Origin of the sequence: Klebsiella sp. 2680 (assembly GCF_900198535.1) — a bacterium.
In the GTDB taxonomy this organism is placed as follows: domain Bacteria; phylum Pseudomonadota; class Gammaproteobacteria; order Enterobacterales; family Enterobacteriaceae; genus Klebsiella; species Klebsiella indica.
On record NZ_FZNJ01000003.1, the window covers coordinates 634387 to 691227 of the forward strand.

General features: G+C 55.7%; 55 protein-coding genes, 1 tRNA gene and 1 riboswitch (2 of these 57 cut by a window edge). Of the genes, 25 read left to right on the top strand and 31 right to left on the bottom strand.

All coding sequences use genetic code 11. The features are described from left to right. The 4 genes in view from yqiA to nudF are tightly spaced (at most 24 nt apart) and all read right to left on the bottom strand, a layout consistent with a single transcriptional unit that may run on beyond the window. On the bottom strand, nucleotides 1-385 hold the 5' portion of the coding sequence (gene yqiA, locus FN037_RS16120; RefSeq protein ID WP_138362514.1) for an esterase YqiA. 191 nt of this gene lie to the left of the window's left edge; only the first 385 of its 576 coding nucleotides appear in the window; it begins with the start codon at nucleotides 383-385; its stop codon lies beyond the left edge, outside the window. Beyond that, on the bottom strand, nucleotides 385-1212 hold the full coding sequence (gene cpdA / locus FN037_RS16125) for a 3',5'-cyclic-AMP phosphodiesterase (RefSeq protein WP_138362513.1): 828 nt from the start codon (nucleotides 1210-1212) through the stop codon (nucleotides 385-387). Before cpdA ends, yqiA begins: the two co-directional genes overlap by 1 nt. Nucleotides 1213-1236: 24 nt before the next feature. Then, nucleotides 1237-1659 carry a DUF1249 family protein gene (locus FN037_RS16130; protein ID WP_142502695.1) on the bottom strand — a complete coding sequence of 141 codons (423 nt, stop codon included), beginning with the start codon at nucleotides 1657-1659 and terminating at the stop codon, nucleotides 1237-1239. Then, entirely contained in the window at nucleotides 1656-2288 is a 633-nt protein-coding gene (gene nudF / locus FN037_RS16135) for an ADP-ribose diphosphatase (protein ID WP_138362511.1), read from the bottom strand. The genes FN037_RS16130 and nudF overlap by 4 nt, the downstream gene beginning before the upstream one ends. A gap of 195 nt (nucleotides 2289-2483) precedes the next feature. Between nudF and tolC the strand changes: the two genes are divergently transcribed. From tolC to FN037_RS16150, 3 genes are all read left to right on the top strand, one after another. Beyond that, nucleotides 2484-3932 (top strand): outer membrane channel protein TolC, encoded by a 1449-nt coding sequence (tolC, locus tag FN037_RS16140; protein WP_138362510.1) that lies wholly within the window; start codon nucleotides 2484-2486, stop codon nucleotides 3930-3932. Between the two features lie 169 nt (nucleotides 3933-4101). Further along, nucleotides 4102-4764 carry a DUF1190 family protein gene (locus FN037_RS16145; protein ID WP_138362509.1) on the top strand — a complete coding sequence of 221 codons (663 nt, stop codon included), beginning with the start codon at nucleotides 4102-4104 and terminating at the stop codon, nucleotides 4762-4764. Nucleotides 4765-4769: 5 nt separating this feature from the next. Continuing rightward, on the top strand, nucleotides 4770-5930 hold the full coding sequence (locus tag FN037_RS16150; RefSeq protein ID WP_138362508.1) for a glutathionylspermidine synthase family protein: 1161 nt from the start codon (nucleotides 4770-4772) through the stop codon (nucleotides 5928-5930). A 43-nt stretch (nucleotides 5931-5973) separates the two neighbouring features. Here the strand turns inward: FN037_RS16150 and ygiD are convergent, their stop codons facing one another. Beyond that, nucleotides 5974-6765, bottom strand: a complete 792-nt coding sequence (gene ygiD, locus FN037_RS16155) for a 4,5-DOPA dioxygenase extradiol (RefSeq protein WP_138362507.1) — start codon at nucleotides 6763-6765, stop codon at nucleotides 5974-5976. A 288-nt stretch (nucleotides 6766-7053) separates the two neighbouring features. Then, entirely contained in the window at nucleotides 7054-7707 is a 654-nt protein-coding gene (gene ribB / locus FN037_RS16160; RefSeq protein ID WP_138362506.1) for a 3,4-dihydroxy-2-butanone-4-phosphate synthase, read from the bottom strand. Nucleotides 7708-7812: 105 nt separating this feature from the next. Further along, nucleotides 7813-7964, bottom strand: a riboswitch (FMN riboswitch). Nucleotides 7965-8084: 120 nt separating this feature from the next. Here ribB and ubiK point away from each other — a divergent pair. Then, nucleotides 8085-8366 (top strand): ubiquinone biosynthesis accessory factor UbiK, encoded by a 282-nt coding sequence (ubiK, locus tag FN037_RS16165; RefSeq protein WP_142502696.1) that lies wholly within the window; start codon nucleotides 8085-8087, stop codon nucleotides 8364-8366. A 55-nt stretch (nucleotides 8367-8421) separates the two neighbouring features. On the opposite strand, the gene glgS is transcribed toward ubiK, so the two are convergent. The 4 genes from glgS to FN037_RS16185 all read right to left on the bottom strand — a co-directional run bounded on the left by glgS (nucleotide 8422) and on the right by FN037_RS16185 (nucleotide 14747). After that, complete coding sequence (gene glgS / locus FN037_RS16170) at nucleotides 8422-8631, bottom strand: cell surface composition regulator GlgS (RefSeq protein WP_138362504.1); 210 nt, start codon at nucleotides 8629-8631, stop codon at nucleotides 8422-8424. A gap of 467 nt (nucleotides 8632-9098) precedes the next feature. Next, nucleotides 9099-10532 (bottom strand): bifunctional D-glycero-beta-D-manno-heptose-7-phosphate kinase/D-glycero-beta-D-manno-heptose 1-phosphate adenylyltransferase HldE, encoded by a 1434-nt coding sequence (gene hldE, locus FN037_RS16175; protein WP_138362503.1) that lies wholly within the window; start codon nucleotides 10530-10532, stop codon nucleotides 9099-9101. A gap of 58 nt (nucleotides 10533-10590) precedes the next feature. Next, nucleotides 10591-13425: a bifunctional [glutamate--ammonia ligase]-adenylyl-L-tyrosine phosphorylase/[glutamate--ammonia-ligase] adenylyltransferase gene (gene glnE, locus FN037_RS16180; RefSeq protein ID WP_142502697.1), complete on the bottom strand. Its 2835-nt coding sequence runs from the start codon at nucleotides 13423-13425 to the stop codon at nucleotides 10591-10593. Between the two features lie 23 nt (nucleotides 13426-13448). Further along, nucleotides 13449-14747 (bottom strand): inorganic triphosphatase, encoded by a 1299-nt coding sequence (locus FN037_RS16185; protein WP_142502698.1) that lies wholly within the window; start codon nucleotides 14745-14747, stop codon nucleotides 13449-13451. A gap of 214 nt (nucleotides 14748-14961) precedes the next feature. On the opposite strand from FN037_RS16185, the gene FN037_RS16190 reads away from it, so the two are divergent. Beyond that, nucleotides 14962-15582, top strand: a complete 621-nt coding sequence (locus FN037_RS16190; RefSeq protein ID WP_138362500.1) for a TIGR04211 family SH3 domain-containing protein — start codon at nucleotides 14962-14964, stop codon at nucleotides 15580-15582. A 59-nt stretch (nucleotides 15583-15641) separates the two neighbouring features. After that, a complete protein-coding gene (locus FN037_RS16195) occupies nucleotides 15642-16883 on the top strand; it encodes a multifunctional CCA addition/repair protein (protein ID WP_142502699.1) in 1242 nt (413 codons plus the stop codon). A 13-nt stretch (nucleotides 16884-16896) separates the two neighbouring features. Here FN037_RS16195 and bacA read toward each other — a convergent pair whose 3' ends face one another. Beyond that, nucleotides 16897-17718: an undecaprenyl-diphosphate phosphatase gene (bacA, locus tag FN037_RS16200; protein ID WP_138362498.1), complete on the bottom strand. Its 822-nt coding sequence runs from the start codon at nucleotides 17716-17718 to the stop codon at nucleotides 16897-16899. Between the two features lie 213 nt (nucleotides 17719-17931). Further along, nucleotides 17932-18315: a bifunctional dihydroneopterin aldolase/7,8-dihydroneopterin epimerase gene (gene folB, locus FN037_RS16205; protein ID WP_138362497.1), complete on the bottom strand. Its 384-nt coding sequence runs from the start codon at nucleotides 18313-18315 to the stop codon at nucleotides 17932-17934. Between the two features lie 221 nt (nucleotides 18316-18536). On the opposite strand from folB, the gene plsY reads away from it, so the two are divergent. The 9 genes from plsY to FN037_RS16250 all read left to right on the top strand — a co-directional run bounded on the left by plsY (nucleotide 18537) and on the right by FN037_RS16250 (nucleotide 26027). After that, nucleotides 18537-19157, top strand: coding sequence for a glycerol-3-phosphate 1-O-acyltransferase PlsY (plsY, locus tag FN037_RS16210; RefSeq protein WP_142502700.1), 621 nt, complete (start codon nucleotides 18537-18539; stop codon nucleotides 19155-19157). A gap of 174 nt (nucleotides 19158-19331) precedes the next feature. After that, the gene (locus FN037_RS16215) at nucleotides 19332-20156 is read left to right on the top strand and encodes an urease accessory protein UreD (RefSeq protein ID WP_138362495.1); all 825 of its coding nucleotides are present in this window, start codon (nucleotides 19332-19334) and stop codon (nucleotides 20154-20156) included. Between the two features lie 9 nt (nucleotides 20157-20165). Then, nucleotides 20166-20468: an urease subunit gamma gene (locus FN037_RS16220; RefSeq protein ID WP_138362494.1), complete on the top strand. Its 303-nt coding sequence runs from the start codon at nucleotides 20166-20168 to the stop codon at nucleotides 20466-20468. 9 nt (nucleotides 20469-20477) lie between these two features. Then, nucleotides 20478-20798, top strand: a complete 321-nt coding sequence (locus FN037_RS16225) for an urease subunit beta (protein WP_138362493.1) — start codon at nucleotides 20478-20480, stop codon at nucleotides 20796-20798. After that, entirely contained in the window at nucleotides 20791-22494 is a 1704-nt protein-coding gene (gene ureC / locus FN037_RS16230) for an urease subunit alpha (RefSeq protein ID WP_142502701.1), read from the top strand. The genes FN037_RS16225 and ureC overlap by 8 nt, the downstream gene beginning before the upstream one ends. A gap of 9 nt (nucleotides 22495-22503) precedes the next feature. Continuing rightward, complete coding sequence (gene ureE / locus FN037_RS16235) at nucleotides 22504-22968, top strand: urease accessory protein UreE (protein WP_138362491.1); 465 nt, start codon at nucleotides 22504-22506, stop codon at nucleotides 22966-22968. Then, complete coding sequence (locus FN037_RS16240; RefSeq protein ID WP_142502702.1) at nucleotides 22969-23643, top strand: urease accessory protein UreF; 675 nt, start codon at nucleotides 22969-22971, stop codon at nucleotides 23641-23643. 8 nt (nucleotides 23644-23651) lie between these two features. Next, complete coding sequence (ureG, locus tag FN037_RS16245) at nucleotides 23652-24269, top strand: urease accessory protein UreG (RefSeq protein ID WP_138362489.1); 618 nt, start codon at nucleotides 23652-23654, stop codon at nucleotides 24267-24269. Between the two features lie 150 nt (nucleotides 24270-24419). Then, complete coding sequence (locus tag FN037_RS16250; protein WP_142502703.1) at nucleotides 24420-26027, top strand: purine-cytosine permease family protein; 1608 nt, start codon at nucleotides 24420-24422, stop codon at nucleotides 26025-26027. A 47-nt stretch (nucleotides 26028-26074) separates the two neighbouring features. Here FN037_RS16250 and tsaD read toward each other — a convergent pair whose 3' ends face one another. After that, complete coding sequence (gene tsaD / locus FN037_RS16255; RefSeq protein ID WP_138362487.1) at nucleotides 26075-27088, bottom strand: tRNA (adenosine(37)-N6)-threonylcarbamoyltransferase complex transferase subunit TsaD; 1014 nt, start codon at nucleotides 27086-27088, stop codon at nucleotides 26075-26077. Nucleotides 27089-27158: 70 nt separating this feature from the next. Then, the gene (locus tag FN037_RS24645; RefSeq protein WP_260607893.1) at nucleotides 27159-27290 is read right to left on the bottom strand and encodes a hypothetical protein; all 132 of its coding nucleotides are present in this window, start codon (nucleotides 27288-27290) and stop codon (nucleotides 27159-27161) included. Nucleotides 27291-27525: 235 nt separating this feature from the next. Here FN037_RS24645 and rpsU point away from each other — a divergent pair, with 235 nt between their 5' ends. The 3 genes from rpsU (at nucleotide 27526) to rpoD (ending at nucleotide 31706) form a co-directional block, all read left to right on the top strand. Next, nucleotides 27526-27741 carry a 30S ribosomal protein S21 gene (rpsU, locus tag FN037_RS16260; protein ID WP_001144069.1) on the top strand — a complete coding sequence of 72 codons (216 nt, stop codon included), beginning with the start codon at nucleotides 27526-27528 and terminating at the stop codon, nucleotides 27739-27741. A 224-nt stretch (nucleotides 27742-27965) separates the two neighbouring features. After that, entirely contained in the window at nucleotides 27966-29711 is a 1746-nt protein-coding gene (gene dnaG, locus FN037_RS16265) for a DNA primase (RefSeq protein WP_138362486.1), read from the top strand. Between the two features lie 150 nt (nucleotides 29712-29861). Then, nucleotides 29862-31706, top strand: a complete 1845-nt coding sequence (gene rpoD / locus FN037_RS16270; RefSeq protein ID WP_138362485.1) for an RNA polymerase sigma factor RpoD — start codon at nucleotides 29862-29864, stop codon at nucleotides 31704-31706. A gap of 175 nt (nucleotides 31707-31881) precedes the next feature. Here rpoD and mug read toward each other — a convergent pair whose 3' ends face one another. After that, a complete protein-coding gene (mug, locus tag FN037_RS16275; protein WP_138362484.1) occupies nucleotides 31882-32388 on the bottom strand; it encodes a G/U mismatch-specific DNA glycosylase in 507 nt (168 codons plus the stop codon). A 123-nt stretch (nucleotides 32389-32511) separates the two neighbouring features. On the opposite strand from mug, the gene FN037_RS16280 reads away from it, so the two are divergent. Continuing rightward, nucleotides 32512-32587, top strand: a tRNA-Ile gene (locus FN037_RS16280). A gap of 219 nt (nucleotides 32588-32806) precedes the next feature. On the opposite strand, the gene FN037_RS16285 is transcribed toward FN037_RS16280, so the two are convergent. Genes FN037_RS16285 through FN037_RS16310 form a run of 6 tightly spaced genes read right to left on the bottom strand, consistent with a single transcriptional unit; the run spans nucleotide 32807 to nucleotide 39762 of the window. Continuing rightward, a complete protein-coding gene (locus FN037_RS16285; RefSeq protein WP_142502704.1) occupies nucleotides 32807-34450 on the bottom strand; it encodes a dipeptide ABC transporter ATP-binding protein in 1644 nt (547 codons plus the stop codon). Beyond that, on the bottom strand, nucleotides 34447-35253 hold the full coding sequence (locus FN037_RS16290; RefSeq protein WP_260607894.1) for an ABC transporter permease: 807 nt from the start codon (nucleotides 35251-35253) through the stop codon (nucleotides 34447-34449). The genes FN037_RS16285 and FN037_RS16290 overlap by 4 nt, the downstream gene beginning before the upstream one ends. Before the next feature lie 11 nt (nucleotides 35254-35264). Beyond that, complete coding sequence (locus FN037_RS16295; protein ID WP_142502706.1) at nucleotides 35265-36206, bottom strand: ABC transporter permease; 942 nt, start codon at nucleotides 36204-36206, stop codon at nucleotides 35265-35267. An 18-nt stretch (nucleotides 36207-36224) separates the two neighbouring features. Further along, entirely contained in the window at nucleotides 36225-37769 is a 1545-nt protein-coding gene (locus tag FN037_RS16300; RefSeq protein WP_142502707.1) for an ABC transporter substrate-binding protein, read from the bottom strand. A gap of 13 nt (nucleotides 37770-37782) precedes the next feature. Then, the gene (locus tag FN037_RS16305; RefSeq protein WP_221887627.1) at nucleotides 37783-38889 is read right to left on the bottom strand and encodes a C45 family autoproteolytic acyltransferase/hydolase; all 1107 of its coding nucleotides are present in this window, start codon (nucleotides 38887-38889) and stop codon (nucleotides 37783-37785) included. A gap of 12 nt (nucleotides 38890-38901) precedes the next feature. Further along, complete coding sequence (locus tag FN037_RS16310) at nucleotides 38902-39762, bottom strand: alpha/beta hydrolase (RefSeq protein WP_142502708.1); 861 nt, start codon at nucleotides 39760-39762, stop codon at nucleotides 38902-38904. Nucleotides 39763-40000: 238 nt separating this feature from the next. Here FN037_RS16310 and FN037_RS16315 point away from each other — a divergent pair, with 238 nt between their 5' ends. Then, nucleotides 40001-40636, top strand: coding sequence for a GntR family transcriptional regulator (locus tag FN037_RS16315; protein ID WP_138362478.1), 636 nt, complete (start codon nucleotides 40001-40003; stop codon nucleotides 40634-40636). Between the two features lie 330 nt (nucleotides 40637-40966). Here FN037_RS16315 and FN037_RS16320 read toward each other — a convergent pair whose 3' ends face one another. From FN037_RS16320 to FN037_RS16330, 3 genes are all read right to left on the bottom strand, one after another. After that, a complete protein-coding gene (locus FN037_RS16320) occupies nucleotides 40967-41290 on the bottom strand; it encodes a DUF1889 family protein (RefSeq protein WP_138362477.1) in 324 nt (107 codons plus the stop codon). Nucleotides 41291-41440: 150 nt separating this feature from the next. Beyond that, entirely contained in the window at nucleotides 41441-43354 is a 1914-nt protein-coding gene (dhaR, locus tag FN037_RS16325) for a dihydroxyacetone kinase operon transcriptional regulator DhaR (RefSeq protein WP_142502709.1), read from the bottom strand. A gap of 100 nt (nucleotides 43355-43454) precedes the next feature. After that, entirely contained in the window at nucleotides 43455-44555 is a 1101-nt protein-coding gene (locus tag FN037_RS16330) for a glycerol dehydrogenase (protein WP_142502710.1), read from the bottom strand. A gap of 590 nt (nucleotides 44556-45145) precedes the next feature. Between FN037_RS16330 and dhaK the strand changes: the two genes are divergently transcribed. Genes dhaK through dhaM form a run of 3 tightly spaced genes read left to right on the top strand, consistent with a single transcriptional unit; the run spans nucleotide 45146 to nucleotide 48291 of the window. Then, on the top strand, nucleotides 45146-46216 hold the full coding sequence (gene dhaK / locus FN037_RS16335; RefSeq protein WP_138362474.1) for a dihydroxyacetone kinase subunit DhaK: 1071 nt from the start codon (nucleotides 45146-45148) through the stop codon (nucleotides 46214-46216). Nucleotides 46217-46226: 10 nt separating this feature from the next. Beyond that, entirely contained in the window at nucleotides 46227-46859 is a 633-nt protein-coding gene (gene dhaL / locus FN037_RS16340; RefSeq protein ID WP_142502711.1) for a dihydroxyacetone kinase subunit DhaL, read from the top strand. Between the two features lie 10 nt (nucleotides 46860-46869). Beyond that, a complete protein-coding gene (gene dhaM, locus FN037_RS16345; protein WP_142502712.1) occupies nucleotides 46870-48291 on the top strand; it encodes a dihydroxyacetone kinase phosphoryl donor subunit DhaM in 1422 nt (473 codons plus the stop codon). 113 nt (nucleotides 48292-48404) lie between these two features. Here the strand turns inward: dhaM and FN037_RS16350 are convergent, their stop codons facing one another. Next, a complete protein-coding gene (locus tag FN037_RS16350) occupies nucleotides 48405-49178 on the bottom strand; it encodes a siderophore-interacting protein (RefSeq protein ID WP_142502713.1) in 774 nt (257 codons plus the stop codon). Nucleotides 49179-49415: 237 nt separating this feature from the next. On the opposite strand from FN037_RS16350, the gene FN037_RS16355 reads away from it, so the two are divergent. Then, nucleotides 49416-49961, top strand: coding sequence for a PadR family transcriptional regulator (locus tag FN037_RS16355; RefSeq protein ID WP_138362470.1), 546 nt, complete (start codon nucleotides 49416-49418; stop codon nucleotides 49959-49961). A 274-nt stretch (nucleotides 49962-50235) separates the two neighbouring features. Next, nucleotides 50236-51615: a putrescine aminotransferase gene (gene ygjG, locus FN037_RS16360; RefSeq protein WP_171034929.1), complete on the top strand. Its 1380-nt coding sequence runs from the start codon at nucleotides 50236-50238 to the stop codon at nucleotides 51613-51615. Nucleotides 51616-51717: 102 nt separating this feature from the next. On the opposite strand, the gene lsrG is transcribed toward ygjG, so the two are convergent. The 6 genes in view from lsrG to lsrA are tightly spaced (at most 11 nt apart) and all read right to left on the bottom strand, a layout consistent with a single transcriptional unit that may run on beyond the window. Next, nucleotides 51718-52014, bottom strand: coding sequence for a (4S)-4-hydroxy-5-phosphonooxypentane-2,3-dione isomerase (gene lsrG, locus FN037_RS16365; protein ID WP_142502714.1), 297 nt, complete (start codon nucleotides 52012-52014; stop codon nucleotides 51718-51720). Further along, nucleotides 52011-52898 (bottom strand): 3-hydroxy-5-phosphonooxypentane-2,4-dione thiolase, encoded by an 888-nt coding sequence (lsrF, locus tag FN037_RS16370; RefSeq protein ID WP_142502715.1) that lies wholly within the window; start codon nucleotides 52896-52898, stop codon nucleotides 52011-52013. The genes lsrG and lsrF overlap by 4 nt, the downstream gene beginning before the upstream one ends. An 11-nt stretch (nucleotides 52899-52909) precedes the next feature. Further along, a complete protein-coding gene (gene lsrB, locus FN037_RS16375; RefSeq protein WP_142502716.1) occupies nucleotides 52910-53923 on the bottom strand; it encodes an autoinducer 2 ABC transporter substrate-binding protein LsrB in 1014 nt (337 codons plus the stop codon). Nucleotide 53924: 1 nt separating this feature from the next. Continuing rightward, nucleotides 53925-54917 (bottom strand): autoinducer 2 ABC transporter permease LsrD, encoded by a 993-nt coding sequence (gene lsrD, locus FN037_RS16380; protein ID WP_142502717.1) that lies wholly within the window; start codon nucleotides 54915-54917, stop codon nucleotides 53925-53927. After that, on the bottom strand, nucleotides 54918-55952 hold the full coding sequence (gene lsrC / locus FN037_RS16385) for an autoinducer 2 ABC transporter permease LsrC (protein ID WP_142502718.1): 1035 nt from the start codon (nucleotides 55950-55952) through the stop codon (nucleotides 54918-54920). It lies immediately after the preceding gene. Beyond that, nucleotides 55949-56841: the 3' portion of an autoinducer 2 ABC transporter ATP-binding protein LsrA gene (gene lsrA, locus FN037_RS16390; RefSeq protein WP_142502719.1), read on the bottom strand. Its footprint extends 595 nt past the window's final position; the window shows 893 of its 1488 coding nt (coding positions 596-1488); its start codon lies off the right edge, out of view; it ends in the stop codon at nucleotides 55949-55951. Before lsrA ends, lsrC begins: the two co-directional genes overlap by 4 nt.

Here is a 56841-nt window from a genome sequence, read left to right on the forward strand (position 1 = left end):
GCATGACTTTAAGATCGTAAATATGGCGAGACTCTAGCACATATTGCTGCCCTGTGTACGGATTCTCATTAGGGCCAAGAAAATTGTTCAACAGTTCAAACGGACGCACCGCCGGGTTGACCACCACCGCAGGCAGCATAAAACACTGCGACAGCCAGGTGGCGTAATATCCCCCCAGCGACGATCCCACTATGCCCAACGGCTCTCCGCCATGCTCCAGCACAATGGCCTCAAGATGCTCAGCCGCTTGCGCGGGGTAAACCGGGAGCTCCGGTATCACCATCGAAATATCAGGATAAGTCTCCGCCAGCCACGCCTTCAGCGCCGTCGCTTTTGCCGACCGCGGTGAACTGTTAAAACCGTGCAGATAGAGAAGCGTAGACATCAGTATCCTTCTGAAGCAATATCCGGGTGAAATTTCACGCCTTCAAGGCGGCAAACTTCAGTGGTCAATGTGCCGTCGGGATGCAGATCCAGCCAGCGCCAGCCAGGCGAAACGGTATCCAGCGTAAAGTTCGCGCAATGCGGCTTAAACTGCACGCAGGTCGAAGGTGTCGCCATCATTCGCCGCCCGTTCCAGTCAAGATCCAGTTCCTGATGAATGTGACCACACAGCAAATGCTTAACGCGAGGAAAAGCGCTCAGTACGCAATCAAGCGCTCCGGCATTACGCAGACTATGCTGATCCAGCCAGCTACAGCCTGATGGCAGAGGATGATGATGCAGCAGCAGCAACGTATGGCGGTCAGGGGATTGCGCGAGCTTCTGCTCTAACCACTCCAGTTGGAAATCGCTCAGTTCGCCATGCGGCACGCCAAAAACCTGGCTATCCATCAGCAATATTTGCCAATGGTCGCCCAGTAATACGCGTTTAGCGGAGGAGATACCCGATTCCTGCAACGTGCTGTACATGGCTGGCTGAAAATCATGATTACCCGGTAGCCAGACGCAAGGTGCGACGAAACTCGCGATGCCTTCAGCAAAATGCCGATAGGCCGCGGCGGAATGATCTTGCGCCAGATCGCCTGTTGCGACAATCAGGTCGCATTCTCGCTGTGAGGCATGAATCGCATCCAGAACGGCCTGGTAGCTTTCCCAGGTATTGATGCCTAACAGCGTTTCGTGTTTTTCAGCAAACAGGTGAGTATCAGTAATTTGTAAGATCCTGACTCTGGCCTCACCAGCCAAAGGTAGGTTTAACAGGCTTTCCAAATGGTGTCCTTAGGTTTCACGACGCTAACAAACCGGAATCGCCATCGCTCCATGTGCTAAACAGTAACGCAGCCAGTCGGCCAGAAACTGATTAATTTGATGCTTTTCGTCGCGTTGATGCAACTTTTTATTAGGATAATCATATCTCGCTTTGAAGCGAAAGATCTGCTGACTCGAACACACTTCAGCAACCATTGCGTCGTGATAGAGCCGAACCGTCATTGACGGCAGACTCCAGTAGCTCACCGACGGCGCCGTCTGTTCAATCGCCACTAATGTAGTGTAGCGGGTTGACTCGACGATCGTTAATCGGTATTGCGTGCCGCCCACCTGATAACTCACCCTCTCGCCCGCCGCATCCGTTCGCGGCAGCAGGCGGCGCAGCTGAGCAAAGTTGGTTTCACACAGGCGCATCATTTCAGGAAAGTCAGGTGTATAACGCTTCATTTTGTCCACTCATTTCGTAAATTGTGATAATGCAACTGCAGCCACTGCAGCGAGATGACCGAAGCCGCGTTGTCGATCTTCCCCTCTTCTACCCACTGGTAAGCCTGTTCCCGGCTCACCACATGCACCCGAATATCTTCATTTTCCTCGACCAGACCATGAATGCCTTTTGCCGTCGTGGCATCCACTTCCCCTACCAGAATAGATAACCGTTCACTGGTGCCGCCAGGGCTGGCGAGATAGCTCAGAACCGGTTTAACCCGACCAACCGCAAGCCCGGCCTCCTCGACTGCTTCACGGCGGGCGACCTCTTCGGGGGACTCACCTTCTTCTATCATACCGGCGACCAGTTCAAGCAACCATGGACTCTCACTCGTATCATAGGCGGCAATACGGATCTGCTCGACAAGCACAACCTCATCACGCACCGGGTCAAAGGGTAGCAAGACAGCGGCGTGTCCGCGCTCGAAAATTTCTCGCGTGACTTCGCCGCTCATACTGCCGTTAAACAGGCGATGGCGGAAACGGTATAAATCGAGCGAAAAAAAACCGCGATAAAGCGTTTCACGTGCAATAATTTCTACATCGTTTTTCGAGAAGGTTATCCCTTGCTGATTAGGATTGCTCATTTAGGTATCCTGTAGAATATGGGGCCATGAATTTATAGAGCGTATGGCTGCCGTTTGATGGCCTGTATGTTAGATTGGTGCAAATTACCGCCGCATGGCACATAACGCCAACTTTTTACGGTAACAGACTCTATACAATCAGCATTTATTTTTTGAATTTGCTTAGCTTTAAGGGCTTCACAACAAGGAATGCAAATGAAGAAACTCTTTCCCATCCTTATGGGCCTGGGTCTGGCTGGCTTTAGCGCCATGAGTCAGGCAGAAAACCTGATACAGGTCTACCAACAGGCGCGTATCAGTAACCCTGACCTGCGTAAATCAGCAGCCGATCGTGATGCCGCATTCGAAAAAATCAACGAGGCGCGTAGCCCATTATTACCTCAACTCGGTCTGGGGGCGGATTATACCTATACCAGCGGCTTTCGGGATACTAAAGATCAGAACTCCAACGTCACCAGCGGCTCGCTGCAATTAACCCAGGTCCTGTTCGATATGTCGAAGTGGCACTCGCTGACGCTACAGGAAAAAACAGCCGGTATTCAGGACGTCACGTATCAGATGGACCAGCAAACGCTGATCCTGAACACCGCGACGGCCTATTTTAACGTTCTGTCCGCTATTGATACGCTCTCTTATATTGAAGCGCAGAAACAGGCCATTTACCGCCAGTTGGATCAGACCACTCAACGCTTTAATGTCGGTCTGGTCGCCATTACCGACGTCCAGAACGCCCGTTCACAATACGACTCCGTGCTGGCGAGTGAAGTCACCGCGCGTAACGACCTCGACAACGCCGTAGAAGCACTACGCCAGGTGACCGGCAACGACTACCCGGAGCTGGCTTCGCTGAACGTTGATGGTTTTAAAACGCACAAGCCGTCAGCGGTTAACACGCTGCTGAAAGAAGCGGAAAACCGCAACCTGTCGCTGTTGCAGGCCCGCCTGAATCAGGACCTGGCGCGCGAGGAAATTCGCCAGGCGCAGGATGGTCACCTGCCGACCCTGAGTCTGAGCGCGTCCACCGGGGTGTCGAATAACCGCTACAGCGGTTCAAGGAGCACGAGTAGTGACAACGACGCCGGGCAGAACCAAATTGGCCTGAGCTTCTCTCTGCCGCTGTATCAGGGTGGAATGGTCAACTCGCAGGTGAAACAAGCGCAGTACAATTTCGTTGGCGCCAGCGAGCAACTGGAGAGCGCGCACCGTAGCGTCGTGCAGACCGTTCGCTCTTCGTTTAATAACGTGAACGCCTCTATCAGCAGCATCAAGGCCTACAAACAGGCCGTGGTTTCCGCACAGAGTTCATTGGACGCCATGGAAGCTGGTTATTCCGTCGGTACTCGCACCATCGTTGATGTACTGGATGCGACCACTACGCTGTATAACGCCAAACAGCAGCTCTCCAGCGCACGTTATAACTACCTGATCAACGAACTGAACATCAAGTCAGCGCTCGGTACGCTTAATGAACAGGATCTGGTCGCGCTAAACAACACGCTCGGCAAACCTGTCCCGACGTCACCGGATAGCGTCGCGCCGGAAAACCCACAGCAGGATGCCAACGCCGATGGCTATAGCAACACCGCTGCAGCAAAACCGGTATCAGCACGTACCACCAGCGGTAGCAATCCGTTCCGCCACTAACCTGCGTCATGGGCGCTTCGCTTATCGAGCCGGGTAAGCGAAGCGTTAAACGTAAGGCAACGTAAAGATCCTCCGCTTTCCACGCCTCTTCGCTTCATTTTCCACCACTCATCCTCTATCCTGAGCGTTAACAAAACGCATACATACCACTGGGTCCAGGAAGACAAACATGAAACGGACAAAAAATATTAATCACGCCTCTTTCCGTAAAAGCTGGCGCGCGCGCCATTTAACACCTGTCGCGCTTGCCGTGACAGCCGTATTTATGCTCGCCGGTTGTGAACAAAGCGATGAGACGGTTTCGCTGTATCAAAACGCCGATGACTGTTCCGCCGCTAACCCGAGCAAATCCGCAGAGTGCACCACCGCTTACAATAACGCGCTAAAAGAAGCTGAGCGTACCGCGCCGAAATACGCCACGCGTGAAGATTGCGTCGCCGAATTCGGCGAAGGCCAGTGTCAGCAAACGCCAGCTCAGGCGGGCGTCGCGGCGGAAAATCAGGCGCAAAGCAGCGGCAGCTTCTGGATGCCGCTGATGGCGGGCTATATGATGGGCCGGATGATGGGCGGCGGAATGGCGGCTCAACAGCCGCTGTTCACCTCAAAAAACCCGGCCAGCCCGGCCTATGGTAAATATACCGACGCGAGCGGTAAGAACTACGGCGCAGCGCAGCCGGGTCGTAGCATGAACGTCCCGAAAACCGCGATGGCGCCCAAACCGGCCACCACCAGCACCGTGACCCGCGGCGGGTTCGGTGAGTCCGTGGCTAAACAGTCCACGATGCAGCGTAGCTCGGCAAGTTCGTCTTCTTCACGCTCAATGGGCGGCTAAGCGACATGGAAAGAATCAGCATTACCGAGCGCCCGGACTGGCGCGATAAGGCGACAGAATATGGCTTTAACTTTCATACTATGTACGGCGAGCCGTACTGGAGCGAAGAAGCCTATTACAAACTGACGCTGGCGCAGGTTGATAAGCTGGAAGATGTCACCGCAGAGCTACATCAGATGTGCCTGCAGGCGGTGGAGAAAGTTATCGCCAGCGATGAGTTAATGGCGAAATTTCGCATCCCCAAACATACCTGGGGATTCGTGCGTCAGTCATGGAAAACCAGACAGCCCTCGCTGTACTCGCGTCTCGATCTGGCATGGGACGGCGTAGGTGAACCGAAGCTGCTGGAGAATAACGCCGATACGCCGACATCCCTGTATGAAGCGGCTTTCTTCCAGTGGATCTGGATGGAAGATCAGCTCAATGCGGGCCTGCTGCCACAGGGCAGCGACCAGTTCAATAGTCTGCAGGAGAAGCTGATCGCGCGCTTTGGCGAGCTGCGTGAACAGTTCGGTTTCCAGCTACTGCATATGGCCTGCTGCCGCGATACCCTTGAAGATCGCGGAACCGTACAATATCTGCAGGACTGTGCCGCAGAAGCGGGTATCGCAACAGAATTCCTGTACATAGAAGACATCGGCCTGGGCGAAAAAGGGCAGTTTACCGATCTGCAGGACCAGGTCATCGGTAATCTGTTCAAACTCTATCCGTGGGAGTATATGCTGCGTGAGATGTTCTCTACCAAGCTGGAAGATGCCGGTGTTCGCTGGCTGGAACCAGCGTGGAAGAGCATCATATCCAACAAAGCGCTACTGCCTCTGCTATGGGAGATGTTCCCGAACCACCCGAATCTGCTGGCGGCATATTTCAGCGAAGATGCACACCCGGAGATGGAAAAGTACGTTATCAAGCCAATCTTCTCCCGCGAAGGCGCAAACGTGTCAATCATAGAGAACGGCAACGTACTGGAAGCGGTAGAAGGGCCGTACGGAGAAGAAGGGACAATCGTCCAGGAATTCTACCCCCTGCCGAAGTTTGGCGATAGCTACACGCTCATCGGCAGCTGGCTGATTAACGATCTGCCCGCCGGCATTGGCATTCGCGAAGACCGGGCGCTAATCACCCAGGATCTGTCGCGCTTTTATCCGCATATTTTCATCGAGTAACATTCCGCCCCGGCAGCATCATCTCTGCCGGGACTATCTCTGTTTACGCGCCAATCACCACTGACAGCATACTTAACGAGCCCATTTCTATTCCATCAACCGGAATGGTAATCGGTTCCTCGCCGTCCCATGCACCCAGCACGTACAGCAATGGCAGGAAGTGATCGGCCGTTGGATTAGACAACGCGGCCCCCTCATGGGTCATGTAATTCACCAGCGGATGCTCGGCCAGGGGACCTTTCCAGGTCAGATTCGCTTTCACGTAATCATTAAACGACTCCGCCCACGGATACGGCGTATTTTCCCCATGCCAGCGGGCCGTACGCAGGTTGTGTACCACGTTGCCGCTTGCCACCAGCATGATGCCTTCGTCACGAAGCTGAGCCAGTTTTTGCCCCATTTCAAAATGCCAGGCAGCCGGTTTCGTGCCATCAACGCTCAACTGTACCATCGGAATATCAGCCTCAGGATACATTTTAATCAGTACGCCCCAGGAACCATGGTCAAATCCCCACGCCTCTTTGTCCAGCGCCACGGGCACCGGCGCCAGTAATTCAACCAGCCGTTGCGCCAGCTCGGGGGATCCCGGAGCCGGATAGTGCATATCGTACAGCGCCTGCGGGAAGCCGCCAAAATCATGAATCGTTTTCGGCGCTTCCATCGCAGTGACCCCCGTACCACGGGTGAACCAGTGCGCCGAAATCACCACAATCGCTTTTGGACGTGGCAATGTTTCGCCCAGGTTTCGCCAGGCACGCGTATAGATATTATCTTCCAGCACGTTCATCGGGCTACCATGGCCTAAAAACAGCGCGGGCATTCGGGTACGGGACATAGTGATATCCTTAATTCAGAGAAATTCGATACCGTTACATTACGCGCTTTTCCCGCAGGATAAACTCAGATAAGCATGATGATGATCGTCAGAAAATTTGAATGTAAGGCCGTTAACGTGCCCTGAAGAGGCAGCCACAGATTCCGGACGTCAGGCAGAAAAAAGGTCACTATGCGCAATGACGATGATGAGATTAAGACTTTGTTTTACAGGCGGTAAGAACGAGCGGAAAGATAAAAATAATAAAGCCCACATAATTTGCAGGCTTTATCAGCGAATAAACCTGAATTAACTAGCTTTGCGCTCGTGTTCGCGGCGGTAAGCCACAAGATCTTCAATAGTGACGACTTCCATATTGTGTTGTTTAGCAAACTCGATGCACTGAGGAGCGCGAGCCATAGAGCCATCATCGTTAGTCAGTTCGCACAATACGCCTGCCGGCTTGAACCCCGCCAGCGTCACCAGATCAATGGTTGCCTCAGTATGGCCGCCACGGGTCAGTACGCCGCCTGGCTGCGCGCGCAGCGGGAAAACGTGACCAGGGCGGTTCAGGTCTGACGGTTTCGCGCCATCGGCAATCGCCGCGCGCACGGTGGTCACACGGTCGGCGGCAGATACGCCGGTGGTCACCCCTTCAGCCGCTTCGATAGTCACGGTAAAACCGGTACCGTAGGCGCTGGTGTTGTGCTCAACCATCATTGGCAGATCAAGCTGTTTACGGCGTTCTTCCGTCAGGCACAGACAGACAATGCCGCTGCCATGACGAATAGTCAGCGCCATCTGCTCAACGGTCATGGTTTCAGCGGCGAAAATCATATCGCCTTCGTTTTCACGATCTTCATCATCAAGCACCATCACACCGCGGCCTTCGCGCAGTGCGTCCAGCGCGTGTTCCACACGTTCAAAAGCGGTGCCAAAAGAGGAAAGCAGCGTCTGATTCATGGTAAAAAATCCTCATTAATTATATTGTTACCAGAATCAGGGCAGTCTTAGGAGTGCCGGTTTAGCGGCAAAAGTCAACGCAAGCGGGTAGAAACCCGACTGAGCCGTTACTCTCTCCCATCCGGACTCTAACCGTCGGCTCCGGAATTACACCGGATCTGCTGACCTTTCTGCTTTCGCAAAAAGCGCTCGCGGGCTTTCAACGCTATGGTTGATTTACCGCCGGTGGGGAATTTCGCCCCGCCCTGAGAATAAGCACGGTAACTATAGCGCTATAGACTAACGTCGGCAATGCATAAGCTTCAAACATTTATGGTTTATAGGCACCGAAGTTCGCACTACAATGAGCAGATAACCGACCAGAGCAGGAAACCGCCATGATTGACCCGAAAAAAATTGAACAAATCGCCCGTCAGGTTCACGAATCGATGCCGAAGGGGCTCCGCGATCTGGGGGAAGATGTGGAGAAAAAAATCCGTCAGGTGCTCCAGTCGCAGTTAACTCGCCTGGATCTGGTGAGCCGCGAAGAGTTCGATGTGCAAACACAGGTACTGCTGCGCACGCGTGAAAAGCTGGCGTTACTGGAACAACGTCTGAACGAGCTTGAGCACCGTTCGGCTGACGCGCCGGTTATTCCAGATGCCGGGGAGAAGTCGTAAAACCAACAACGGGCCTTTCAGGCCCGTTGTCATATCGGTGTTACCGTAAGCAGGATTAATGTTCCAGCTTCACTTTTGGCATTATGGCCCTGTTCTCCTGGCGGCAGTAAAGTTCATATCGTTGACAAAACCACTCGCGCTGTTCTTCATCCATATTGCCGACAATGGCCTGAAGATCGACTGGCTGACCTTGTGCGTTCATTCTGGCGAAACTCTGAGCCAGAAAGTCAAAATTCTTCATTAAATTTGTTTCGTTATTCTTCATCCGCATACTCCTTCAGCCGTTGGTGTTCTGATTGGTCATATGCTTTTACTGTTTCTCAGTATCTACCCTTACTCTAACTTCTTTTGCCGTAAAAATGTGCCCAAAATGGCTATTTATTGCGCCAAATCATTTATGTCATCCTGGAAGCAACAACGATACTTATGTTTGTCCGTTTACCCGCATGGATGTCTTTCTGACGGAGTTTTAGCGACATCCGGATACGATTCTCTCGTTCGCTCTTCAGCTTCTCACGGCAGGATTTTATTTTTATCGTCTTCCTCGCGGGCAACCGCGGATTGATTGCTGTCTTACCGCAGGAGGTAAGGCGTCAGAAAACCAGACGACAGGCCATCCTTCCACAAAGGGGATTTGGCGCATATAAAAAGAAGCCTGCGATTATGCAACCGCAGGCCTCTTTTTATTACATCATCTGCCGGGACAAGCGACGGTGATAGGGAAGGACAGTGTTACTTTTCGCTGTCTTTCTGGATCTTCTCAATGATACTGGTCGTCGAGCATCCATCCTCAAAATTAAGCACCAGAACCTCGCCACCGTTTGCCCACACCTCTTCACAGCCGGCAATCTGTTCCGGCTTGTAGTCGCCGCCTTTCACCAACAGATCCGGTAAAATCCCGGCGATCAACCGCTGCGGCGTATCTTCTTCAAAGGCGACCACCCAGTCGACGGATTCCAGCGCGCCCAGCACGATCATTCTCTGTTCCAGCGGGTTGACCGGCCGGGAGTCGCCTTTCAGACGTTTGGTTGATGCATCGCTGTTCACCGCAACGATCAGTCGATCGCCCAGCTTACGCGCGTTCGCCAGATAGGAGACATGACCGGCGTGTAAAATGTCGAAAACACCGTTAGTCATCACCACTTTCTCGCCGCGCTTACGCGCCGCGGCCACCGCAAGCTTCAGCTCTTCTTCGCTCATTACGCCAAAACCGGTATCTGAGCGCCCACGCACCGCATTTTCCAGTTCGACAGGCGAAACGGTAGACGTACCCAGCTTCCCGACCACCACGCCAGCCGCCGCATTGGCAAAATAGCAGGCCTCTTCCAGCGAATTACCTGCCGCCAGCGTCGCCGCCAGCACGCCTATCACCGTATCTCCCGCGCCGGTAACATCATAGACCTCCTGCGCCTGAGTGGGCATATGCAGCGGCGGGCGTCCCGGCTGCAGCAGCGTCATGCCCTGCTCGGAACGGGTCACCAGTAGCGCGGACAGGTCGAAATTGGCGATAAGCTGCATTCCGCGCTCGACAATTTCCGCTTCGTCCTTACATTTACCCGCCACCGCTTCAAACTCAGAAAGGTTTGGCGTCAGCAGCGTCGCACCGCGATAGCGCTCAAAATCAGTACCTTTCGGATCAATCAGGACCGGAACGCCAGCGGCGCGAGCCAGCTTAATCATGGTCTGCACACTGATCAACGCGCCTTTGGCGTAATCAGATAACACCAGCGCGCCAATGGAACCCAGCGCCTGCTGAATACGCTCGTGTATCGGCAGGGGGTCGACGCCGGAAAACCCCTCTTCAAAATCGAGGCGAATCAACTGCTGATTGCGTGACAGTACGCGCAATTTAGTGATCGTCGGGTGCGTCGGAACGGAAACAAAGTCGCACTTCACATTGACGTCAGCCAGCGCCTTACTCAACGCGCGGGCGGCATCATCAATTCCGGTCAGGCCCACCAGGCGAGAGGTCGCGCCGAGGGAAGCGATATTCATCGCCACGTTTGCCGCGCCGCCAGGGCGTTCTTCGATATTTTCCACCTTCACCACCGGCACCGGCGCTTCCGGTGAAATTCGGCTGGTCGGGCCATACCAGTAGCGATCCAGCATCACATCGCCTACCACCAACACTCCTGCACGTTCAAACTCTGGCAGCGTTACTTTCATTACTCTCTCCTGCGAGATGCAAACTTTGCGCGCGATAATAGCATACCCGGCTTTTTAGTTAAGCCATCAACCACTTCTGCCAGCTGGCATTCACCTGCTCACGCTCGCTGGAAAATGCCTCTGCCGCCACGTTCCCCGGCAGTTCCTGCAACGCCAGATGGTGCAGCGCATCGCGTAACGTGGTATACGCACGGGTCAGGGCCCACGCCTCTGCATCGTCCATAATGTCATTCTGCGCCAGCAGCTCCAGAATGCGCACGTTATCAGACCAGCGCGTGAGCTTCGGCTTATCGCTGGCATAGCGCAGAACCAGATACTGGGTAATAAATTCAATATCGGTGATCCCCCCCGTATCAGCTTTAATATCAAAGCGATCGGGATGCTTATTCCCGTGGTGAGCGCGCATTTTTTCCCGCATTTCCCGCACGTCTGTTTGCAGTTTTTCCCCTTTCCGCGGGGTAGTAAGAATATCCCGACGAATCGCATCAAAGCGGGCCTGCAGTGCGGGATCGCCATAGACCACGCGGGCGCGAACCAGCGCCTGGTGCTCCCAGGTCCAGGCTTCATTTTGCTGATAGTCAGCAAATGCATCGGCGGTCGTCACCAGCATGCCTGCCGCGCCTGAAGGACGTAAGCGAGCATCCACTTCGTACAGAATCCCTGAAGAAGTTCGGGTGCTGAAAAGGTGCATAATGCGTTGCGCCAGACGCAGGTAAAACTGACGCCCATCAATTTCGCGTTCGCCGTCGGTCATCACTTCCATCGGGCAATCATGCAGAAAGACCAGATCGAGGTCAGAACTGTAGCCCAGTTCCCAGCCCCCCAGCTTACCGTAGCCAACCACCGCAAAACCGCGCCCCTGCCGATTGTACAGATGCGTCGGCTGCCCATAGCGGGCTACCATCTGCAGCCACGCCTGCTGGACTACCGCGTCGATCATTGCTTCAGCCAGCCAGGTTAAGTGATCGCTCACTTTCATTACCGGCAGCGTCCCGGCGATATCGGCCGCGGCGATATGCAGCAGTTGCGCCTGCTTAAACTGGCGCAGCGCCTCCAGCTGCTGCTCTTCATCCTCTTCCGGCACACGCAACAGATACTGACGCAACTCATCGCGATAGGCATCGGTCGCCGTCGTCTGATAGAGCGTATTGGGGTCCAGCAGTTCATCCAGCAGCAGCGGATGCCGCGCCAGTTGGCTGGCTACCATCGGTGAAGCCGCACACAGGCTAATCAGGTGTTTTAAAGCGCCGGGGAACTCGCTCAACAGCTCCAGATAAGTGGTGCGGGTAACAATCCCGGTCAATAACGGCATAATGCGCGCCAGCGGCACCGGCGCATCCTCGCGTGAACAAATTTCGCTGAGCAGATGCGGCATCAGTTGATCGAGCACCTGACGACCGCGCGGGCCAATCGTGCGCCGATCCAGCTCTTTGCGGAAATCGGCGATCAGCGCCAGTACGCTGCGACGCTCGTTATCCGCCAGATGCGCCAGCGCCGGACTGATATCGTCTTCCTGCAGCCTATCCTGCCACAATTCACGCCAGTGCTCTGCGAGTTGCTCATCCGGCGATTGCGCGTCATCATCGCCAATTAATTCATTAAAGACATTGCGCACATTTGCCATCTGTTCAGCTAGCCTGGCGCTAAGCGTATCCCAGTCGGCGACGCCCATGCCCCACGCCAGCCGGGCGCGATTCAGCGCATCCTGCGGCAAGGTTTGCGTCTGCTCATCGTTGATGCTTTGCAGCAGATTCTCCAGGCGACGTAAAAACAGATAGGCCTCGCGCAGCCGGTTCGCATCACCTTCCGGCAGCAAACGCAGCGCTTCAATGGCGGCCAGCGTCGGCAACAAGGCCCGCTGTTGCAGCATCGGTTCGCGCCCGCCGCGGATCAACTGAAACACCTGGACGATAAACTCAATTTCGCGGATCCCCCCCGCGCCCAGCTTGATATTGTCCTTCAGCCCCCGGCGACGCACTTCGCGGGCAATCATTCCCTTCATATTACGCAGGGACTGGATCACGCTGAAATCGATATAACGGCGGAAGACAAACGGCCGCAACATGGCGCGCAGCTCGCTGGCATAGATGCCATCGTTATCTCCCATAATTCGCGCTTTCACCATCGCATAGCGCTCCCAGTCACGCCCTTGTTCCTGGTAATAATCCTCCAGCGCGGCGAAGCTAAGCACCAGCGGGCCGCTATCACCAAACGGACGCAGGCGCATATCGACGCGGTAGACAAAGCCATCCTGAGTCGGCTGATCCAGTACCTTAATCAGCCGTTGCCCAAGCCGGGTAAAAAACTGCGCGTTATCCAGTTCGCGACGTCCGCCGCGGGTGGAGCCTTTCTCCGGCCAGGCGAAAATCAGGTCGATATCGGAGGAGAAGTTTAACTCGCCGCCGCCGAGTTTCCCCATCCCGAGGATCAGCAATGGCTGCGGCGAGCCTTCAGCATTACACGGAGTGCCCCATTCGCGGCAACAGACGGCGTAAAGCCAGTCGCGAGCGGCGACAATTAACGTCTCCGCCAGTACGCTTAGCTGCTGCAAACAGCTCTCTTCGCCGATCAGCGATAGCGCCTGAGCCCAGGCGATACGCACCATAATCCAGCGGCGGAACTGGCGCAGCTCACGCATCAACGCCGCTTCATCATTCACCTCCGCGAGGCGAGCCTGTAGCCAGTCGGCGTAATGACGCCACTCCTGAGCCTCGGGCGGCGAGCTTTCGAGTTCCGCCAGCCATTGCGGCTGGGCTGTCAGACTCTGTTCGACGAAATCGCTGAATACCATCACCGATTGCGCCTGCTCACTCAACGTCGATACGGGAAAATCCGCTGGCAGCCGGTTTATAACCGTCTGCCAGTGTTGCTCTAATTGCGAAGAAAGCGGCATCTTAAAGGGCTCCCTGGCCTGAATTATCGTTTTCCACTATGCAGCCAGAACGGCTCCGCTGCCAGCGCCCGGCGACGGAAATAGTCGATAACGCTACTGTCGTTATGCGCAATCGCCCGGCGGGTTTCTTGCCAGTTTTCCAGCCACGGTTCGGCAACGTCAGCGTAGGCTCCGGCCAGTAGCTGAACGGTATCAATCTCGCGGTCCAGGCGCGGAAGCTGATCGCTATAATCATCGCCCGATGGCTGGCGGAAGGCGTTTTTCAGCTCCGCCGCCGCTCTGGAGAGCTGAATATCAGCGAAACGCTTAAACGACCCGCCAATTTTCTGCTCTCCGGCGGCATTGAGGAAAGGACGCCAGCCGCGATTCACCAGCCATTCGATGAGCGCCAGCTTCGCATCAACGATCGCCACGCCAAAAAGCGCCGCCTCGGCCGTTTCAGCCTCCGCCAGCGCCGCTTCAGCTGCGCTCAACCGTTCACGCAGTTGAGTTGTGGCTTTACGCGGGACAATGCCGCCAAATAGCACCAGCGCATGACGCACGCGGGCGATGGCATGCAGAATCTCCGTTTTCGCTTTTGAATTACCGCGACTGAGAACTTCATCATGATAAAGCCAGTGCGCCAGCGCGTTTTCCAGCGCCGCTTCCAGACCCTGTTCGACGCTGGCCTTTGGCACAACCCGAAGAACAGATAATGCCGTCACAGGGCGCTCATCGTTACCCTGCGCCAAATGATAGCCGCGCGCCGCCTTGCTCAGGCTTCCCTGACGCAGTACACCGCTCTCCAGCAAGCGATGAGCCAGGCTCAAAATATCCTGCGGATTCCCGGACAGCAGCTCCAGTTCGAGCTCGCAAATCGGTTCCTGCTGCTCGCCCGCTTTGATTTCCCCCTGATCGAGAGCAATCTCAATTTCACTGTCGCCTTCTTTCACGACCCATCTTTCACGCGCAAAATCGGTGCTGAAAAGCGGTTGTACACTCTGCGCAAGTTCCGCTGGCAGTTCACCCTGCGGCCAGACGTCGACCGGCAGACGCGCAAGCGCCAGTTCGGGGTTTTCCAGCGGGATATTATATTCCGGGCGCTGATGCAGCCCGCCCACTACGCGTCCGGCGATCTTCAGCGTCATTTCATAACGCCCCTGGTCACCGCGAATGCGCAGCCCCATATCGTGGCGGCGCAACCAGTTGTCCGCCGTTTCGTAATAGATATTCAGCAATTGGCCCGCAGGCGTGTGCTTTGCGTCCAGGGCATTAAGGCGCTGACGCAGCGCATCAACGCCATCCTGAGCAACGATAAACTTTAATTCGATTTCTTGAGCCATGACTGAATTCTTCCGCTTATATGCTGTGCCGGGAAATTGCGGCGAACTAACAACAATATTTCTTGTCAGTAAATAGTATTTTGCGGCGAATCGCCATGCAATGTGCATTTTACCGGGCCACCTGATGGATGATTCCGATTGTGGCGGAAAACTTTGCGTCGCTTCGGCGATACCACTACTATCGTTCAACTTTTTATGATCAAACGATGACCTGATGCCAAAATTACGCCTTATTACATTAACTTTGCTGGCGCTTAGCGCGGCTACGGCGGTTCACGCGGAAGAAAAGCGTTACGTTTCAGATGAACTGAATACCTGGGTTCGCAGCGGTCCAGGTGATAACTATCGTCTCGTGGGCACCCTTAACGCCGGTGAAGAAGTCTCGGTACTGCAAACCAACGACAACACGAACTATGCACAGGTGCGCGACAGCAGCGGCCGGACGGCCTGGATCCCGCTGAAAGAGCTGAGCGATCAGCCCAGCCTGCGCATCCGCGTACCGGACCTGGAGAACCAGGTCAAAACCCTGACCGAAAAGCTGAATAACATTGATACCACCTGGAAGCAGCGCACGGCGGACATGCAGCAGAAAGTCGCCGGTAGCGATGCCGTCATCAACGGCCTGAAAGAAGAGAACCAGAAGCTGAAAAACGAGCTGGTTGTTGCGCAGAAAAAGGTAAACGCCGCAAATCTGCAGCTTGATGACAAACAGCGCACCATTATCATGCAGTGGTTTATGTACGGCGGCGGCGTCCTGGGCGTTGGCCTGCTCCTCGGTCTGGTGTTGCCACACCTGGTACCCAGCCGCAAGCGCAAAGACCGGTGGATGAACTAATTCGTCTTCTCTGCCAGACTTACGTATCATCGTAAAAAATGAATACGGGAGAGTAAGGCGTGAAGGTTTATCTGGTCGGTGGTGCGGTTCGGGATGCGTTATTAAAGCTGCCGGTTAAAGATAAAGACTGGGTCGTGGTCGGCGCAACGCCTCAGCAGTTACTGGACGCGGGCTACCAGCAGGTGGGCCGCGATTTTCCCGTGTTCCTTCACCCCCAAAGCCGCGAAGAGTATGCCCTGGCGCGTACCGAGCGAAAATCTGGCGCCGGTTATACAGGTTTCACCTGCTATGCCGCAGCTGATGTCACCCTTGAACAAGATCTGCTGCGTCGCGATCTGACCATCAATGCGCTGGCTCAGGACGCCGAGGGCCAGATTATCGATCCCTATGGCGGCCTGGCCGATTTACGCCATCGCCTGCTGCGCCATGTCTCTCCCGCCTTTAGCGAAGATCCGCTGCGCGTACTCCGCGTGGCGCGTTTTGCCGCCCGCTATGCGCATCTGGGATTCCGTATCGCTGATGAAACCCTGGCGCTGATGCGCGCAATGGCCGATAACGGCGAGCTTGCGCACCTCACGCCCGAACGGGTGTGGAAAGAAACCGAAAGCGCCCTTACCACCCGTAACCCGCAGGTTTTCTTCCAGACGTTACGCGACTGCCGCGGTCTCAAGGCGCTGTTCCCGGAAGTTGACGCCCTGTATGGCGTACCGGCTCCGGCGAAATGGCACCCGGAAATCGACACCGGTCTGCATACCCTGATGACCGTCACTATGGCGGCAATGCTCTCACCGGAGGTCGACGTGCGTTTCGCGACCCTGTGCCACGATCTCGGAAAAGGGTTAACGCCGAAAGCGCTGTGGCCGCGCCATCACGGCCACGGTCCGGCTGGCGTTAAGCTGGTCGAGCAGCTCTGCGCCCGATTGCGGGTACCGAACGAGATCCGCGATCTGGCAAAGCTGGTCGCCGAATTTCACGATCTGATACATACCCTGCCCATGTTGCAGCCAAAAACGCTGGTCAAGCTGTTCGATAATATCGACGCCTGGCGCAAACCACAGCGGGTCAAAAAAATCGCCTTAACCAGTGAAGCCGACGTTCGCGGTCGCACTGGTTTTGAGGCCTGCGACTATCCCCAAGGGCGTCTGCTGCTGGAAGCCTGGGAGGTGGCCCGGTCAGTGTCAACAAAAGAGGTGGTGGCTGAGGGGTTTCAGGGCATCGGGATTCGCGAAGAGCTGACGCGTCGACGGATTCAGGCCCTTGAACGATGGAAAGAAAAACGCTGCCCTCAGCCGCAGGGCTGAGGGCAGGATGTTATCAGAAGAAGACCACGTAGACCGCCGCCGCGACGATAAAGCGGTAGATGGCAAACGGGATAAACGAGATACGTTTAATCAGTTGCAGGAAAGTTTTAATGGCAATCAGCGCAACGATAAACGCCGTGACAAAACCGACAGCAAACATCGGAATATCGCCAGCGTTAAGGAAACCGATGCTTTTGTACATGTCCAGCACGGTTGCACCCATCATCATCGGTACCGCCAGCAGGAACGAGAACTCAGAAGCGGCATAGCGGCTGACGCCCATCAGCATCCCGCCTGAAATGGTCGCTCCGGAGCGCGAAAAGCCCGGCCACAGCGCCAGACACTGGAAACAGCCGATCACAAACGCCTGACGATAGGTCATATCATCAATACCCACCGCACGCGGCTGTTTTGGCTTCAGCACTTCCGCCGTAATCAGCAACACGCCGCCGACCACCAGCGCATACATCACGTTCACCGGGTTAAACAGCGACTTAATGGTGTCGTGGAAAATCAGCCCCAGCACCACCGCCGGGAGCATTCCCAGAAGAATATGGATAAGCGACAGACGACCGCTGCCCAGACCTTCGTGTTCTGGCGGCTTACCAAAATGAATACCGATAAGACCGAACAGACGACGCCAGAACATCACCACCACCGCAAGAATAGAACCTAGCTGAATCACTACTTCAAAAGTATTCGCGGTATCGCCTTCAAAACCCAGCAAATGACCGACTATAATCATATGACCCGTACTGGAAACAGGTAAAAACTCTGTCAACCCTTCAACCACACCCAATATTGCCGCCACCAGCAGCGAGTGTATATCGCTCATCCAATTAAACCCTTTAAAAAGTAAAATGAAAAAACCAGGAACGAAGAAAACGGAGCTATCAGATGCCATTATTGCGGACAATCTGACCGCAGACAGCGCACAGAAACAGGCGCGTGCAGGTTAAACACGCGAATGTCGAGCGCGGCTCCGGGACAAACGGCAAAGCAAACAGTCTGATGGCCAGCTTCTATGACCGGTATAAACGCAATTTGTTTAACAAGTATGACCTGAAAAATTTTGTTTCAGATTATGACCACGCTCAATAATGACGCCAACGTTGGCCGCCCGGGCTACCGCGCCAGGCTTGCTGACTTTAATACGTACCCATGGAGATGGAAAATTTTCCAACAACAGGTCGGCAACCTCTTCCGCCACGCGCTCGACCAGCGCGAAGCGCGCCCCTGCAACGTGGTTGATGACCAGCTCGCTGATATCAGCATAGCTGAGACAATCGTTTACATCATCACTGGCCGCCGCTTTGCGGTTATCCCACGCCATTTCGATATCGAACACCAGCTTCTGTTCGATGGTTTGTTCCCAGTCATAAACACCAATCGTGGTGATTACCGAAAGTTGCTCTATAAATACAATATCCATCACGACCTGCTCGCTTTTTGGCTAAACCGGATACCACTTCCGGCCAATTATGCGTATTATCCACAGATGCAAAGATATCCCCTAAACAATTTGCGCGGCGGGAAAGCAGCGGTGCAGTCAACTTGCGGGAGCATAGCGCGGCTATGTGTCCGGGCAGATCAATGCGCCACTCACGCGCAGATGGCAGGGGATAAAACAACACTTTCAAAATGGAACAGCTGATGAGTGCAATCGCGCCTGGACTGGTTATCCTCGCCTACCTCTGCGGCTCAATCTCCAGCGCCATTCTGGTGTGCCGCCTCGCTGGCCTGCCCGATCCACGCGACTGCGGCTCCGGCAATCCAGGCGCGACTAACGTCCTGCGAATTGGCGGCAAGGGCGCAGCCGTAGCGGTGCTTATTTTTGACGTGCTGAAAGGCATGCTGCCGGTCTGGGGGGCGTGGGCGCTGGGCCTCACGCCATTCTGGCTTGGTCTGGTAGCGATTGCCGCCTGCGTGGGCCATATTTGGCCGATATTCTTTCATTTTCGCGGTGGTAAAGGCGTAGCTACCGCTTTCGGGGCCATTGCCCCTATCGGCTGGGATCTCACCGGCCTGATGGCCGGCACCTGGCTGCTCACCATTCTGCTCAGCGGTTACTCTTCCCTGGGGGCTATCGTCAGCGCGCTCATCGCGCCGTTCTACGTCTGGTGGTTCAAACCGCAGTATACGTTCCCGGTTTCGATGCTTTCATGCCTGATCCTGCTGCGCCACCATGACAACATTCAGCGTTTGTGGCGTCGCCAGGAGACCAGAATCTGGAACCTGTTCAAAAAGAAGAAAAAAGCGCCAGAGAAGAAGTAATCTTTGTGGCAAAGGGTTAAATCGCCGCGACGCCTGCCCATTGCTTAACCGATAAATACCATCAAAAATTCAGTGGTGGCGAGTCAGATATAAGCTTTTCATATGACCGGGATACCAGGTCCCCGATCAATACTCTTTGCTGTTGTTTTATCTTGATTTTGCAGGGGCACGACATTGTACGGCACCGTGTTATCACCGAATAAAAAAGGCTGGCAGGCCACGCTTGACCTCCGCTTTCAATTGCTCGGCGGGAAGACTACGCTCGTCTCCAGCCGTCATGTCGGTCCACTCACCGTTCAGCGCCCGTTTTATCCAGAAGAAGAGACCTGCCACCTCTATGTGCTCCATCCCCCCGGCGGCATCGTCGGCGGCGACGACCTGACCATTAACGCCACCATTGAACCCGGTTGCCATACGCTGATCACCATGCCCGGCGCCAGCAAGTTTTATCGCAGCAGCGGCGCGCAGTCCCGACTTCAGCAAACCCTGGCGCTGGCCGGGCATGCCACGCTTGAGTGGCTGCCGCAGGACGCAATATTTTTTCCCGGCGCGAACGCTTCGCTGCGCACCGAATTTCACCTCTCCTCTTCCAGCAAGCTGCTGGCCTGGGACCTGTTATGCCTTGGCCGCCCGGTGATCGGCGAAGCCTTTAACTACGGCGCTATCGCCAATCGGCTGGAAGTATGGGTAGACGACGCGCCGCTGCTGATTGAGCGCCTGAGCCTGGCTGACGGAGAGCTGGCAAGCGTCGCGGAGCAGCCGTGGGTGGGAACCCTGCTGTTCTACCCGGCGAACGAGATGCTGCTGGAAGGCGTGCGCGACAAACTTACGCCGTTGGAGAATTACGCCGGTGCCACCCTCACCGACGGCCTGCTGACGGTGCGCTTTTTAAGTAATAATAATCTGCTTTGCCAGCAGGCGATGCGCGATATCTGGCAGTTTATGCGCCCACACCTGACCGGCAAATCTCCGGTACTCCCCCGAATCTGGCTGACTTAAGAGAACGCTATGGAACTGACACCCAGAGAAAAAGACAAGCTCTTGTTGTTTACCGCCGCGCTGCTGGCGGAGCGTCGCCTGGCCCGCGGCCTGAAACTTAACTATCCGGAATCCGTGGCCCTGATTAGCGCTTTTATTATGGAAGGCGCTCGCGATGGCAAAAGCGTTGCGGCGCTAATGGAAGATGGACGCCACGTTCTGAGCCGCGATCAGGTCATGGAAGGCGTACCGGAAATGATCCCCGATATCCAGGTCGAAGCCACTTTTCCGGACGGCTCGAAGCTGGTCACCGTTCATAACCCGATAATCTGAGGTGACGCGATGATCCCAGGAGAATATCAGGTCAAACCCGGCCAGATAGCGATTAACGCAGGCCGCGCAACCTGCCGCATTATCGTTGAAAATCACGGCGACCGGCCGATTCAGGTCGGCTCACATTACCACTTCGCCGAGGTCAATCCGGCGCTCAAGTTCGATCGGCAGCAGGCCGCGGGCTATCGCCTGAACATCGCCGCCGGAACCGCGGTGCGCTTTGAGCCGGGCCAGAAACGCGAGGTAGAGCTGGTGGCGCTTGCCGGTACGCGCGCGGTGTATGGTTTTCGCGGCGAGGTCATGGGCAATCTGGAGGCAAACGATGAGTGATATTTCACGTCAGGCCTATGCCGACATGTTCGGCCCCACCACCGGCGATAAAGTTCGCCTGGCAGATACCGAACTGTGGATCGAGGTCGAAGACGATTTGACGACCTACGGCGAAGAGGTCAAATTCGGCGGCGGTAAAGTGATCCGCGACGGCATGGGTCAGGGGCAGATGCTGTCCGATGAATGCGTCGATCTGGTGCTGACCAATGCGCTGATTATCGACTACTGGGGGATCGTCAAAGCCGATATCGGCGTCAAAGACGGACGGATCTTCGCGATCGGCAAAGCCGGAAACCCGGACATTCAGCCCAACGTGACGATCCCGATCGGCGCGGCGACGGAAGTGATCGCCGCGGAAGGCAAGATCGTCACCGCTGGCGGCATCGATACCCATATCCATTGGATCTGCCCGCAGCAGGCGGAAGAGGCGATGGTCTCCGGCGTCACCACGATGATCGGCGGCGGCACCGGCCCGGCAGCGGGCACCAACGCAACGACCTGTACGCCGGGGCCGTGGTACATCTCGCGGATGCTGCAGGCGGCGGATAGCCTGCCGGTCAATATCGGTTTGCTGGCAAAAGGCAACGGTTCAAATCCGGATGCGCTGCGTGAGCAGGTCGCGGCGGGGGCTATCGGCCTGAAAATTCACGAAGACTGGGGCTCAACCCCGGCGGCGATCGACTGCGCGCTGACCGTGGCCGACGAGATGGACGTTCAGGTCGCGCTACACAGCGACACGCTCAATGAGTCCGGCTTCGTCGAAGATACCCTGGCCGCTATCGGCGGGCGCACGATTCATACTTTCCATACCGAAGGCGCGGGCGGCGGCCATGCGCCGGATATTATTACCGCCTGCGCGCACCCCAATATTCTGCCGTCGTCCACCAACCCGACGCTGCCCTACACTGTCAACACCATTGACGAACATCTGGACATGCTGATGGTTTGCCACCACCTCGACCCGGATATTGCCGAGGATGTGGCGTTTGCCGAATCGCGGATTCGTCGGGAAACCATCGCCGCGGAAGATGTCCTGCACGATCTCGGCGCGTTTTCACTCACTTCGTCTGATTCGCAGGCCATGGGCCGCGTCGGCGAAGTGGTACTGCGGACCTGGCAGGTCGCGCACCGCATGAAGGTTCAGCGCGGCACGCTGGCGGAAGAGAGCGGCGATAACGATAACTTTCGTGTTAAGCGCTATATTGCCAAGTACACGATTAATCCGGCGCTGACCCACGGTATCGCCCATGAAGTCGGCTCGCTCGAAGTCGGCAAACTGGCGGATATCGTACTGTGGTCCCCGGCGTTCTTCGGTGTGAAACCGGCGACGGTCATCAAAGGCGGCATGATCGCCATGGCGCCAATGGGCGATATCAACGCGTCTATCCCGACGCCGCAGCCGGTGCACTATCGTCCGATGTTCGGCGCGCTGGGCGGTGCCCGTCACCACTGCCGTTTGACCTTTCTGTCGCAGGCAGCGGCAGAAAATGGCGTTGCCGAACGGCTGAACCTGCACAGCGCGACGGCGGTGGTTAAAGGTTGCCGCACGGTACAAAAAGCCGACATGCATCACAACGGCCTGCTACCCAATATTACCGTCGATTCGCAAACCTACGAGGTGCGTATTGACGGCGAGTTGATTACCAGCGAAGCGGCGGAAGTGTTACCGATGGCGCAACGTTATTTCCTGTTTTAAGGAGCGCGAATGCTTTATTTGACCCAACGGGTGGAGATCCCGGTACAGGCCACCGCCAGCGTCACGCTGCCGATTGATGTGCGGGTAAAAAGCCGCATTAAAGTCACCCTTAACGATGGTCGTCAGGCTGGCCTGCTGTTGCCACGCGGCCTGCTGTTGCGCGGCGGCGACATCCTTAGCAATGAAAACGGCAGCGAATTTATCGAAGTCATCGCCGCCGATGAAGCCGTTTCGGTCGTGCGCTGCGACGATCCCTTTGTGCTGGCGAAAGCCTGTTATCACCTCGGCAACCGCCACGTACCGCTGCAGATTATGCCCGGCGAGTTGCGCTACCATCACGATCACGTACTGGACGACATGCTGCGCCAGTTTGGCCTGACCGTTGATTTTGCTCATCTGCCGTTTGAACCGGAAGCCGGTGCCTACGCCAGCGAGTCTCACGGTCATCATCATCACCATGAGCACAGTCATTAAATGCCGACGCCGGAAAAACGCCTGCGGCTGATGCAGCTTGCCAGCAGCAGCCTCCCGGTTGGCGGCTATAGCTGGTCTCAGGGGCTGGAGTGGGCGGTGGAAGCAGGCTGGGTACCGGATGCCACGGCCTTTGAGCGCTGGCAACTGCGGCAGATGGAACAGAGTTTTTTTACCGTCGACCTGCCGCTATTCGCCCGGCTCTATCAGGCATGCGAAGCAAACGATCTGGCATCGGCGCAGCGCTGGACCGCTTATCTGCTTGCCTGTCGGGAGACCCGTGAACTGCGTGATGAAGAGCGCAATCGCGGCGCGGCCTTCACCCGTTTACTCACCGACTGGCGGCCGGACTGCCCGCCTGAGTGGCGCAAAATTTGTCAGCAAAGCCAGCTAACCGGCATGGCCTGGCTCGGCGTACGCTGGAAAATCGCTATCCCCGATCTGGCCCTCAGCTTTGGCTACAGCTGGATTGAGAGTGCGGTGATGGCGGGCGTCAAGCTGGTGCCCTTCGGCCAGCAGGCTGCCCAGCAGTTGATTCTGCGCCTGTGCGACCGCTATGCGGCGGATATGGACAGCGCCCTGGTAGCCCCGGATGGCGCTATCGGATCGGCAATGCCGCTGGCGGCAATTGCGTCCTCCCGCCACGAAACCCAGTATTCCCGATTATTCCGTTCTTAGGAGAAGGTATGAACACGATTAAGCAACCGTTGCGCGTCGGCGTCGGCGGTCCGGTCGGCTCCGGTAAAACCGCGCTGCTGGAAGCGCTCTGCAAAGCCATGCGCAACACCTGGCAACTGGCGGTGGTCACCAACGACATCTATACCAAAGAAGATCAGCGCATCCTCACCGAGGCTGGTGCCCTGGAGCCTGAGCGTATTGTCGGCGTCGAGACCGGCGGCTGCCCGCATACCGCCATTCGGGAAGATGCCTCAATGAACCTTGCGGCGGTGGAAGCCCTGAGCGAAAAGTTCGGCAACCTCGATCTTATCTTTGTGGAAAGCGGCGGCGATAACCTGAGCGCCACCTTCAGCCCGGAACTGGCGGACCTCACCATCTACGTGATCGACGTGGCCGAAGGGGAAAAAATCCCCCGTAAAGGCGGGCCGGGGATCACTAAATCCGACTTTCTGGTGATTAACAAAACCGACCTTGCACCCTATGTGGGCGCATCTCTGGAAGTCATGGCGCGGGATACCCTGCGCATGCGCGGCGAACGCCCGTGGGGCTTCACCAACCTGAAAAGCGGCGACGGCCTGCAAAGTATCATCGCCTTTATCGAAGACAAAGGCATGCTCGGCAAGTAACCTTTGCACCATTCCGGCGCAGAGGCGTCGGAATGGTGCGCGCCATGCCCTCTCGTTAGTCATCTCCTTCCCGCACCCTGATAGCCCCTGCCCTGCGATGTGGCATAAGGTTTGCTAATTCCAGACATGCCTAACCATTAAGGAATGATTATGTCATCGCTGGATATTAAAACTGATTTACCTGCGCAAACCACTGCCTCCGGCTCAAAAGAGACGCTGGAGGATTATACCCTTCGCTATGCGCCCCTCAGCTTTCGCCGCTGGGGACCGGGCGTTGTCGCGGTAACCGCATTGGGCGGTATCGCCTATCTGGCGGACTTTTCTATCGGCGCCAGCATCGGCATGGCATGGGGCACGACCAATGCGATTTATGCGATCCTGCTGGCGGCGCTGGTCATTTTCCTCACCGGTATCCCGCTGGCAATCACCGCCGCACGCTACAACATCGACCTTGACTTAATCACCCGCAGCGCCGGTTTCGGCTACTTTGGCTCGGTGATCACCAGCATTATCTTCGCCGGGTTTACCTTTATCTTTTTCGCCCTCGAAGGCTCAATTATGGCGCAGGGGCTGCTGGTGGGATTAGGGATCCCGCTATGGATCGGCTACCTTATCGCCACCATGATGGTGCTGCCGCTGGTGGTATACGGCATGAAAGCGCTGACCCGTCTACAGGTATGGACGACGCCGCTGTGGCTGGTATTGATGGTGGTTCCGGTAGTCTGGCTCATCGCTAAAGACCCGGACCTGGTAGACGGCTTTATCCATTTCACCGGTAAGAACAACGCCTCGACGGTGGATTTAACCGCCATTATGCTCGGCGCAGGCGTGTGTCTGTCGCTGATCATGCAGATTGGCGAACAGATCGACTATCTGCGTTTTATGCCGCCTAAGACCGCTGAAAATAGCAAAAGCTGGTGGCTGGCGGTGTTCTCCGCCGGGCCAGGCTGGGTGGTATTAGGCGCGATTAAACAGATTATCGGCGCTTTCCTCGGCTTCTATCTGCTGACCCGTTTCCCGGCGGTACACAATACCGAACCGGTACAGCAGTTCGTCAGCGTTTTTGATAATCTGGTTCCCGGCTGGCTGGCGTTAACGCTCGCCGTAGTACTGGTGGTTATCTCGCAGATCAAAATTAACGTCACTAACGCCTATTCCGGTTCGCTGGCATGGACCAGCGCCTGGACGCGCACCACGAAGCGTTATCCAGGGCGGATTATTTTCGTCATCGTCAATCTGGCGATTGCCCTCGCGCTGATGGAAGGCGATATGTTCAGCGCGCTGGCGTGGATCCTCGGTTTCTATTCCAATTTCGCTATCGCCTGGGTAGTGGTGGTCGCAACCGATATCACCGTTAACAAAGGGCTACTGAAACTGGCGCCGATGCAGCCGGAGTACCGTCGCGGGATGATTTACAACGTCAACCCGGTGGGCGTGGTGGCTTTTGCTCTCGCAGCAGGCCTCTCGATCAGCGCCTTCTTTGGTCTGACAGGCGATACGCTGGCACCGTTCTCACCGCTCATCGCGCTGGTGGTGGCGTTTGTGATGACCCCGGTAATGGGAATCATCACCCGCGGACGCTATTACATTAAGCAATACGATGATGGTATCGCCGAGCCGCGCTACGATGCGCAAGGCCATGCGTCAACCACAGTTTACCGCTGCATTCGCTGCCGGGAAGCGTATGAACGTCCTGACGTGATGCATTCGCACAAGCACCAGGGCACAATCTGCTCGCTGTGTAAAAGTATGGAATAGGTTCGAAAGGCAGGCCGATGTTGCGTCGGCCTGTTAAATAGCAGCGATTAGGCCGCCGGTAGTTCCGCCAGCGGCCAGCGGGGACGGACGGTCACGCCGAGATCCGCTTTTGCGCCAGAGTGCAGACGAACCATACCCGCATAGGCAATCATCGCGCCGTTATCGGTACAGAATTCAGGGCGAGCATAAAAGACTTCTCCGCCGCGTTTTTTCATCATTTCCGCCAGCTTCGCGCGCAGCGTGCGGTTAGCGCTGACGCCCCCCGCCATCACCAGACGTTTAAAACCGGTTTGTTCCAGCGCGCGACGACACTTAATCATCAGCGTATCCACCACCGCATCTTCGAAGGCGCGGGCAATATCGGCGCGCGTCTGCTCGTCATCGCCGTTGCTGCGGATGGTATTCGCGGCAAAGGTTTTCAGGCCAGAGAAGCTGAAGTCCAGTCCGGGACGGTCGGTCATCGGGCGGGGAAAGACAAAACGCCCTTCAGTGCCCTGCGAAGCCATTTTCGACAACATCGGGCCGCCGGGATAATCCAGCCCCAGCAGTTTCGCGGTCTTATCGAAGGCTTCGCCCGCCGCATCATCAATGGATTCGCCCAGCAGCTCATACTGACCAATGCCGGTCACGCTGATGAGCTGCGTATGGCCGCCGGAAACCAGCAGCGCGACAAAAGGATATGCTGGCGGGTTATCTTCCAGCATCGGCGCCAACAGGTGCCCTTCCATATGGTGTACCGGGATCGCCGGAACGTTCCAGGCAAACGCCAGCGCGCGGCCTACCGTCGCGCCAACCAGCAGCGCGCCGACCAGCCCCGGCCCCGCCGTGTAGGCGACGGCATCAATCTCTTTCGCCGTCATCCCCGCTTCTTTTAGCGCCGCCTGAATCAGCGGTACCGTTTTACGCACATGGTCGCGCGAGGCCAGCTCGGGCACGACGCCGCCATAGTCGGCGTGTAATTTCACCTGACTGTACAGCTGGTTGGCTAGCAGACCTTTTTCGTCGTCATAAATAGCGATGCCGGTTTCATCGCAGGATGTTTCAATTCCCAATACACGCATGGCTAGTTTTACCTCATTTCACTACCGCGCAGTGTAGGGCCAATACCGGTTGATGTATAGACTAAGAATGTCAGGCCGCAGCATGCCGACGACGCTGCGCATCCCCGGCGCGTACGGACAGTACGTGGTCGTGGTAAGCGACAAATCCGTCCGGTACAGATTTGAACGCCGTGTCGTGGCGGCCCGTAAGGGCGAGGCTCATGGATGGGCCGGGTAACAAAGCCAACGCATCCGCAGCCTGAAAGACGACGGAGATAAAACTTTCCTCACCCCTGGTGTTCAGTTCGTGTATACTCCCAGTCCTTATAAAAGTCCCTTTCAAAAGTCGCGTCGGTGCTTTACAAAGCAGCAGCAATTGCAGTAAAATTCCGCACCATTTTGAAATAAGCTGGCGCCGATGCCAGCGGCAAACCGAATTTATCAAAGGTGAGAGTTACATGCCGGTAATTAAAGTACGTGAAAACGAGCCGTTCGACGTAGCACTGCGTCGCTTCAAACGTTCATGCGAAAAAGCAGGTGTTCTGGCGGAAGTTCGTCGTCGTGAGTTCTATGAAAAACCGACTACCGAACGCAAACGCGCTAAAGCTTCCGCAGTGAAACGTCACGCGAAGAAACTGGCTCGCGAAAACGCACGCCGCACTCGTCTGTACTAATCTATTGAGAGCCCGGCTCTCAATTCAGAGCGAGTTGTAGTTGTAAGGCCGTGCTTCCGGAAGGAATGCGCGGCTTATTTTCGTTTATGCATTAGCATATACACTCAATCATTCAGGATCGATTTAAGACGGCAAGGGCGTGAGTCCCGGAGCTTACCAGGGTAAGTAACGAGCGCTGCCGGGGCAGAGACATCCTGAAAGGTGAGGCGTATAAAACGGGGCATATGGCTGGACGAATCCCACGCGTATTTATTAATGACCTGCTGGCGCGCACCGACATCGTCGATCTGATCGACGCGCGGGTAAAGCTGAAAAAGCAGGGCAAAAATTTTCACGCGTGCTGTCCGTTCCATAACGAAAAAACCCCCTCTTTCACCGTCAACGGTGAAAAACAGTTTTACCACTGCTTTGGCTGCGGCGCGCACGGCAACGCTATCGACTTTCTGATGAACTACGACAAGCTCGAGTTCGTGGAAACCGTCGAAGAGCTGGCTGCGATGCACAACCTTGAAGTGCCCTATGAAGCAGGCAACGGACCCAGTCAGATTGAGCGCCATCAGCGGCAGAATCTTTATCAGTTGATGGAGGGTCTGAACACGTTTTATCAACAGTCTCTGATGCAACCTGCCGCCGACCCCGCGCGCCAGTATCTGGCAAAACGCGGCTTAAGCAGCGAGGTGATTACGCGCTTTGCGATTGGCTATGCCCCTCCCGGTTGGGACAACGTGTTAAAACGTTTTGGTGGCAATCAGGAGAATCGGCAATCGCTCATTGATGCAGGCATGCTGGTCACTAACGATCAGGGGCGCAGTTATGACCGTTTCCGCGAACGGGTGATGTTTCCCATCCGCGATAAGCGGGGCCGGGTGATTGGTTTTGGTGGTCGCGTGCTGGGTGATGCCCTGCCGAAATACCTTAACTCTCCGGAAACCGATATTTTCCATAAAGGCCGCCAGTTGTACGGCCTTTATGAAGCACAGCAGGACAACGCCGAACCGCCCCGTCTATTGGTGGTCGAAGGTTATATGGATGTGGTGGCGCTGGCGCAATTCGGCATAAACTATGCGGTTGCGTCGTTAGGTACGTCGACGACCGCTGACCATATTCAGCTGTTGTTCCGGGTGACTAATCAGGTCGTTTGCTGCTATGACGGCGACCGGGCTGGCCGTGATGCCGCCTGGCGCGCACTGGAAACGGCGCTGCCGTATATGACCGATGGACGCCAGCTGCGCTTTATGTTTCTGCCCGATGGCGAAGACCCGGATACGCTGGTGCGTAAAGAAGGGAAAGAGGCATTTGAAGCGCGGATGGAGCAGGCTCAGCCGCTCTCCACGTTTTTGTTCAACAGTCTGTTGCCGCAGGTGGATTTGAGTACGCCGGACGGGCGTGCACAGCTCAGTACTTTAGCGCTGCCGCTGATAAGCCAGGTTCCGGGCGAAACGTTGCGCATTTATCTGCGTCAGGAGTTGGGTAACAAGTTAGGCATTTTAGATGACGCCCAGCTTGAACGTTTAATGCCTAAACTGTCTGAAAATAGCATCCAGCGCCCGGCTCTACAGCTAAAACGGACGACCATGCGTATACTTATAGGGCTGCTGGTGCAAAACCCGGCGCTGGCGCCGCAGGTACCGCCATTAGAAGGTCTGGATTCGCGTAAGATGCCGGGGCTGGGTTTATTCAACGAACTGGTTAAAACCTGTTTGTCTCAGCCTGGTCTGACTACCGGGCAACTTTTAGAGCAGTACCGTGGTACAAATGAAGCCGCAACCCTTGAAAAACTGTCGATGTGGGACGATATAGCAGATAAAGATATTGCTGAAAAAACCTTCACCGACTCGCTCAATCATATGTTTGATTCACTGCTGGAACTGCGACAAGAAGAGTTGATCGCTCGCGATCGCACACACGGTTTAAGCAGTGAGGAACGCCGGGAGTTCTGGGAAATCCGACAGGCTCTGGAAAAAAAATGAATTTAACGGCTTAAGTGCCGAATATCGTTCGGGAAGCCCCCGACAGCCGCGCAGAGGCGCAGCGGCAATTATATAAGTAGGCCCTCGCTTTAAATGTCGGCGGCTCGTCTGCTGACACCAATCAAACGAATTAAGTGTGGATACCGTCTTATGGAGCAAAACCCGCAGTCACAGCTGAAGCTTCTTGTCCAACGTGGTAAGGAGCAAGGCTATCTGACCTATGCCGAGGTCAATGACCATCTGCCGGAAGATATCGTCGACTCCGACCAGATCGAAGACATCATCCAAATGATCAACGACATGGGCATTCAGGTGATGGAAGAAGCGCCGGATGCCGATGATCTCCTGCTTGCTGAAAATAGCAACAACACTGACGAAGATGCGGAAGAAGCTGCTGCTCAGGTACTCTCCAGCGTTGAGTCTGAAATCGGACGGACAACCGACCCGGTGCGCATGTATATGCGTGAAATGGGTACCGTCGAGCTGCTGACGCGTGAAGGTGAAATCGACATCGCCAAACGCATTGAAGACGGGATTAATCAGGTTCAGTGCTCGGTTGCCGAATATCCGGAAGCGATCACCTATCTGCTTGAACAGTACGATCGCGTTGAAGCGGAAGAAGCGCGTCTGTCCGATCTGATCACCGGTTTCGTCGATCCAAACGCCGAAGAAGATATGGCGCCAACGGCGACGCACGTCGGTTCTGAACTCTCTCAGGAAGAGATGGATGACGACGAAGATGAGGATGAAGAAGACGACGACGACAGCGGCGATGACGACAACAGCATCGACCCGGAGCTGGCGCGCGAGAAATTTGCCGAGCTGCGTACACAGTACGAACTGACCCGCGACACCATCAAAGCGAAAGGCCGCAGCCACGCCGCAGCGCAGGAAGAGATCCTCAAACTGTCTGAAGTGTTCAAACAGTTCCGTCTGGTGCCGAAGCAGTTCGACTACCTGGTTAACAGCATGCGTACCATGATGGATCGCGTTCGTACTCAAGAGCGTATCATCATGAAGCTGTGCGTTGAACAGTGCAAAATGCCGAAGAAAAACTTCATCACGCTGTTCACCGGCAACGAAACCAGCGAAACCTGGTTCAATGCCGCCGTGGCGATGAACAAGCCCTGGTCCGAGAAGCTGCTTGACGTGAAAGAAGACGTTCAGCGCGGCCTGATGAAACTGCAGCAGATTGAGCAAGAGACCGGCCTGACCATTGAGCAGGTAAAAGATATCAACCGTCGTATGTCCATCGGTGAAGCAAAAGCCCGCCGTGCGAAAAAAGAGATGGTTGAAGCGAACCTGCGTCTGGTTATCTCCATCGCCAAGAAATATACCAACCGCGGTCTGCAGTTCCTCGACCTGATTCAGGAAGGCAACATTGGCCTGATGAAAGCGGTTGATAAATTTGAATACCGTCGTGGCTACAAGTTTTCCACTTACGCAACCTGGTGGATCCGTCAGGCGATCACCCGCTCTATCGCCGATCAGGCGCGCACCATCCGTATTCCGGTGCATATGATTGAGACGATCAACAAGCTCAACCGTATTTCTCGCCAGATGTTGCAGGAAATGGGCCGCGAGCCAACACCGGAAGAGTTGGCCGAGCGCATGCTGATGCCGGAAGATAAAATTCGTAAGGTGCTGAAAATCGCCAAAGAACCTATCTCCATGGAAACGCCGATTGGCGACGATGAAGATTCGCATCTGGGCGATTTTATCGAGGATAACACCCTTGAGCTGCCGCTGGACTCCGCCACTACGGAAAGCCTGCGCGCCGCCACTCACGATGTTCTGGCAGGCCTGACCGCCCGTGAAGCGAAAGTCCTGCGTATGCGTTTCGGTATTGATATGAATACCGATCACACGCTGGAAGAAGTGGGTAAACAGTTTGACGTTACCCGCGAACGTATTCGTCAGATCGAAGCGAAAGCGTTGCGTAAACTGCGCCACCCGAGCCGCTCTGAAGTACTGCGCAGCTTCCTCGACGATTAATTATCGCCGGTTATTACAAAAAGCCTGTCTGAAGCCAGTCGAATGACTGGCTTTTTTACGCCAGTTGTAAACCACGACCGGAGAACATAACGCTGATTGTTTAAGAGAATCTGAACGTTCGGTATGACCGGCACTGGAGGGGATATTCACGGTTAAATAAAGATGATTTTCCCGATTAAAGCCCTCGCGTCGCCAGCGCATCATCCAGTTCCCGATAGGCATCCACCAGTTTATCCAACGTCGCCCTGTTCAGGCCGCTGGGATTCGGCAACACCCATACCTCCGTTGTGCCGATGGTCACCTGCTGCTTTCCCCATCGTACGCCACGCGCCTGAAACGCTTTTTCAAACGCCTGTTTACCGAGGATCGCCAGTGCTCGCGGCTGATATTCTTCCATTTTCCTGACCAGTTCCCGGCCACCATCCCGTAGCTCCAGCAAGTCGACCTCGCTGGCCTGCACCGTCGGCCGTTCGACTAACATGGTAATCCCGCAGCGCGTGTCCAGCAGGTGCAGCTCCTCTTCAGGCCTGAGAAGACGGTCAGTAAATCCGGCCTGGTGAATCACCTTCCAGAATCGATTACCCGGATGGGCGAAATGAAAACCGGTATGGGCAGAAGACTTCCCTGGGTTAATACCGCAAAAAACCACCCGCAGGTCCGGTGCCAGAATATCGTTAATCATATTTTCCCATCTCAATACCCAAAAGGTAATTATAACGGATTGAAAATGCGTTGTTTATAAAAACAGCAGCCGCGCGTTTTAGGCTGGATTGCGGGCATCAGTTACTTTATAATCCCTCGCCACGGCCCCTTAGCTCAGTGGTTAGAGCAGGCGACTCATAATCGCTTGGTCGCTGGTTCAAGTCCAGCAGGGGCCACCAAATATCAAGGGCTTACGTGAAAACGTAGGCCCTTAGTCTTTTCCAGGATACCCACGCGAGGTGTAAGTATCCCGGCAAACCGCACCATTCGCTGTTAATGATCTTTCGCTACGCTGAATATATCCCCTACCCCGGTAATCCCCATTATTTACATCACTTCATCCCATCAATAGCCTGTCTTCGGCAGTTCAAAACATTCTCGCGTCAGCCATCCTGAAACTATGCTGGCTGTTGTTGTAACTGATACCCGCCTTGCTCCAGCGGTTTTAACATCGGCAGACAGCCCAACAACCGCCGGGTATAGGGATGGCGCGGATTATCCAACACATCGTCACTCCAGCCGCTCTCCACCAGCTCGCCTTTCTCCATGACCAAAATACGGTCTGCAACCTGCTCAACCGCCCCAAGATCGTGGGTGATAAAAAGGCAGGCGAAACCATAGTGGTTCTGTAACCGTTTTAACAACTGCAGAATCTGTTTTTGTACAGTCATATCGAGAGCTGATGTTGGTTCATCTGCGATGATAAACGCAGGACGGCGGATAATCGCCCTGGCGATCGCGACCCGCTGACGCTGTCCTCCCGACAACTGATGCGGATAACGGGTCAAAAACATCTCGCCCAGTCCCACCTCATCAAGAACCTCACGTACACGTTGCTCGCGAGCACGGCGATTCATCGTTGCCACCAGCAGGAGCGGCTCTTCAAGGATCTGCGCGATGTACATTCGCGGATCCAGTGAAGAAAATGGGTCCTGCTGAATCATCTGACATTCGCGACGCCAGCGGGAAAGCAGTTTCTTATCCGCATTGCTAATCAAATGCCCGCGGAACGCCAGGGTCCCACGACTGGCCTTTAACATGCCGGCAATCAGTTTGCCGATAGTCGTTTTACCTGATCCGCTGGCCCCGACCAGCGCGACAGTCTCCCCCGCGCGCACGTTAAAACTGACGCCGTTTACCGCTTTCGTCACGGAAGCCGAACGAAACCACGCTTTACGGCCGGTATAGGTAATCTCGACATCAGTCAGCGCGATCACGCTTTCCGCCGCTAATAAGCGCTGCCGATCCGGAGGGGGCTGGCGTACCGGCAACGCTTCCAACAGACGGCGGGTATAAGGATGCTGCGGATCCGCTAACAGACGTTGGCTACTGTTCTGCTCCACCAGCTCACCCTGTTCCATCACCATAATGCGCGAGGCATAGCGTGCCACCATCGATAAATCATGGCTGATAAGGATCACCGCGCTGCCCTTTTCCGCCGTCAGCGTCAGCATCAATTCCATCACTTCATGCTGTACCAGCACATCAAGCGCCGTAGTCGGTTCATCGGCAATAATCAGTTTCGGCTCCAGCAGCATCACCGCGGCAATCATAACCCGTTGACGCATGCCTCCGGAAAACTCATGGGGATAACGCCCAAGCAGACTTTCTGCCTCCGTTAAACCAACTCGCTCCAGCATGGCAATGATTTTTTCTCGCCGCTCACGTTCCGTCAGTGAGGTATGCAAAACCAACCCTTCATCAAGCTGGCGGCCAATGGTCATCGCCGGATTCAGAGAGGTCATCGGTTCCTGGAAAACCATGCCGATTCCCGCACCACGCAGGCGCCGCAGTTGTTCCTGATTAAGCTGCTGTAAATCCTGACCATCGAACATCATGGCGTCTGCCTGGCTGACGATACCGGCAGGCAATAGTTTGATGAGGGAGCGCATCGCCAACGTTTTACCACTGCCTGACTCACCTACCACAGCCAGCACTTCTCGCGGCTCCAGAGAAAAAGAGAGGCCTTTCACCACTTCACGCTCCGCCGCATTCACCCGCAGGTTGGTCACCTGCAATAATGGCGTCTGATTGTTCATCATTGCATCCTCGGATCAAGATAATCACGGAGCGCATCACCCAGCATATTGACGCCCAGCAGCGCCAGAGAGATACAGCCCCCCGGGAGCAGAGCCAGCCAGGGCGCTTGTGCCAGATAACTACGACTTGCTGCCAGCATATTTCCCCATGTCGGCTCCGGCGGCGGCACGCCCAGCCCTAAGAAAGAGAGTGCGCTTTCCGAAATTAACACCCAGCCAAGCATCGACGTCCCGAGTACGGTAAGCGGCGCAAGACAGTTCGGCAGAACATGTCTGCGCAAAATGGTCAGTTCGTTATGCCCCATTATCCGGGCGGCTGCGACAAAATCCGCTTCCCGTAGCCCCATGACCGTTCCACGCACAATACGTACCACCGACGGCGTATACGCCAGTCCCAGCGCGAGAATAATACCGTAGCGGTTATTACCGAGGATGCTTAGCAACCCCAGCGCCAGAAGGATGCCGGGGAACGCCAGCAATGTATCGGTTATCATCATAATGAGCCGGTCCACCACACCCCGCAGATAGCCGCTAATCAGTCCCAGAACAATACCGACCAGCAGGGCGAAGCCCACCGTCACCAGCGAAATGGTCATGCTGGCGCTGGCCCCAGCCAGTAAGCGACTGAGCACATCACGGCCATATTCATCGGTGCCGAGCAGGTATTGCGCGCCAGGCGCCTGCAGACGCGCCAGAATATTTATCCGACCAGGATCAAACGGCGTCCAGAAAAAGCCCAACACGCCAGCCAGCACGATGATGCCAATCAATGTCATCCCCAGCAGGGCATTGGGCGCGAGAGACATTCGTCTTTTCATCAGGCGGAAACCCTCGGATTAAATAATGGATAAAGAGCATCAATCAGCAGATTGGTCAGAACGTAGAGCGTGGCGATAAACAGCATACAGCCCTGGATCACTGGATAATCACGTGCGTAAATAGCATCAACCAGCAGGCGTCCCAGGCCGGGAAGACTGAACACCGTCTCTGTCACCGCTACGCCGCTCAGCAGATTGCCGAGCGTTAAGCCAATCAGCGTCCATGTTGGACCAAAAGCGTTAGGGAACACATGACGCGCCAGTACGGTGCGCTCGCGCAGCCCTTTGGCACGCGCGTGGGAAACGTAATCCAGCCGCAGCACTTCCAGCGTACTGGCGCGCATCATGCGCACCAGCGCCCCTATCTCAACCAGCACCAGCGTCATTACCGGCATCAGCAGATACAGAACCCCAGCTTTCAGGTTGTCGCTTAACGCGACGTAACCAACCACCGGCAGCCAGCCCAGATGCAGGCCAAACAACAACAGGATAAGCAGCCCCATCCAGAAGCTCGGAATCGACAGCAAAAAAGTGGAAAACATAACCAGGCCGGTATCAAGCGATGAGTTTTGTTTCCACGCCGCCAACATTCCGGCGGGTACAGCCAGCAGCGAAGCTATCGCGATCGCCGCCAGCACCACGCTGAGCGTCACGCCGAAGCGTTGCAAAATTAGCGGCAATACGCCCTGTCCACTTTGAATCGAATGGCCGAAATTACCCTGCAACACGTTGCCAAACCAGATAATGAACTGCTGCACCATTCCCTGATCCAGGCCCATGCTGTGACGCAGATCGGCAAGGCTCGCTTCCGTCGCCATATCGCCCAGCATCAGCAGCGCAGGATCTCCCGGCACCATGCGCGTGAGCAAAAAGACCATCACCGTTACCAGCAGCAACGTGGGAATGGCGGTCATAATACGGGTAAGCAGGAACTGCAACATGTGCGTCTCCTTATCTCATCAGGCCTTGCTGACATTCCACAACCTCGCGGCTGCCGCCAGCCAGGATTTATAACCGCTGATCGCCTTACGGTGAGCGACAATATCCAGCCCCGGATAGAAGATAATCAGCGGGACATCCGCAATCATCAGTTGATGGAGTTTATCCGTCACGGCCTGGATTTGCGCCGGATCGTCGAGGGTAGCCAGTTTGTCGGTCATCGCAATAGCCTCGGGGTTCCCCCACACTTTGCGTTTCTGTTTGGCTTTGTCGCCAGTAATCTGCTCAAAAGCCAGCGCAGGATTGAAGCGCGCAGAGTAGGTGAAAGTCATCATCTGATAACGTCCGGACTGATAACGCTCCAGTTGCGTCGCCCACTCCATCGTGGTCACATGAGCATTGATCCCCGCGCCTTGCAGCATCGCCTGGATGATTATCGCCATATCAAAACTCGGCACGGTGGCGCGTTTATTGGCGATAATCTCCAGCGGTTGCCCCTTATAGCCAGCCTCTTTCAGCAGTTGCGCGGTACGTGCCGGATCGTATTTGTACCCTTGCTTCTGAACATTGCTGTAAAACGCCGAGGACACGGAAATATTGGAGTTGGACGCATGTGCCATATTCTGACTGGTACCAAGCGCGATCTGTTCGCTGTCAAGCGCAGAGGCTATCGCCTGGCGCAGCTTGACGTTTTTCAGCAGCGGATCGTTAGTCTGAATCAGCATGACGTGACGCTGGGCGTTCGGCGCCACTTCGAGGACGATATTGGGATCTTTTTTCAGGTCACTGCCGTCAATCGGGCTGACCTGGGCCAGATCCACGGCTCCGGATTGCAGACCGGCTTTCACCGTCGCCGCATCCGGGACGGTCATAAAGCGCACCTCATCCACCAGCGCTTTTTTACCGCCGACAAAGCCATCCGGTTTTCCCGGCAAAGCGCTGTAACCGGCAAATCGTTTCAGAGAAACATATTCGCCATGCTTCCAGTCACCAAACATAAAGGGGCCGGTACCTATCGGCGCAATCCAGGAACCATCTGACGCCACCGATTTCGGACTGATCACGGCTGCCGCGCCGCAATCAGTACGGGCCAGCGTATCAAGGAACAGCACCACCGGTTTTTCCAGCGTCATAACCACCGTGTTCTTATTCGGCGCGCTGACGTCAGTCACGTGAATCAGGCCACTGCCGTCAAATTCACGCAAACATCGCCACTGAGTTTTCGGATCGTTCCAGTGCTTCCAGCTCCACACCACATCCTGCGCCGTCATGGTGTCACCATTGTGAAATTTCACCCCCTCGCGCAGATGAAAAGTGTAGGTTTTCCCCCCATCACTAACATCCCATGATGAGGACAGCATCGGTCCGACCGTACCATTCTCACGATACCCGACCAGCCCTTCCACCACGTGCATCAGCACATCGTCGGTATTGCCGTCGCGGTTGACGCCGGGCTGACTGCTGCGGATATCCTGATTGAGAGCGAAACGAATAACTTGGGTGTCAGCCGCCTGCGCCATCACTCCCGGCATGAGCAGAGCCACCGCAAATAAAAACTTTTTCATACCAGCCTCTCTATTAGTTGAGCGTGTAACGCGTAAAGTTACGATTCAGCGCCGGAAGCGGCGCGACATCCATCACGCCATCGGCAGGAGTCATCACAATCATCGCCACCGTGGCGGACAAATCGCTGCTAAAACCAGGACGTGGCGGGCGGCACACCGAATAGGGGGAACCGAAATCATCAAAAAAGGCATTTTTCATCGCCTCTTCTCCGGGTTTTTCTATACCGTTCAGCAGTTCGCTAACGCGCCATCCTCGGTAAAGCGAATCGGGGGACGCTTCAATTCCCTCTTCACGAACTTTTCCACGCGCAGCTAAGCTGTCCCAGTGGTTGGCATGCACTAACAGACCGTTTTGCGGATACAGGGTGAAGCTCTCGTCCGGCGCGCATTCAAAGTCGATGGCGAAACCTTCTTTGGTACTGAGGATCATATTGTTGGAGCAGGACTTCGGCGTGGTGGCAACCACTCTCATCGCTAACGCCATATGTTGCTGTTCCAGCGCTTTACGTCGAATCAGCGACAGCGGGACACCCTGCTGCCGATAGTCGCGCTCACAGCGTAGATAGTTGGCGGTAATGGCGATGCCCGCGCTGTTCATACCGCTGCGGCCAAGCCCTCCGGCCTCAACGAAAGTCAGCACATCCGGTCCCTGCTCGCGTTTGATCTTCACCACCACGGAACTCTCTGCGCATTCGGCGCGCCAGTCCCAGTTCTGCCCGTGGATAAGTTTGCCGTGGCGGCTGCGCTCTGGCAGGATCACCGCGCCGGTACAGCCGTCTTTTATCGTGTCGTCATGCGGCGTGGTACAGCATTGCAGGTTGCGCGCCTGGGCGATCACCTCGGTGCGGGCATTAATCATAATAATGGCGTCCAGCGGCACGCCGGACGCGGCAGAAATTCCCCGCATCTCATCGAGATAATCGGCGTCGAAATTGTGGATGATGGCGCTGAAACTGTTGATAAGATCGTCGCGCTGCTCGCGGCGAATATGCAAAGCATCAAGCTGGTCACCATAGATGGCGACGCTGGCGTGAATTCGCGCTTTTGCCTGTTCGCCATACTGGCAACCGCGCTCATACGGTGTACCGGAAATTTCAATTAACGGAAAAGGTTGCGTCACGTTGTTTGCTCCTCAGCGATGTGTCTGCAAAACGCGCAGGAAGAAATCTTTTACCTGCTCCAGAACTTTCATCCCGTCATGACCGACGTTCGGCACAATATCCTGAACGGCGTCGACCCCCTGTTCGCGCAGGCTGTTCAACAAAGCCGTGTTGCGTTCGATACGGGTGGTTCCGGCATCATTACAGCCAGGCATGTAGTAGCGACCACCGGGTTTATGCGTAATTTCCCAGGTTTCGAGATCCACTTTCCCCACCACAAGCTGTACCGCCACTTCGCGTAGCGCACGGTAATTCAGTGGCTTACCGAACAGTTGCTCAAAGTTCTGCACGCCTGGCCACCAGGCCTTATTGTTATCAAGTAACGTAACGGACCCCGGCGCACCGATAGAGACGCCGAGCAATTTTTCAGGATGGATATAGAGAAAACGATGAGCAAAATGTCCCCCCCCTGAGTACCCAAACAACAGAAACTGGCCAAAGTCATACCCCAGTAAGGCACTGACTTCGTCAATCATCGCCAGCAGCACCAGGTCGTAGCGGATATCCTGTTCGATAATGTACTTAAAACCGTGAGAATTGCCGTCGCCCAGCGGCCCTACCGGGAACAGAGGCGCCAGAACGACACAACGGTTATAGCGGGCGAATTCGGCAAAAGCATCGCGATACTGGACCATCGAACGCCCGGTACCGTGCATCGCAACAATCAAACGGTACCCGTTCTTGTCACCATCAAAGCCCGGCGGGACATACAGGCAGTACTGAAAGCGCGGATCGCGTTGACTGGAAAAGATGGTAGTACTGCCACGATAGTAAAGCGCCATACTGCGCACGGCAGCATCTTCTGAATTCTCTTTAATATCATTTTGTTGCATAAATCTCTTGCCTATTTTGTCGCTGTTTAAATTCGATTCAAACATAAAACCAAAATTGGCGCCAATTTAAAAAACAATTTATTAACAAAAGATATGACTCATGCCACAATTCCCCTCCTGGCAGATAAAAAAACGATAACGACATTGTTTACGCTGGCGAAAAAACAGTGAACCCGCCATTATCAGAAGCGGGGACAGCAGCATAAAATCACAGGAAACAGCAGAAGGAACAGAAGATATGACGCACCGCAAAAGCGCACTGGTGCATGTCGCCAATCGCCTCGCGATGGACATCAATACCGGGGAATTTCAGCCAGGTTCATGGCTGAAGCAGGTTGAGCTGGCTGAACGGTATCAATGCACGCGCAGCGAAGTACGCCGGGCGTTGGATCAATTGGTTATTGAACGTCTGGTGCAACATGTCCCAAACCGGGGCTACCATGTTTATACGCCTAATGAGCAGCAACGCCGTAACATTTCTTCCATCCGGGCAATCCTCGAAAGCGCCTCGGCAGCCGATATCGTGGAGCATATTCAACCACAGCAGTTGGATACCCTGCGCCAGTGTGCGGAGCTGTTCGAGCACTACACCCAGTACGGCACGCTACTGCAGCAGTATGAATCTAATCTCAGTTTCCACCGCGCGCTTCTCGCCCCTTGCTCTAATCAGGACATGATTGAACTTATTTTTGAATTACGCAGCCGGGTACCTTCCGCAGCCCTGGGGCAATGGAACTCTCACGCCAGAATCGTTCAGTCATCAGAAGAGCATTTTGCAATGGTGGCCGCCATTGAACGGAAAGATGCGGCTGCGCTGGCACAACTTTTACGGCAGCACATCCTGCAGGAAGATAATCCCAGACGGAACGGGTAAAGAGGCTCCTCCGCCGACGAGCTATCGTTGTTCGGTTCTGTCCCGTTAGGCACGTTCCGCCCTGTTTCCTGTGCGGCCCTTTTGGCCTCTCCCAACATCGGTATGGCAATAAAAATCTGCCTCTCTGAGGCTGAATTTAACATCAAACTGCCAGCATCAGGCGGAGTCGCGTTACGCTTGACGTTTGGCAACGCGCTTTTCAGGAGGAGTCTACCGTTTGTGCAACCCTGGCTGGAGCCGCCAATACAACGGAAGGCGTTGCCGGAAATCGCAACGCCTTCTGTTTTACACGATACCCACAAGATATCGCCGTTTTTTCACACAATCGGCTCAGACCAGCGCCTGAAGCTGCTCCCGCATATAAGAAGTGAAGAACTCCGGGTTTTTGATAATAATGCGCTCGCCCGAGGCGATTTTATCCGCCCATCCGGCGACTTTTTTCGTGAACCCGCTATTCCACCCCTCTTTTTCACCTCGCGCCATCACATCGGCAGCGCTGGCTGGCACCCCTAACTCGTGCAAATATTTCAAAATTCCCTTAGCTGTACTTTCATCCATGGTATGAGGTACTGACGCCGACGTGTTCATACCGCCAATAAAATCCAGGGCTTTATCTATCGCTGTTGGCATGCTCTTATCCTTAAAATTAACCATGTCGTGAACTGCTTATACTATGGACCCAGGTCAGTCGGGGTATCAAAGAGATCGTTGCCTTTATTTGATTCAGACCGCAGTCAAACGCTTGCGTGGCGATTTTCTGCACAACGGGGGCCATGACTGCGGCCAGGACAAGCAGGGAAAAGACTACTCAACACGCTTGCGCTTAAACTGACTGGCGTCGATATCGTACTGCTTCATTTTGCGCCACAGGGTGGTGCGACCAATATTCAGCAGTTGCGACATCTCCTGTACCCGCCCGCTGGTGACGCGGGCGGCGTGAATAATCGCCTCTTTCTCAATGGCGCTAAAGGTCAGGCTGGCAGGCAACAGTGACGAGCTCACGTCTGCGCCAGGCCGTTCGGCAAACAGATACTCCGGCAGATTGCTCAGGCGAATATGGCCGTTATCGCTGCTGATGGCGATATTCTCAATCACGCTGTTAAGTTCAAAATCATTGCCCGGCCAGGAGTAGGCCACCAGTTGCGCCAGCGCATCATCATCCACCTTCAGCCGTGAGGAAAAACGCTTCTCCAGGCTCTTCAGGCGATTATGCACCAGCGACGGTATACTGTTCCGCCGCGCCCGTAGCGGGGGAATAATAATTTCAAAGGAGTGCAATGCGTAATAAAGCTGACGGCTAAAACGGTTTTGCTCCACCAGATTGGCGAGATCGACGGTGGTAGTGGCAATCACCTTAACATCCACCGGAATCAGTCGACGCGCATCAAGGCGCGTTAACACCCCCTGCTTGATCACCTGCAGCAGCGCGGATTGCAGCTCTGGCGCCAGATACTCTATTTTTTCCAGAAACAATGTGCCGCCATTGGCCAGCTCAAGACGGCTGAGACGACCATTTTCATCGTCCGTCGGCGCGCTGCCCATAAAATCCTGCCCCAGAACGCTGTCAGCATACAGCTGGCAGTTAACCGCGATATAGGGCCCGCCGCCCCGCTCGCTCTCATTATGGATAGCCTGGCTGAGCAACTCTTTGCCCACGCCTTCTTCACCGCACAACAGCACCGGAAAAGCGCCGCGCGCCGCCTGACGACCAAAGTGGATCAGCCGCCGGGTTTCCGGGTCGTCATCCGACATCTGTTCAAAGGTATGGCTCACTTTTCCCAACTGGCTGGTCATCAACTGGCGCATCTGTTCGACCGGATGCAACAGCAGAATAAAACTGTTGCCTTGCTCTTCGACAATCGGTTTAAGGGTAATGACCGCATCAACAAACTGATGCTGACTCTCGAAGGTGACTTCCACATGATTCAGCCCGCGTGCGCGCTTAATCGCCCGGCGCAGCAGGGCCGGGAGCGTCACCAGTTCGTTGATATTTTTCCCCTGGCTGGCCTGCGCATCAAGATGCAGCAGCGTCGCGGCCTGCACGTTAAGAAACTGCAAAATACCCTGTTCATTCCACGCCATCACCCCGTCGTCCATACTCTCCAGCAGACCGTACATCTGATTAAGATGACGATTGGACTCAGCCAACAGGCTATCGGTAAGCAGCGAGTTGCCCACTTCCCGCGCGATGGCCAGGGTCAGAGAGAGGTCAGCCACCGCCTGCTCATCGCTCAGGCAGCACAACGAAATGGAGCCAAACAGACGGCCATGGTTATCAAACACCGGCGTGGAGCTAAATGACCAGGCATGTAAAGCCTGTTTAAAGTGCTGAGCGCCCGTTGTTTTAACCGGTTGCCCAAGCATAGAAGCCAGCGAAAGCGCACAGCTACCAATAATGCTTTCTGCGCAATAGCTGCCGTCACGAAACCCCAGTTCCGCCAGTTGGGCGAGCGTCTGCGGATCGCCGCAACGGCTGAGAATACAGGCAGACTCATCGAGGATAAATAACGCGCAGGGACGACTATCCATAAACTCCCAGGCGTCTTCCAGCGCCGCCTGGCCAATCGTCAGCAGCGCTGTCTTACGCCGACAAATTGATTCAAAAGTCAGTCCCTGTGCCTGATGCGGCGCCCGCCAGGTGTCCCGCTGCATAAATTTGCTGCAGCGATGCCATGACTGGGTTATTACCAAAGGCAAGCTCTGCGTCTGCACCATCATATCCATTTCCGCTGTTGCATCCCCTCTCTCCCTTTCCGCGGCGGCGGCCAGAAAAGGAGGCCCCCCTCCTTCTCTTTAACGCACCGGGGCCGACGATAAATTATCGCGCCAGCCACTGCTGGCCCAGCAGATCGGCGGTCAGAATCGCCGCATAGACGCTCTGTGCGCTGACCGGGAACGGCATATTGTGGATGGTTTCGCCTTCGGCGCAGGTCGCTTTTGCTACCGCCTCGATTTTACCTTCGATCCCCTCTTTTTTGAGACCCATTTGCGCCAGCGTGACCGGCAGACCGACTTTCTGGCAGAAGTTCAGCACCGTTTCAATCTCTTCCATCGGACTATTTTGCAGCACCAGCTGCGCCAGGGTGCCAAACGCCACTTTTTCGCCGTGATACAAATGGTGGCACTCTTCGAGGATGGTAAAACCATTGTGAATGGCGTGCGCAGCGGCCAGACCGCTACTTTCAAAGCCAATGCCGCTGAGGTAGGTGTTCGCTTCAATAATACGTTCCAGCGCATCGGTCACCACGCCGGCCTGAGCGGCGAGACGGGCTTTTTCGCCTTCCGCGAGCAAGGTATCATAGCACAGGCGCGCCAGGCTCAGAGCCGCCGCCGTGGACTGTCCGCCCGCCATACTGGTGGCTCTGGCGTCGTAGCAGGCCTTCGCCTCAAACCAGGTCGAGAGCGCATCGCCCATTCCTGCCACCAGCAGGCGTACCGGCGCTTTAGCGATAATCGCCGTATCCATTACCACCATATCCGGGTTTTTCGGGTAGATAAGATACTCTTCGAACTCACCAGCTTCGCTGTAGATGACCGACAGCGCGCTGGTCGGCGCGTCGGTGGAAGCAATGGTCGGAATAACCACTACCGGCAGCTTCTGGTAATAGCCAATCGCTTTTGCCGTATCAAGCGTCTTGCCACCGCCAACGCCAACCACGCCGCGGCAACCATGCTGTTTCAGAATAGCGATCAGGCGATTGATTTCAACATGGCTGCACTCGCCATTAAAACGCTCCGCATGGCAACTGATGTTGTGGCTGTTCAGGCCATTCAGCACGTTGTCCCCCGCCAGCTTCATCACGAAATCATCGGCGATCACAAAAAAACTGTCCGCCAGGTTTTTAGCGTACTGACCAAACAGCGTGGATGCATCCGGGCCCTGGAGATATTTGGCTGGAGATTGAATAACTTTTAGCATTTCGTTCACCCTCAAATAAGTGCATGTTGTGACATGATGCGCCCCGGCATTTCCCCGTCCGGCCTCATATTACGTGCGGGAACCGACGTGCTGCCTGAGCGATGCCATCACTGTAGGGCGAGCGGCGGGTAAAAAAACGTCTCTCTATTTTGTCCCGATATGAAACGGAACGTAAAATTTATCGTTTCATATTGGAACACTAATTTGCAGGAAACGACGGGATTGCGATCCCGATCCGCTCATTTTCGGCAGAAGAGAGTCAATAACCTGATAAACATCATAGTTTATCTGCTTCATGCCCGGAAAAAGCGGCAAAATTAACGCTCCGGCACGCCGCTAATCCCGGTCAGGATGAGATAAAAAAATCGCCTGGCGTCGCATTTTCCCGCATTCCCCATCAAAAACGTTTCATTACGGAACAAAAAATAATAATTAGGTTTCGTAATGAAACTCGTTTGATGGCGATTTTTTTTTCCGCTAACTCAGCCAGAATCACTACATCGCCGGATATCGTCAGGCGGTAACCCCTACCCGATGACCGCCTCCGTCAGCAGAGAGGCCGCATCGAAACCTCCGACGGAGAATAAACAATGAAAAAACTGATTAACCGTGTCGAAGATGTACTGAGTGAACAATTAATGGGCCTGGCTAAAGCCCACCCTGAACTGACGCTGCATCAGGACCCGGTCTACATGACCCGCGCCGACGCGCCGGTAGCCGGAAAAGTGGCGCTGCTCTCCGGCGGCGGCAGCGGGCATGAGCCGATGCACTGCGGTTATATCGGCCAGGGCATGCTCTCCGGGGCCTGTCCGGGTGAGATTTTTACCTCCCCGACGCCGGATAAAATGTTCGAATGCGCCATGACAATTGACGGCGGCGAAGGCGTACTGCTGATTATCAAAAACTACACCGGCGACATTCTTAATTTCGAAACCGCCACCGAACTGCTGCATGAAAGCGGCGTGAAGGTCACCACCGTAGTGGTCGATGACGACGTAGCGGTAAAAGACAGCCTCTACACCGCCGGGCGTCGCGGGGTTGCCAATACCGTGTTAATTGAGAAGTTAGTTGGCGCGGCCGCTGAACGCGGCGACTCGCTGGAGGCCTGCGCCGAACTGGGACGCAAGCTCAACAATCTCGGTCACTCTATCGGCATTGCGCTCGCCGCCTGTACCGTTCCGGCCGCCGGACAACCTTCATTTGAACTGCAGGATGACGAAATGGAGTTCGGTGTCGGCATTCATGGCGAGCCGGGTATCGACCGTCGCCGCTTCACTTCACTCGATCGTACCGTTGACGAGATGTTCGATACTCTGCTGGAAAACGGCGCCTATAGCCGGACGCTGCGCCACTGGGATGGCACAAAAGGGGCGTGGCAGGACGTACAGCAGACGAAACAGGCGCTGCAAAAAGGCGACCGGGTTATCGCCCTGGTCAACAATCTCGGCGCCACGCCGCTGTCGGAGCTTTATGGTGTCTACAACCACCTGACGCAGCGCTGTGAGGAAACCGGCATCGTTATCGAACGCAATCTTATCGGTAGCTACTGTACCTCCCTTGATATGGTGGGCTTTTCCATCACCCTTTTAAAGGCCGATGACGAAACGCTGGCATTATGGGACGCCCCGGTCCACACCCCGGCGCTGAACTGGGGAAAATAAGGAGAACGACATGTCATTAAGCAGAACGCAAATCGTCGACTGGCTCTATCTCTGCGGCGAAATTTTCACCAAAGAGAGCGATTTTTTGACCGGACTGGACAGAGAAATTGGCGATGCCGACCACGGCCTGAATATGCATCGCGGCTTTAGCAAGGTGGTGGAAAAACTGCCATCCATTGCCGATAAAGACATCGGTTTCATCCTTAAAAATACCGGTATGACGCTGCTCTCCAACGTCGGTGGCGCCAGCGGCCCGTTGTTCGGCACCTTCTTTATTCGCGCAGCCCAGGTGACCCAGGCCCATCAGAGCCTGACCCTGGAAGAGCTTTATCAGATGATCCGCGAAGGCGCGGACGGCGTGGTCAATCGCGGCAAAGCGGAGCCGGGCGATAAAACCATGTGCGATGTCTGGCTGCCGGTGGCGGAATCGCTGCGTCAGTCCAGCAAGCAGCACCTGTCGATACAGAGCGCGCTTGACGCCGCATGCGAACGGGCGGAAGCCGCCGTTCACGCCACTATCACCATGCAGGCCCGCAAAGGCCGGGCCAGCTACCTCGGCGAGCGCAGCGTCGGGCATCAGGATCCGGGCGCAACCTCGGTGATGTTTATGGTTCAGATGCTGGCCGCGGCGGCCAAAAAGTAAGGGAAACGCGATGGTAAACCTGGTTATTGTTTCTCATAGTGCCCGGCTGGGCGAGGGTGTCGGGGAACTGGCCCGGCAGATGATAATGAATGATGGCTGCAAGCTGGCGATCGCCGCCGGGATTGACGATCCCGCAAGCCCGATCGGCACCGATCCGATTAAGGTGATGGAAGCCATTGAATCAGTGGCCGATACCGATCATGTACTGGTGATGATGGATATCGGTAGCGCCCTGCTCAGCGCCGAGACCGCGCTGGATCTGCTCGATCCAGCGATTGCCGCGAAGGTTCGCCTTTGCGCCGCGCCATTAGTCGAAGGCACTCTGGCGGCCACGGTCAGCGCCGCCGCCGGAGCCGGTGTCGATAAGGTGATCGAAGACGCCATGAATGCGCTGGAAGCAAAGCGCGTACAGCTGGGAATACCATCGCAACCGCAACACGACTCGGTTGCCGCCGTGCTGGCCGACGATCGTGATGCCCGTTCTGTTTCCGTGGTGATTAAAAACCACAACGGCCTGCACGTTCGTCCGGCTTCGAAGCTGGTCGCCGCGCTGGCCGGGTTCAATGCCGACCTGGTGCTGGAGAAAGGGGGAAAATGCGTCACGCCGGACAGCCTCAACCAAATCGCCCTGCTTCAGGTGCGCTGTAATGACACGTTAAGGCTGCTGGCCCGCGGCCCTGACGCCGACGCCGCGCTGGCGGCATTCCAGGCGCTGGCGGCAGAGAACTTCGGCGAAGCAGTAGACGCGTCCCCTGCGCTTCAACCCGTCACGGCCGCCCGCGTTCAGGGTGAAGTCGTGCGCTGTCCGCAGCCGCAGGCTATCGTCACGCGAGAAAAATGCGCCGATATCGGTCAGCAGCAGCTGCGCCTGAAACGGGCTATCGACCGGACGCTGGAGGACCTTAGCACTCTGGCGACCCAGGCAGAAGAGAAGTACTCTGCCGATATCGCGGCAATCTTCTCCGGGCATCATACCCTGCTCGACGACCCCGATTTATATGAAGCGGCATGTGATATCGTGCGCAGCGAACAGTGCTGCGCGGAATGGGCGTGGCAGCAGGTACTGAGCGATTTAAGCCAGCAATATCGCCATCTCGATGATGCTTATCTACAGGCTCGCTATATTGATATTGAAGATATTTTACAGCGCACGCTGCGCCATCTTGAAGGTGCCAGCGAATCGCTGCCGCGCTTTAACGCGCCGACTATCCTCGTTGCCGAGGATATCTTCCCTTCCACCGTTCTGCAGCTCGACCCGCAGCAGGTTAAAGGCATCTGCCTGCAGGAAGGAAGCGAGCTCTCTCACGGGGCGATCATCGCCCGTCAGGCGGGCATCGTCATGCTTTGCCAGCAACGCGATGCCCTGAAAACGCTACACAACGGCGATACCGTCACCCTTGATATCCCCGGCAAATGCATTATTCGCGGGTAGCTTTTACCTCACTTTGCCCCCGGAGGCGGGATCTCCGGGGGAAGCGCGCCGCGTAAATCTGCACTGCTGGCCTTCGCGCTTAGGGGAACAACAGGCACGGGAGGTTTCGCGACTTATTTGCTGTGCCAGTAGGCCTGAGAACGCACCAGCTGCGGGTCGATCTCTTCACCTTCAAAGCGCGCCAGCAGCGATTTCACCACCGCCCCTTCGCCGGTCACCCAGATAAAGTAATCTTCAGCCGGAACCACCACCTGCGCCAGGCGTTCAGCCACGGCGGACAGGTTATGTCCGACGATCCACTCAATATTAAAGCCACTAAGATCCGCAAAGTAATCTTTATAAGACTCATCGCCAATGCTGACGATCGCCGTCACCAGCGGACGCGTCGGGAGTTGTAGCAACCCCTGCAGACGGCGGCGTAACGCGGGCATGCCAGACTCATCACCCACGTACAACTGCCAGGCGTAATCTTCCGGCACCACTAATGACCCCCGCGGACCGCCGATCACCAGCTTGTCGCCCGCTTTTGCCGCCTGCGCCCAGCGGCTGGCGATCCCGCCATCGTGGATAAAAAAGTCATAGGCCAGTTCGTGACGTTCAGCATCATACAGCGGCGTATAGTCTCGTGCCGCCGGACGCACGCCCGCGCCCCAGTTAATGCCTTCATCCGTGACTTCCGGCGGGGTAAACGCTGTGCCGGCAGCGGGGAAAAAGAGCTTGGTATGATCATCAAACCCCCGGGAAACAAAGCCGTCCAGCGCCTCGCCACCCAGTACGATACGCTGGAAAGCGCTACCGATGCGCTCAACGCGCAGCACGGTTAACTCACGAAAACGCAGCTCGTTACGAACGCGTTGTGGGTATTTAGATTGATTGGTCGTGGTCATCTTCAGTCGCCTTCGTGAACAAAATAGATATATCTAAAAATCTTGCAAATGATAATGATTGCCGTTAAAAAAGAATGCAAGAATTTTCTTGATATAAAAATAACAAAAGGCAAAAAAAGATAATAACCAAAATTAAATTCTTATATATCAAATAAATAAAAAATAAATCTTTTTTCATATTGCGAGAAGATATTTTTTAGATATAAATTAGATATATCTAATATGGAGGAATGGAATATGAGACATCATCACGAAGAAGGGCGTGGACCGTGCGGGCACCGCGGGGAACACGGCGAACATGGCCGCAGAGGCGGCGGACGTCGGCAGCGTTTCTTTGGTCACGGCGAGCTGCGTCTGGTTATTCTGGATATCCTTACCCGTAACGCCAGCCATGGTTACGAATTGATTAAAGAGATTGAAACCCTGACCCAGGGCAACTACAGCCCCAGTCCCGGCGTTATCTATCCGACGCTTGATTTACTCCAGGATCAAGGTCTCATCAGCGTTGCCGACGAGAACGGTCGCAAAAAAATCGCCATTACCGCCGAAGGCAGCCAGCTGCACGCGGAAAACCAGGCGCAACTGGAGCATATTCACACCAGGCTGCAGGCGCGGATGGTGGGTTGTGAACTACGTAAAAATCCACAGATGAAGCGCGCGCTGGAGAATTTTAAGGCGGTACTGGATTTAAAGGTTAACCAGCAGGAAATGACCGAAGCTCAGCTAAAGCAAATCGTCGGCGTGATAGACCGCGCGGCAATGGAGATCTCCCAGCTCGATTAGGCGGTGCCCCGTACCAGTGCGTGGCGCCGCCTAATCCTCTGCCCTGCCGCCGGGCAATCTGCACCGCCGCGAAGCACGCGGCGCTCGCCCTCCGTCATATCGATTCGTGGCTGCAGGAGTAAAGCATGCCAATAAATTCACGATGAGATTAAATTTTGCTCAATCGCAATTTCACGTTGCGTTTATCCCGATTTTCCTCGCCTGTGCCGAAGTGGCGTAATCCCTGCAATACTTAATTCAGTATCGTGTGATACGTCCCGTCAAGGAGCACATTTTGAACAGGTTACCTTCCAGCGCATCGGCTCTGGCCTGTAGCGCGCACGCACTGAATCTCATTGAGAAGCGAACGCTTGATCATGAGGAGATGAAATCACTTAACCAGGAGGTCAGGGAATACTTTAAAGAGCATGTGAATCCAGGATTTTTAGCGTACCGAAAATCGGTCACTGCTGGCGGGGATTACGGGGCCGTAGAGTGGCAAGCGGGAAGTCTGAATACGCTTGTCGACACTCAGGGACAGGAGTTTATCGACTGCCTGGGTGGGTTTGGGATTTTTAATGTAGGGCACCGTAATCCAGTTGTTATTTCCGCCGTCGAGAATCAGCTCGCTAAACAACCTCTTCATAGCCAGGAACTTCTGGACCCGCTGCGGGCCATGCTGGCCAAAACGCTGGCGGCTTTAACGCCCGGCAAACTGAAATACAGCTTCTTTAGCAATAGCGGCACCGAATCGGTCGAAGCGGCGCTGAAGCTGGCGAAAGCCTATCAGGCGCCGCGCGGCAAGTTTACCTTCGTCGCCGCCAGCGGCGCATTTCACGGTAAATCGCTGGGCTCGCTCTCGGCCACCGCTAAATCCACCTTCCGTAAGCCTTTTATGCCGCTTCTGCCGGGATTTCGTCATGTGCCGTTTGGCAATATCAACGCCATGCGCACGCTGCTCAGCGAGTGCCAAAAAACCGGTGATGACGTCGCAGCGGTGATCCTTGAGCCGATTCAGGGTGAAGGCGGCGTTATTCTGCCGCCGCCGGGCTACCTGCCAGCAGTGCGGAAGCTGTGCGACGAGTTTGGCGCGCTGCTGATCCTCGATGAAGTGCAGACCGGGATGGGGCGCACCGGCAAGATGTTTGCCTGCGAGCACGAAAACGTGCAGCCGGATATTTTATGCCTTGCCAAAGCGTTAGGCGGCGGCGTCATGCCGATTGGCGCCACGGTCGCCAGCGAAGAGGTATTTTCGGTGCTGTTCGACAACCCATTCCTGCACACCACGACTTTCGGCGGTAATCCGCTGGCCTGCGCGGCGGCGCTGGCAACCATCAACGTACTGCTGACGCAAAACCTGCCCGCGCAGGCGGAGCAGAAAGGCGATATGCTGCTGGACGGCTTCCGTCAACTGGCCCGCGAATACCCGGATCTGGTCAATGAAGTCCGCGGCAAAGGCATGCTGATAGCGATAGAGTTTGTCGATAACGAAATCGGCTATGACTTCGCCAGCGAGATGTTCCGCCAGCGGGTGCTGGTGGCCGGAACGCTGAACAATGCAAGGACGATTCGTATCGAGCCGCCGCTGACGCTCACTCTTGAACAGTGTGAGCAGGTGTTAAAAGCAACCCGCCTGGCGCTGGCAGCATTACGGGTGAGCGTTGAAGAAATATAACACATTGCCGGATGGCGCTACGCTTATCCGGCCTATACAGATACGGTTGCCCTCCTCCAGGCCCTCTCCTCTCCGGGAAAGGGCCGGGGTGAGAGGCCAGCCTTATACCTCTGGCAGCAGACCAATAAAGCTGCGTTTTTGCCGCGGCTGCGACATCAGTTCCTCCAGTTTCTCCACGCAGGCCAGATAGTGCGAGGTTTTCTTGTGCGCCATCACCGCTTCATCATCTTTATAAGCTTCATAAATAAAAAAGCGCGTTCTCACCTCCGGATCCTGCAGCACGTCAAAGCGCAGATTGCCTGGCTCCTGTAACGCTCCCTCGTGGTTAGCGTGAAAAACCTCAAGGAACTCATCGACCCGTTCCGGTTTGATATTAATTTCCACCAGCGTCACTTTCATTTCCGCTCTCCCTGTTTCTCTTCCAGCCAGAACTGATATGCCTCGCGGACGCTCAGGCCCTCATGGACCACTTTTTTTACCGCCTTAAGCATCGCGCTCGGCGCGCTGGACTGAAAGATATTGCGCCCCATATCCACGCCAGATGCCCCCTGGTCTATCGCCCGCCAGCACATCTCCAGCGCCTCCTGTTCCGGCAACTTTTTGCCCCCGGCGATCACGATCGGCACCGGGCAACTGGCGGTCACTTTCTCAAAACCTTCCTCAACAAAATAGGTTTTTACAAACTGCGCGCCCATCTCGGCGGCGATACGGCTGGCCAGCGAAAAATAGCGGGCATCACGGGTCATCTCTTTACCGACGCCGGTCACCGCCAGCACCGGCATCCCGTAGCGATTCCCGGCATCCACCAACTTGATGATATTGTTGATCGACTGATGCTCGTGCTCGCTGCCGATATAGACCTGCGCCGCCACTGCGCAAACATTCAGACGCAGCGCGTCCTCCATCGCCACCGCCACGCACTCGTTGGAAAGCTCGCTGAGGATCGAGTTGCCACCGGAGGCACGCAACACTACCGGTTTGTTGGTCGCCGCCGGAACCTGGCTACGTAATACCCCGCGAGTACACATCAGCACATCGGTCTCCTCAAAGAGCGGCGCGATAGAGAGATCGATACGTTCCAGACCAGTGGTCGGCCCCTGAAAATAGCCGTGGTCAAAAGCCAGCATCACCGTGCGATTGCTCAACGGGTTAAAAATACGCGCCAGTCGCGACTGCATCCCCCACTCCAGGGAACCGCACCCCTTTAGCGTGTAGAGCGTATTCTGTTGCGGACTCTGCAAGCCGAAATTTTTACCCTCTTTGATATCGTCTAAATCAGCCATCTCATCCTCCATCAGAAATCGTAGTTATTGATATTCTCTTTGGTGAACACCACGCGTTCCGGCAGCAGAACAATACCGTTGCCTTTCGCTTCATACTGGTAGCCCTGCACGCTATTTGGCTCGACTTTCAGGGTGCCGAGATCTTTCACCTCAACGCTGTCCCCGACGTTAAGATCACCTTTTTTCAGCAGATGATCGGCGACGTTAACCGCGATCTTGCCCTGCTGCACCACATCCCACAGACCGAAGGCTTTTACCGTGCCGCGCTCCACATAGGGGCGCATCACGTTCGGGGTACTAAAGCCGACGATCGCCACGCCCTGCCGCTTAAGGTTCTCCGCCGCCTGCGCCGCCGCCGGGAGCGCGTTGGCGTCCGGCGCAATAATGGCGTCGAGATCCGGGTAGGCTTTTAAGATCCCCTCGGCAGTTTGCAGAGATTTAGTGGCATCGTTATAGCCAAACTGGGTGGTCACTATCTCCCACTGCGGGTGCTCTTTTTCAATTTTGGCTTTCGCCTCTTTCACCCACTGATTCTGGTCGGTAACCGTCGGGCTGGAGTAGAAAAACGCGACCTTAGCAGCCGGTTTCGTCACCTGCTTTTCCGCCATCTCAACCAGCAGGCCGCCAAGCTGTTGCGGCGTTCCCTGATTGATATAGATGCTACGACACTCCGGTTTAGTATCGGAATCCCAGGTCAGGACCTTCACTCTACGCTGCATCGCCCGCTTCAGCGCCGGGCACAGACCGTCCGGCGACACGGCGGAGACGATAATGGCGTTATAGCCCTGGTTGACGAAGTTATTGATCAGCTGCACCTGGCTGGAAACGCTTGGTTCGGTCGGGCCGTCGTAGGTGACGTCCACGCCGAGCGCTTTTCCCGCCTCTTTCGCGCCGTTACCGCCGCTGGTAAAGAAGCCGACGCCGACCAGTTTAGGAATAAAAGCGATACGGTCCGCCGCCTGAACGGCTGCAACGCTCATAGCTATAGCGATGGCGCTGACCTGCAGGATGAGTTTGGTTTTCATTTTATGCTCCGATTGTTTTACGCGAGAAAAGACGCCGCCAGCTCATCCGCAATCCTTCACGGTGCAGGCTCAGTGAGCGCCCCATCACCACCACAACCAACAGCGCCCCTGAGAGCGCACTCGACACCTGGTTGGGGATACCGACCATCTGTAAACCTTGTTGTAAATAACCCACCAGCAGCGCCGCTAGCGCGGTACCGATGATGGAACCTGAACCACCATAGATATTGGCTCCGCCGAGCACCGCGGCGGTTAACGCAGGCATCAGCAGGTCGCGGCCTAAATCTGACCGCGCCGAGCCGAAATAGGAGACCATCACCAGCGCGGCTATTGCCGAGGACACGCCCACCAGGCCGTACAGCACATAGGGCATACCGTTGACTGACAGCGCGGCATAGCGCGCAGCGCGCGGGTTTTGCCCGAGTAAAAAAAGGTGACGACCAAAACGCCCGCGATGCGCCAGTAGCCAGAAGAAAAAGGTGATGACAGCGAACAGCACCAGCGGGATCGGCAAGCCAAACAGCGTCAGATTGGCGAAGGCGGTGAAGCTGTCCGGGAAACCGCCGATACCTTCATAGCCTGTCGCCCCCGCCATACCGGAGAGCAACAGCGCGCCGCCGCCGTAGAGATACAGCGTACCGAGGGTGATCACCAGCGGGCTGATGCCGGTATAGTGGATCAGCGCCGCGTTGAATAGTCCGCACAATAGACCAAGCAGCAACGTCAACGGGATCGCCAGGCCCATCGGCCAACCCGCCTGGTTCATTACGCCTAAAGCGATGGCGCACAGACCAATGGTCGAGCCAAGCGAGATATCAATACCGCCGCTGATAATCACCAAGGTCAGCGGCAAGGCGACGATACCGATACAGATAAAGTCGCTGGTGCTGAACAGCAGCATATTGAGATCCAGCATGCGCGGGTTCAATGCGCCAAATAGCAGAATCTCCAGTACCAGTAATGCCAACAGCGCGCTTTCCCAGTTGAGTTTCATTTACGCCACCTCTTTGTTTTTGCGTTCGGGAAACGGGGCCACGCGTTTTCCTCCTCTGTTTCCAGGCTGAAAGCGGCTGTACTTTTGCGCCCGCTGATGGCGGGCCAGCGCCTGGCGTAACCGCCCGTCGAGCACCAGTACGCCGAGCAGCACGAGTCCGGCAATAAAGTCGTTCCACCAGGCCGGAAGACGGAGCAGCACCAGCACGGTATCGATTTGCGTCAGGAAGAAAGCGCCGAGGAAAGCGCCGATAAGCGTGCCAGTACCACCAAGCAGCGAAATCCCCCCTAGCACGCAGGCGGCAATAGCCTTCATCTCCAGTCCACTGCCGGTCTGATTGGGCACGAAACCAATCTGCGCGGCAAAAACAAGTCCGGCACAGGCTGCCAGCATGCCGTTAAGTGTGAAAGCCAGCATCCGCGTGCGATTCACCGCGACCCCGAGCTGGCGAGCGGCGGCAAGATTATCGCCAACCGCATAAAAATCGCGGCCAAAGGCGGTACGCGATAACAGCCAGCCGCCTGCCACCAACAGTGCCAGCACCAGCCAGCCCAACGGCGAGATGCCGATGAACGCCGGTTCCGAGAGCGCCTTCAGGCTATTAGGTAAGCCTTCGATCCACTTGCCGCCGGTCCATAGCAGCATGACTCCGCGATAAAGCCCGAGCGTACCGAGAGTGGCGACAATCGCCGGGATCCGTAGTCCAACCACCAACAGGCCGTTAAACGCGCCGGCCAGCGCGCCGATCGCCAGCGCAAAGGCCATGGCAGCCATCAACCCATATCCGCTATTCAGCGCGACGCCCACCGCGATAGCGCACAAGCCGACGGTGGAGCCAACCGAAACGTCGATATTGCGGGTCAACATCACCAGCGCCGCCCCCAACGCCAGCAGGCAGAGAATTTGCGAACTGGCAAAGATCATTCCCAGGGTCTGTAAGCTGAAATAAGCCGGGTTGAGCGCTATCAGTCCGGCAAATAACACCACGATGGCGAGTAAGGCGCTCAGTTCGCGATTCTTCAGTAACCTCTTCATGCCTGCCCTCCGAAGGCCAGGGTCATCATCCGATCGACGGTGACCCCCTGCTGCGCCAGTTCGCCGCTCTGTCTGCCCTGATGCATCACCAGCACCCGATCCGCCAGGCCGACGAACTCATCAAGATCGCTGGAGATCATCAGTACCGCCACGTTCTGGGCGGCGACGCTTTTCAGCAGTTGATAGATATCGGCACGAGCGGAAACATCCACCCCACGCGTCGGTTCATCGACGATCAGCAACAGTGGGTTGGCCTCCAGGCAGCGAGCCAGCAGCACCTTCTGCTGATTGCCGCCGGAGAGCGTACGTACCGGCCGCTCGCCATCAATCATTTTGATCCCCAACGCCCGGTGATAGCGTTCAACCACGGCCGCTTCGCGTTTGTGCTGCTGCCACAGCGATGGCTGGTTAAACATCACCGTGTTCCAGCTCACCGGAGCATCCAGAAAGAGCCCGGAAACCTGCCGGTCTTCCGGCAGATAAACAAGCCCGCTGGCCAGTCTGCTGCGGGTGCTCTCGCGGCTGATATCGCGATTCTCCAGCCACACCCGACCGGCACGCGCCAGACGTAAACCATAAAGCGTTTCGGCAAATTCGGTTCGCCCGGAACCGACCAGCCCGGCGAGGCCAACGATCTCGCCGGCGCGGACCTCAAGATTGAGATCAATAAACCCCTCCCCGGTCAGATCCTCGACCCGCAGCACCGGGAAATCCTGTGCCTGAGTGCGGCGATTCCCCGGTAGCGCCAACCACAGCTTTTGCGTGTCGCTCAGCGTATGGTTACGGCTGGCGGGCGTCATCGCACCGATCAGTTGATTATCGCCGTATTGCGCGGTTTCGCCGCTCAGCACCACCGCGCCGTCGCGCATCACCGATACGTGACTGGCGA

Coding starts and splice junctions, on each gene's coding strand:
- FN037_RS24645 (WP_260607893.1), bottom strand. CDS start 27,290: ATGAGCCTCGCCCTTACGGGCCGCCACGACACGGCGTTCAAATCTGTA.
- hldE (WP_138362503.1), bottom strand. CDS start 10,532: ATGAAAGTAACGCTGCCAGAGTTTGAACGTGCAGGAGTGTTGGTGGTA.
- dhaL (WP_142502711.1), top strand. CDS start 46,227: ATGTCATTAAGCAGAACGCAAATCGTCGACTGGCTCTATCTCTGCGGC.
- FN037_RS16290 (WP_260607894.1), bottom strand. CDS start 35,253: ATGTCTCTCGCGCCCAATGCCCTGCTGGGGATGACATTGATTGGCATC.
- FN037_RS16145 (WP_138362509.1), top strand. CDS start 4,102: ATGAAACGGACAAAAAATATTAATCACGCCTCTTTCCGTAAAAGCTGG.
- ribB (WP_138362506.1), bottom strand. CDS start 7,707: ATGAATCAGACGCTGCTTTCCTCTTTTGGCACCGCTTTTGAACGTGTG.
- lsrB (WP_142502716.1), bottom strand. CDS start 53,923: ATGAAAACCAAACTCATCCTGCAGGTCAGCGCCATCGCTATAGCTATG.
- lsrC (WP_142502718.1), bottom strand. CDS start 55,952: ATGAAGAGGTTACTGAAGAATCGCGAACTGAGCGCCTTACTCGCCATC.
- nudF (WP_138362511.1), bottom strand. CDS start 2,288: ATGAGCAATCCTAATCAGCAAGGGATAACCTTCTCGAAAAACGATGTA.
- plsY (WP_142502700.1), top strand. CDS start 18,537: ATGAGTGCAATCGCGCCTGGACTGGTTATCCTCGCCTACCTCTGCGGC.
- FN037_RS16355 (WP_138362470.1), top strand. CDS start 49,416: ATGAGACATCATCACGAAGAAGGGCGTGGACCGTGCGGGCACCGCGGG.
- dnaG (WP_138362486.1), top strand. CDS start 27,966: ATGGCTGGACGAATCCCACGCGTATTTATTAATGACCTGCTGGCGCGC.
- rpoD (WP_138362485.1), top strand. CDS start 29,862: ATGGAGCAAAACCCGCAGTCACAGCTGAAGCTTCTTGTCCAACGTGGT.
- tolC (WP_138362510.1), top strand. CDS start 2,484: ATGAAGAAACTCTTTCCCATCCTTATGGGCCTGGGTCTGGCTGGCTTT.
- FN037_RS16300 (WP_142502707.1), bottom strand. CDS start 37,769: ATGAAAAAGTTTTTATTTGCGGTGGCTCTGCTCATGCCGGGAGTGATG.
- ygiD (WP_138362507.1), bottom strand. CDS start 6,765: ATGTCCCGTACCCGAATGCCCGCGCTGTTTTTAGGCCATGGTAGCCCG.
- FN037_RS16350 (WP_142502713.1), bottom strand. CDS start 49,178: ATGACCACGACCAATCAATCTAAATACCCACAACGCGTTCGTAACGAG.
- mug (WP_138362484.1), bottom strand. CDS start 32,388: ATGATTAACGATATTCTGGCACCGGACCTGCGGGTGGTTTTTTGCGGT.
- dhaR (WP_142502709.1), bottom strand. CDS start 43,354: ATGATGGTGCAGACGCAGAGCTTGCCTTTGGTAATAACCCAGTCATGG.
- dhaK (WP_138362474.1), top strand. CDS start 45,146: ATGAAAAAACTGATTAACCGTGTCGAAGATGTACTGAGTGAACAATTA.
- FN037_RS16320 (WP_138362477.1), bottom strand. CDS start 41,290: ATGGTTAATTTTAAGGATAAGAGCATGCCAACAGCGATAGATAAAGCC.
- glnE (WP_142502697.1), bottom strand. CDS start 13,425: ATGCCGCTTTCTTCGCAATTAGAGCAACACTGGCAGACGGTTATAAAC.
- FN037_RS16315 (WP_138362478.1), top strand. CDS start 40,001: ATGACGCACCGCAAAAGCGCACTGGTGCATGTCGCCAATCGCCTCGCG.
- FN037_RS16130 (WP_142502695.1), bottom strand. CDS start 1,659: ATGAAGCGTTATACACCTGACTTTCCTGAAATGATGCGCCTGTGTGAA.
- rpsU (WP_001144069.1), top strand. CDS start 27,526: ATGCCGGTAATTAAAGTACGTGAAAACGAGCCGTTCGACGTAGCACTG.
- ureE (WP_138362491.1), top strand. CDS start 22,504: ATGCTTTATTTGACCCAACGGGTGGAGATCCCGGTACAGGCCACCGCC.
- lsrD (WP_142502717.1), bottom strand. CDS start 54,917: ATGAAACTCAACTGGGAAAGCGCGCTGTTGGCATTACTGGTACTGGAG.
- FN037_RS16310 (WP_142502708.1), bottom strand. CDS start 39,762: ATGCAACAAAATGATATTAAAGAGAATTCAGAAGATGCTGCCGTGCGC.
- ubiK (WP_142502696.1), top strand. CDS start 8,085: ATGATTGACCCGAAAAAAATTGAACAAATCGCCCGTCAGGTTCACGAA.
- FN037_RS16250 (WP_142502703.1), top strand. CDS start 24,420: ATGTCATCGCTGGATATTAAAACTGATTTACCTGCGCAAACCACTGCC.
- glgS (WP_138362504.1), bottom strand. CDS start 8,631: ATGAAGAATAACGAAACAAATTTAATGAAGAATTTTGACTTTCTGGCT.
- lsrG (WP_142502714.1), bottom strand. CDS start 52,014: ATGAAAGTGACGCTGGTGGAAATTAATATCAAACCGGAACGGGTCGAT.
- FN037_RS16190 (WP_138362500.1), top strand. CDS start 14,962: ATGCCAAAATTACGCCTTATTACATTAACTTTGCTGGCGCTTAGCGCG.
- FN037_RS16330 (WP_142502710.1), bottom strand. CDS start 44,555: ATGCTAAAAGTTATTCAATCTCCAGCCAAATATCTCCAGGGCCCGGAT.
- FN037_RS16150 (WP_138362508.1), top strand. CDS start 4,770: ATGGAAAGAATCAGCATTACCGAGCGCCCGGACTGGCGCGATAAGGCG.
- FN037_RS16295 (WP_142502706.1), bottom strand. CDS start 36,206: ATGTTGCAGTTCCTGCTTACCCGTATTATGACCGCCATTCCCACGTTG.
- tsaD (WP_138362487.1), bottom strand. CDS start 27,088: ATGCGTGTATTGGGAATTGAAACATCCTGCGATGAAACCGGCATCGCT.
- FN037_RS16225 (WP_138362493.1), top strand. CDS start 20,478: ATGATCCCAGGAGAATATCAGGTCAAACCCGGCCAGATAGCGATTAAC.
- folB (WP_138362497.1), bottom strand. CDS start 18,315: ATGGATATTGTATTTATAGAGCAACTTTCGGTAATCACCACGATTGGT.
- FN037_RS16220 (WP_138362494.1), top strand. CDS start 20,166: ATGGAACTGACACCCAGAGAAAAAGACAAGCTCTTGTTGTTTACCGCC.
- bacA (WP_138362498.1), bottom strand. CDS start 17,718: ATGAGCGATATACACTCGCTGCTGGTGGCGGCAATATTGGGTGTGGTT.
- FN037_RS16185 (WP_142502698.1), bottom strand. CDS start 14,747: ATGGCTCAAGAAATCGAATTAAAGTTTATCGTTGCTCAGGATGGCGTT.
- ureG (WP_138362489.1), top strand. CDS start 23,652: ATGAACACGATTAAGCAACCGTTGCGCGTCGGCGTCGGCGGTCCGGTC.
- FN037_RS16240 (WP_142502702.1), top strand. CDS start 22,969: ATGCCGACGCCGGAAAAACGCCTGCGGCTGATGCAGCTTGCCAGCAGC.
- lsrF (WP_142502715.1), bottom strand. CDS start 52,898: ATGGCTGATTTAGACGATATCAAAGAGGGTAAAAATTTCGGCTTGCAG.
- dhaM (WP_142502712.1), top strand. CDS start 46,870: ATGGTAAACCTGGTTATTGTTTCTCATAGTGCCCGGCTGGGCGAGGGT.
- ureC (WP_142502701.1), top strand. CDS start 20,791: ATGAGTGATATTTCACGTCAGGCCTATGCCGACATGTTCGGCCCCACC.
- FN037_RS16285 (WP_142502704.1), bottom strand. CDS start 34,450: ATGATGAACAATCAGACGCCATTATTGCAGGTGACCAACCTGCGGGTG.